The following is a 40,804-nucleotide window of genomic DNA, read 5'->3' on the forward strand; positions in this document are numbered from 1 at the left end:
CTGAACCAACTACCAGGAGCCTGCCATGTTCTCGTTGACCGCCCCACGCCATACCGCCCCCTCGCTCACCGTCCTGTGCACCGCCGTGCTGGTGGCTGCCTGCTCGCCCATGAGCGCGCGTTACTCGCAAGAACAATTGCCGCCCGCCGTGCAAGTACCCGCAGGCCATCAGGTGGCCATGCAAACGGTGGGGGTGGGCAAGATCGCCTATGAATGCAAGGCGAAAAAAGACATGACGGGCCATGAATGGGTCTTCGTGGGACCGGACGCGGCCCTGAACGACCGCAGCGGCATGCAAGTGGGCACGTATGTCGGCCCGCCTGCCACCTGGGCCAACCTGGACGGTTCGAAAGTGACGGCGACGCAAGTGGCCGTGGCACCGGCCGGCGCGGGCAACATCCCCTATCAATTGGTGAAGGCCAACCCCGCCACGGGCAGCGGCGCCATGCAGGGCGTCAGCTACATCCAGCGCGTGGCCACCCGCGGCGGCGTGGCGCCAGCCAGCCCCTGCGGCATGGAGAGCATTGGCGCCAAGCAATGGGTGCCTTACCAGGCCGACTACATTTTCTGGAAATCGGCATAAAACTGCGGAGTGACGGTTGGCAAGCATGTTTCTGGCCTATACTCGTTCTTGAAAACTTGCTAACCGTTCACTCCTGATAACTGCGTCTTGACGATTGCGCCGACCTTGCCAGCCCCAGCCGCCCCTTACGATTACGATGCCGCCCTGCGCGCCTGCGCCAGGGGCGAGCAGCAGGCATTGCATGGCCTGTACCAGCAGGAAAGCCGCTACCTGCTGGGCGTGGCCCTGCGCATCGTGCGCCAGCGGGCCCTGGCCGAAGACGTGCTGCACGACGCCTTTCTCAGCATCTGGCGCCGCGCCGGCAGTTTCGACGCCACGCGCGGCAGCGGCAAGGGCTGGATCTATGTGGTGGTGCGGCACCAGGCGCTGAACGTGGCGCGTGCGCGCGCCCATGAACTGTCAGCCGACGAGGATACCGTGGAAACCCTGCTGCATGAACGACTCGGCCACGATGCCGGCGACGCCTATGCCCTGCAAGCCGACATGGGCAAGCTGCACGATTGCCTGGGCCACCTCGATGAAGGCAAACGCAACAGCATCCTCTACGCCTATGTCGACGGCTGCTCGCACAGCGAAATCGCGCAGCGCCTGCAAGCACCGCTGGGCACCGTGAAAGCGTGGGTCAAGCGGGGCCTGGCCGCCTTGCGGGAGTGCATGGGATGAGCACGCACGACGAGGACGACCTGCAGCACCTGGCCAGCGAATACGTGCTGGGCACATTGGCGCTGGCCGAACGCAGCGAGGTGGAACGGCGCTTGCCGCGCGACGCCGCCCTGCGCGATGCCGTGGCCGCCTGGGAACAGCGCCTGCTGCCCTTGACGGCGCTGGCGCCGCCGGAACCGCCATCGCTCCAGCTGTGGCCGCGCATCAGCGCCAGCCTGTTTACTACGCCAGCCGCGGTGCAAAATGCGGGCGGCTGGCAGGCGTGGTGGAACAGCCTGGCCTTCTGGAGAATTCTGGCCGGCGGCGGCTTGGCGGCCACGGCCGCGCTGGCCGTGCTGGTGACGGCGCAGCTGCAGGCGCCAGCCGGGCCCGGCTACCTGGTGGTGCTGGTGGCGCCGCAAGACAAGTCGCCGGGCTGGATCGTGCAGGCGGGCAGCCGCGGCGGCAAGGGCCGCGACCTCAATCTCATTCCGCTGGGACCGACGGCCGTGCCGCAGCAAAAGGCCCTGCAATTCTGGACCAAGGGCAAGGACTGGGGCGCCCCCGTCTCGCTGGGCCTGGTGCAGCCGGGCCAGAGCTTGAAGTTGACTTTGGACAAGCTACCGCCGCTGCAGCCCGATCAGTTGTTTGAAATTACCCTGGAGCCGGAAGCGGGCTCGCCCACGGGCCGGCCGACAGGGCCGATTTTATACATCGGCCGCGCCGTCAAGGTGATGTAAGCCGAAACTACTTGCCCAGCTCGTCTCCCATCTCGCGCCCCCGTTGCGCCGCCGCCTTGATGCCCTTGACGATGGCCGCCTTCACGCCGCTCTCTTCCATGCTGGTGAGGGCCGCATACGTCGTGCCGCCCTTCGACGTGACCCGCTCGCGCAGCAGCGACACGGCCTCGCTGGAATTGGCCGCCAGCTGCGCCGCCCCCGTAAAGGTGGCGATGGCCAGCTGCGTGCCCTGCTCCGGCGTGAGGCCCAGCTCGGCCGCCGCCTGCTGCATCGCTTCGATAAAATAGAACACATAGGCAGGACCGCTGCCCGAGACGGCCGTCACGGGGTCGATCTTGGCTTCGTCGTCGAGCCAGACCGTCTGACCGACAGCGCGCAGGATGGCGTCCGCCGTCTTTTTCTGTTCTTCGCTGACGCCGCCGCTGGCCACCATGCCCGTGATGCCCATGCCGATCAGGGCCGGCGTATTCGGCATGCAGCGCACGATGGCGCCATAACCGCCCAGCCAGCGCGACAGGTCGACGGCGCGGATGCCGGCCGCGATCGACAGCACCAGCGGCGCGTTTTCCCCGTCGAGGAAGGGCAGCAGCTGCGCCGCCACCTCGCGCATGCTTTGCGGCTTGACGGCCAGCACGATCACGTCCACGCCGCGCAGCACGGCGCTGGCGGACGTCGCCGTGGTGACGCCGAACTGCGCCTGCAGTTTTTCCAGCGCGGGCGCGTGCGGGTCGATCACGTGGATGTTGCCGCCCAGGGTCAGCTTGCCTGCCAGGCCGGCGATCAGGGCCGCCGCCATGTTGCCGCCGCCGACGAAGGCGATGTTCAATTCTGTCGTCATGGTGATTCTTTCTATCAATCAGGAATAGTGTCGGGAACCGAAGATGGCACTGCCCACGCGCACGATGGTGGCACCTTCCAGCACGGCGGCGCGCAAGTCGGCCGACATGCCCATCGACAGCGTGTCGAGCGCCAGCCCTTCGGCCTGCAATTGTTCGTACAGCACGCGCAATTGCGCGAAGGCGCGGCGCTGAAGCGTAACATCCGTCTCCGGCTCGGGGATGGCCATCAGGCCGCGCAGGCGCAAGCGGGGCAGCAGCGCCACGGCGCGCGCCAGCGCGGGCAAGTCGCCCGGCGCCACGCCGCTCTTGCTGGCCTCGCCGCTGATGTTCACTTGCAGGCAGATATTCAAGTCCGGCAAGCCGGCCGGACGCTGCTCGGACAGGCGCGCGGCGATTTTTTCGCGCTCCACCGTATGCACCCAGTCGAAGTGCTCGGCGATGGGGCGCGTCTTGTTGCTCTGGATGGGGCCGATGAAATGCCAGGCCAGATCGCTTTGCGGCAGCGCAAGCTTGACGGCGGCCATCTTGTCGAGCGCTTCCTGCAGATAGTTTTCGCCAAACGCCGTCTGGCCCGCGCGCGCCGCGTCCAGCACGGCGTCCGCGCCAAAGGTTTTCGAGACGGCCAGCAGGCTCACGTCTGCGGGCGGGCGCCGCGCCTCCAGCGCCGCTTGCGCGATCGCGTCGCGCACGGCTTGCAAGTTCAGTTCGATTGTGGACATAATCATTTTCTAGTGGATACGGGGCACGGCCGCTACCGGCAGCCCATCAATGCAGGCACAGGGAATTATAAATGGACATCTCCGAACTACTCGCTTTCTCCGTCAGCAACAAGGCTTCCGACTTGCACCTGTCTTCCGGCTTGCCGCCGATGATACGGGTCAACGGCGACGTGCGCCGCCTGAACGTGGCGCCGCTCGAGCACAAGGAAGTGCACAGCATGATCTACGACATCATGAACGACAGCCAGCGCAAGGTCTATGAAGAAGCGCTGGAATGCGATTTCTCGTTCGAGATTCCCGGCCTGGCCCGCTTCCGCGTGAATGCCTACAACCAGGAACGGGGCGCCTCGGCCGTGCTGCGCACGATCCCGTCCAAGGTGCTGACCCTGGAGGAACTCAACGCGCCGCGCATCTTCGGCGAACTGGCCATGCGTCCGCGCGGCCTCGTGCTGGTGACGGGTCCCACGGGTTCCGGCAAGTCGACCACCCTGGCGGCCATGGTAAACCACGTCAACGAGCGCCTGAACCACCATATTCTGACCATCGAAGACCCCATCGAATTCGTGCACGAACCGAAGAAATGCCTGATCAACCAGCGCGAGGTGGGTGCGCACACGCATTCGTTCAGCAACGCGCTGCGCTCGGCCCTGCGCGAAGACCCGGATGTCATTTTGGTGGGCGAATTGCGCGACCTGGAAACCATCCGCCTGGCGCTGACGGCGGCCGAGACGGGCCACCTCGTGTTCGGCACCCTGCATACCTCGTCGGCGGCCAAATCGATCGACCGCATCATCGACGTCTTCCCCGCCGAGGAAAAGGAAATGGTGCGCGCCATGCTGTCCGAATCGCTGCAAGCCGTCATTTCGCAGAACCTGCTGAAGACCAAGGATGGCAGCGGCCGCGTGGCAGCGCATGAAATCATGCTGGCCACGCCGGCCGTGCGCAACCTGATCCGCGAAGCGAAAGTGGCGCAAATGTATTCAGCCATCCAGACGGGCGCCAACGTGGGCATGCAGACCCTGGACCAGTGCCTCTCCGACCTGGTGCGGCGCGGCACGATCTCGGCGGAAACGGCCCGTTCGGCCGCCAAGTCGCCTGAAAACTTCCCCGGATAAGCGCATGCAGACGACGCACGAACACTACGACGCCATGCACGCATTGCTGGCGCAGATGCGCGAACAGGGCGGCTCCGACCTGTTCATTACGGCCGGCTTCCCGCCCGCTGTCAAGCTCGACGGCAAGCTGACGCCGCTGGCGGGCGGTGCGCTCGACGCCCAGCAGGCGGCCGGCCACGTGCGCGCCGTCATGAACGCGCGCCAGGCGGCCGAGTTCGAGGCCAGCCGCGAAGCCAATTTCGCCATCAGCCCCGCAGGCCTGGGGCGTTTCCGCGTCTCCGCCTTCGTGCAGATGGGCCAGGCAGGCATGGTCTTGCGCACGATCAATACCGCCATCCCCACCCTGGATGGGCTGGGCTTGCCCGCCATCCTGCAAGACGTGGTGATGAGCAAGCGGGGCCTCGTCATCATGGTGGGCGCCACCGGCTGCGGCAAGTCGACCACCCTGGCGGCCATGGTGGGCCACCGCAATGCGCACAGCCATGGCCACATCATCACCATCGAAGATCCCGTGGAATTCATCCATCCGCACGGCAACTGCATCGTCACCCAGCGCGAAGTGGGCGTCGATACGGACGATTGGGCCACGGCCCTGAAAAACACCCTGCGCCAGGCGCCGGACGTGATCCAGATCGGCGAAATCCGCGACCGCGAGACGATGGACCACGCCATCGCGTTTGCCGAGACGGGCCACCTGTGCCTGGCCACCCTGCACGCGAACAACGCCAACCAGGCGCTGGACCGCATCATCAATTTCTTCCCCGAAGAGCGGCGCCAGCAGCTGCTGATGGACCTGTCGCTGAACCTGAAGGGCATGATTTCGCAGCGCCTGATCCCCAACAAGGATGGCAATGGCCGCAAGGCGGCGCTGGAAATCCTCCTCAACTCGCCGCTGATGAGCGAGCTGATCTTCAAGGGCCAGGTGCACGAGATCAAGGAACTGATGAAAAAATCGCGCGAAATGGGCATGCAGACTTTCGACCAGGCCCTGTTCGACCTGCACGAAGGGGGCCAGATCAGTTATGAAGACGCACTGCGCAATGCGGACTCCGTCAACGACCTGCGCCTGAGCATCAAGCTGCATGGCAAGGCGGCGCCGGAAGCGGCCCCGCCTGCGGGCGGCATCAAGCTGGGACTGCTCTGACATGGCCGGCATCCACGACTTGCACGTCACGGCGCTGGACGGCACGCCTGTCGACCTGGCGCGCTACCGGGGCAAGGTGCTGCTGATCGTCAACACGGCCAGCGCCTGCGGCTTCACGCCGCAATACCAGGGACTCGAAGCCCTGTACCGCCAGTTCCAGGACCAGGGCCTGGTGGTGCTGGGATTTCCCTGCAATCAATTTCGCGGCCAGGAACCGGGGTCGAATGCGCAGATCGGCGCCTTTTGCGAAAAAAACTTTGGCGTGACTTTCCCCCTGTTTGCCAAGATCGACGTGAATGGCCCCCATGCCGCGCCTTTATTTGCGCAATTAAAACGGGCGGCGCCTGGCATTCTGGGCACGCAAGCCATCAAATGGAATTTCACGAAATTCCTCGTGCGCAGGGATGGCAGCGTCTTTCGCCGTTATGCGACGGCCAGCAAACCGGCCAGTCTGGCAAACGACATTGCAAAATTACTACAGGAATCCGGAGAATAGTCATTGATTTATGATAACAAATCATAAAATCAAACAATCTGCATTTATTTCATGCCTGATATCAATATTGTGTTTCCAATAGCAAATTTCGGTGATAATGTTTGCACAATTATTCGCAGATATCGAACATAAAAACGATGCCAGTCTTTGGGAAACTATTATCTACATGGTTGCGGATGGGCAGTTACTCGCGCCTATTCATCCCTATTTTATTTCTGATACTGGCAGTTTCCGCCGTCCGTTATCACGCCCTGCTCGATACGGAAGCGGCGCTGGCCAAGGCGCGCTACCAGAGCGACGCGCGCCAGCTCGACCTGTACCTGGCCAATACCGTGCTGCCGCTGGCCGTGCGCAGCGACGTGGCATTGCGCGACAGCGTGCGCCAGGCGCTGCGCGCCGCCCTGCCGCTGAACCGCAGCCTGGCCGCCATCCGCTGGGATAGCGCTTCCGAACATATCGAGGTGCTGGCCGACAGCCCGGAGACCGATGGGCCGGCAGCCGGCGTGCCGGCCTGGTTTGCGCGCCTGGCCGGCATCACGGCCATCCGCAGCCGCCTGACCGTGGCGCTGCCCGGCGGCGGCGACGGCATCCTCGACCTGCGCTACGCCCCCGGCCGGCCCGTCGCGCAGGTATGGCACAAGGTGCGCCAGCAGGCCGCCATCAGCGCCGTCAATATCGTCCTCATTTTTTTACTGCTGGGCCTGATCCTGGCCTCGCACCGCAGGCTGCTGGCGCGGCTGGTGCAAGCCACCGACCGTTTCCGTGGCGGCGATTTCGCCGTGCGCCTCGCGCCCGGCGCCACGCCCGAGGCGCATGCCGTGTCGCAGTCGTTCAATGGCATGGCCGGCGATATCGAAGAATTGCTGACCTCGCTCAAGACCAGCCAGCGGCAGCTGGGGGAACAGCTCAACGAGACCGTGCACATGCAGCAGGCGCTGCAAAAGCTGTCGTGGCAAAACTACAATGACGTGCTGACCGGCCTGCCCAACCGCGCCGCGCTGGCGGCCCGCTTCGAACAGGAACTGTTCCTCGCCCGCGAACGCCAGCGCCTGCTGGCCGTGTGCCTGTTCGACCTCGACCACTTCCAGGCCATCAACGACCGCTACGGCGCCGAGGCGGGCGATGAAATTCTCAAGCAGGTGGCGGGCCGCCTGCACGGCTACACGGGCCAGGTGCACTACGCGGCGCGCCTGGGCGGCGATGAATTCGTCATGCTGCTGTGCGGCCAGGCCAGCATCGCCAGCATCGAACAGAACATCAACCAGCTGATGGCCGAACTGAGCCGCCCCTACCAGTGCGACCAGCAGGCGCTGCACATGACGGCCAGCGCCGGCATCGCCGTGTATGCGGGCAAGGACCTGAACACGGAAAGCCTGCTGCGCCACGCCGACCACGCCGTCTACCAGGCCAAGCTGACGGGACGCAACCAGTATCACTTTTTCGACACCAACCTCGATGAAGAGGTGCGCACGCACCACAACCAGCGCACGGAAGTGCGCCAGGCGCTGATCAACGGCGAGCTGCGGCTGTACTACCAGCCCAAGGTCAACATGCGCGCCGGCACGGTGGTGGGCATGGAAGCGCTGCTGCGCTGGCAGCATCCGCGCCGCGGCGTGCTGGCGCCGGCGCAATTCCTGCCGCTGGTGGAGCAGACGGACCTGATCATCGATATCGGCGAATGGGTGCTGCGCCAGGCCCTGTGGCAGATGCAGCGCTGGAGCGCCGCCGGCAAGCACTGGGTGGTCAGCGTGAACATCGCGGCGCGCCATTTCCAGCAGCCCGATTTCGTCTCGCGCCTGAAAATCATCCTCGGCGAATTTCCCGGCGTGCGCGCCAGCATGCTGGAACTGGAAATCCTCGAATCGTCGGCCCTGCACGACATCGAGCACGTGCGCCGCATCATCCGCGCCTGCCAGGCGCTGGGCATCACCTTCGCGCTCGACGACTTCGGCACCGGCTATTCCTCAATGTCGTATTTGAAGCGCCTGCCGGCGAACATCGTCAAGATCGACCAGAGCTTCGTGCGCAACATGCTCAACGACCGCGACGACCTGCACCTGGTGCGCGCCGTCATCGGCCTGGCCCGCTCCTTCAGCCTGACGGTGATCGCCGAAGGCGTGGAAAGCATCGAGCATGGCGCGCGCCTGATCCAGCTGGGCTGCGACCTGGCGCAAGGCTACGGCATCGCCCGTCCCATGCCGGCCGACGCCGTGCTGGAATGGGCGAACACTTTCGTGCCGGCGCCGCAGTGGCGTATCGCCCAGTTCAGCGAAAGCCCCGTGTAGATCGCCAGAGAAAAAGCCCATGGCGGCGTTGCAGGGCCTCGCCGTGCTGGTCGCACTTCCTTCGGCCATGCGCCTTGCCCCGGACTTTTTTCAGGCGATCTATTCTTTCGGTGCCGCCACCAGCGCCGCGTCGATCAGCTCGATCCAGTGCCGCACGGGCGTTTCCGTGCCTGACTGCAGGTGCGTGAGGCAGCCGATGTTCGCCGAGACAATCACATCGGGCGCGCACGCTTCCAGGTTCGCCACCTTGTTGTCGCGCAGCTGGCGCGCCAGGTCCGGCTGCAAGATCGAATACGTGCCGGCCGAACCGCAGCACAAATGGCTGTCGGCGCACAGGCGCACGTCGACGCCAACGGCGCGCAGCACCTGCTCCACCTTGCCGCGGATCTGCTGGCCATGCTGCAGGGTGCACGGCGGGTGGTAGGCCACCCTTTGCGCGATCTTGCCGTTCAACAGCGCCACCAGTTCCGCTTCAAACGCCGGCATGATCTCGGACAGGTCGCGCGTCAATTCGGCGACGCGCCGCGCCTTGTCCGCATACCGCGCGTCGTGCGCCAGCAGGTGGCCGTACTCCTTGACGGTGGCGCCGCAGCCCGACGCCGTCATGACGATGGCTTCCGCGCTGTCCACGTAGGGCCACCAGGCGTCGATATTGCGGCGCATGTCGTCCAGCGCCGCCTCCTGGTCGTTCAGGTGATGGCGCAGCGCGCCGCAGCAGCCCGCCCTGGGCGCGACGATCAATTGCACGCCCAGCGCATCGAGCACGCGCGCCGTGGCCGCGTTGATGTTCGGCGACATGGCCGGCTGCACGCAGCCGTCGAGCAGCAGCATCGTGCGCGCATGCCGGCGCGCGGGCCATGCCCCGGCTTGCGCGCCCGGGCGCAATTTATCCTGCAAGCCTTTCGACAGCAAGGGCCGCAGCGCCTGGCCCGTCTTGTAGACGGGCGTAAACAGCCAGCGGCGCGGCAGTGCTTCCTTCAGGACGAAGCGCAGCGCCCGTTCGCGCAAGGGCCGCTGCACGCGCTGCTCGACGACGTTGCGGCCGATGTCGACCAGGCGCCCGTACTGCACGCCCGAGGGACAGGTCGATTCGCAGTTGCGGCACGTCAGGCAGCGGTCCAGGTGCGTCTGCGTCCTGGCCGTGACGGGCGCGCCTTCCAGCACCTGCTTGATCAGGTAGATGCGGCCGCGCGGGCCATCGAGTTCGTCGCCCAGCAGCTGGTAGGTGGGACAGGTGGCCGTGCAAAAGCCGCAGTGCACGCAGGCGCGCAGGATGGCTTCCGCTTCGTCGCCTGCCGGCGTGTTCTTGATGAAATCGGCGAGATTGGTTTGCATGCGCTCAATTCATTCTGTGCGGGTTGAAGATGCCGGCCGGGTCGAAAGCCTGCCGCAGGCGCTGGTGGATTTTTTCTACCGCCGGCGCCAGCGGGTGGAACACGCCCACCGCCTTGTCGCCGCCACGGAACAGGGTGGCGTGGCCGCCCGCGGCCGCCACGGCCTGGCGGATGTGCCGGCTGCCTGCCGCATCCGCGTCGCCGTCGAGCTTGAGCCAGCGCTGCGCCCCGCCCCATTCGATCAGCTGGCGCCCTTGCAGGATGATGGCGCTGGCGTGCGGCGGCAACGACAGCCGCCACAGGCTGCCGGCACCCGCAAAGAAATCATGCCTCTGCTCGCGCAGGGACTGCCAGAAGGCGGCAGCGTCGTCGGGCGCCAGCACGGCGCCGCCCAGCGACTGCAGCGCCGCCGAGACGGCCGCATCGGCGCCGGACAGGCGCACGCTCAGGACGCCGTCATGCCAGCAGCTGGCGGAAATCGGCAGCGGCTTGCCCGCCCATTCATTGAGCAGGCGCAGGGCGGCGATTTCCGCGCAGTCCATGCGCAAGCTCGCTTCGCGCAGCGGCAAGGGCAATACCTTCAGCGACACTTCCAGGATCAGGCCCAGCGTTCCCAGCGAGCCGGCCAGCAGGCGCGAGACATCGTAGCCGGCCACGTTTTTCATCACTTGACCGCCAAAGGCCAGGCGTTCGCCGCGGCCGTCCATCAGCACGGCGCCCAGCACATAATCGCGCAGCGCGCCCGCGCTGGCGCGGCGCGGGCCGGACAGGGCGCTGGCGACGACACCGCCCAGCGTGGCGCCAGGGCCGAAATGCGGCGGTTCGAAAGCCAGCATCTGGTTGCGCGCGGCCAGCGCCGCCTCGATCTCGGCCAGCGGCGTGCCGCAGCGCGCCGTGATCACCAGCTCCGTCGGTTCATAGTCGATGATGCCCGCATACGCGCGCGTATCGAGCACTTCGCCTGCCAGCTGCTGGCCATACCAGTCCTTGGTGCCGCCGCCGCGCAGGCGCAGGGGATTGCCCGCCGCGCTGGCCGCCAGGATCTGCTGCCTGAATTGTTCCACGATCGCTTGCAAAAGAGTCTCCGGCAAATTAAAAACGCGGCAGGTTGGCGAATGGCAGCCGCCCGGCCGTGACGTGCATCTTGCCGAATTCGGCGCAGCGGTTCAAGGTGGGAATCGCCTTGTCCGGGTTCAGCAAGGCGTAGGGGTCGAAGGCGCGCTTGACGGCAAAGAAGGCATCGAGTTCGGCGCGCGAGAACTGCACGCACATGGAATTGATTTTTTCCATGCCCACGCCATGCTCGCCCGTGATGGTGCCGCCCACGGCCACGCACAGGGCCAGGATATCGGCGCCAAACGCTTCGGCGCGCTCGAATTCGGCCGGCACGTTGGCGTCGAACAGGATCAAGGGATGCAGGTTGCCGTCGCCCGCGTGGAACACGTTCGCGCAGCGCAGGCCATAGGTTTTTTCCATGGCGGCGATGCCCGTCAGGACTTCGGCCAGGCGCTTGCGCGGGATGGTGCCGTCCATGCAGTAGTAGTCGGGCGAGATGCGGCCCGCGGCGGGAAAGGCGTTCTTGCGGCCGGACCAGAATTTCATGCGCTCCGCTTCCGACTGCGAGACGGCAATCGCGCTGGCGCCCGCCCCTTCCAGCACGGCCGTCATGCGGGCGATTTCCTCTTCCACTTCCTCGTGCGTGCCGTCCGCCTCGCACAGCAGGATGGCCGCCGCGTCGATGTCATAGCCGGCCTTGACGAACGGTTCGACCATGCGCGAGGAAGTCTGGTCCATCATTTCCAGTCCGGCCGGGATGATGCCGGCGGCGATCACGTTGGCCACCGCATTGCCGCCCGTGACCACGTCGCCGAAGGAGGCCATGATGACCCGCGCCGTCGCCGGTTTGGGCACCAGTTTCACCGTCACTTCCGTGACGATGCCCAGCATGCCTTCGGAACCGATGAAGACGGCCAGCAAGTCGAGGCCAGGCGAATCCAGCGCTTCGCCGCCCAGTTCCAGCACGTCGCCGTCGATGGTGACGACGCGCACGCGCAGCACGTTATGCACGGTCAGGCCGTATTTCAGGCAATGCACGCCGCCCGAGTTTTCCGCCACGTTGCCGCCGATGCTGCAGGCGATCTGCGACGACGGGTCGGGCGCGTAATACAGCGCGTGGGGCGCCGCCGCCTCGGAAATGGCCAGGTTGCGCACGCCCGGCTGCACGACGGCCGTGCGCGCATAGGCGTCGAGGCGCACGATGCGGTTCAGGCGCGCCGTCGACAGCACCACGCCGTCGGCGATCGGCAAGGCGCCGCCCGATAGCCCCGTGCCGGCGCCGCGCGGCACGATGGGCACGCCAAGTTCGCGGCAGACGCCAAGGATGGCGATGACCTGTTCTTCCGTGTCCGGCAGCGTCACCACCATCGGCAGCTGGCGGTAGGCGGCCAGCCCGTCGCATTCATACGGGCGCGTGTCTTCGGCGTCCGACAGCACGCAGCGGGCCGGCAGCACGGCCAGGAGGGCGGCGACGACGGCTTGCTGGCGCGCGGCGGTCAATCCGGGTTCGGGAGCGGCATTGAGCATAGGATGTGAACAAAAGTGCATGGTCGTGCAACGATTGTAAGCACAAAAGCGGCGCACACCGCATTTTTTGTCGCCGCAGCGGGAAAATCCGGGTTCAGGCGGCGCGCAGTGTCGTATGCTGCCCCCATTCTTCTTTCACAGGACCAGCATCATGGGCAACCGACTTTCGAAAATCGCCACGCGCACGGGCGACAATGGCAGCACCGGCCTGGGCGACGGCAGCCGCACCAGCAAGGACAGCGCGCGCATCCACGCCATGGGCGACGTGGATGAACTCAATTCGAATATCGGCCTGCTGCTGTGCGAGGACATGCCCGACGCTTTGCGCGGCGAGCTGGTGGCCATCCAGCACGATTTGTTCGACCTGGGCGGAGAAATCTGCATTCCCGGCTACCAGCTGATCAAGGAGGAGCACGTGCTGCGCCTCGATGCGCTGCTGGCGAAATACAATGCGGATTTGCCGGCCCTCTCCGAATTCATCCTGCCGGCCGGTTCGCGCGCCGCCTCGCTGGCCCACGTGTGCCGCACCGTATGCCGCCGTGCCGAACGCAGCATCGTCGCGCTGGCCAATGCGGAACCCCTGCATGAACATCCGCGCCAGTACGTGAACCGCCTGTCGGACCTGCTGTTCGTGCTGTCGCGCGTGCTGAACCGCTTTGCCGGCGGCAGCGACGTGCTGTGGCGGCATGACCGCGCGCGGGGCTGAAATAAAAACAGCGATGCTGTTTGACAGGCATCGCCGCGTTGTCTCGAGCCGACAGGTGCTTTCTAGCCGCAGGCCTGAAGACAGGCCTTATTGACACGGACGCATTCAGGAACCTTGAACTCCATGATGCAGGCATCAAGCGCCATATAGCACTCGGATTGGCATTCCGAAATGTCGGCGGTACCGCTGGCCATCGCATACGAGACGCCAACGCCCATGGCAAACAAAAAGAAACCCAGCTTTTTAAACATCGGTACTCCTTTGCAGCAATGACGGGCGATGACGAACTTCCATGATGCGCCGCCCTGTACGCACCACCTTCCCTGCATGCCTGATTCAGATTTTTTTCAGCGCCGCTTCCAGCGCGCCCGCATTGAAACCCTGGATCTTGCGGTTGCCGATCAGGACCACGGGCACGCCGCCGCCGCCCAGTTCCGCATGGGCTTTTTTCGCTTCCGGCGATTTCTCGATATCGAGGTCGACGAAGTCGATCTTGTTCTCCTTGAAATAGGCGCGCGTCTTGGCGCAATAGCCGCACCAGTCCGTGCCATACAGCACCACCTTCGCCTGGGGATTCGGGAAGTAAGCGGCGTAATTGCCTTCCGTGTAATTCGATTTGAATACACCGGGTAACAGGGACAGGGTATAGCCACTGCCCAGTCCGGCAGCCAAAATCACGCCATACATGGCGATGGTTTTCAATTTTTTCTGCATCATAGGTAATATCGGAGGCATGGATGATCGAGGGGCGACCAGCGCAGCATGCCATTGCCAGCCGCCTCGTAATGCATAAAAGGCTGTCAGGCGCCGATCTCGCAAACCTTCAGGCAGGCCTTGTAACTGCTGCTGCAAAATGGCGATCTGTCGCCATTCATCATCGTGCATTCCCGCAACTCCTCTTCGCAGCTATAGCAGCTGATATTCGAGGCGGCGGCATACGAAGCACTCAATCCCAGGGTAAAAACAAATGCTGCAATCTTTTTCATTTACCGAGCTCCATGTTGGCGATTGTCCGAGGCAATCACGTTAGACCAGCCGTAAAAAAATCCATACGGATTTCGTCATTTGCTTGCGACAAAATCGAATATAGAGCGCGATTATTTTAGAGTCAACGTTTCCTTCTTATATATTTTCATTTTGAAAAATATATGTGGGAAGCCCGTGAAATGTGGAATTTGGAGAGATTGGCAGGCGTCAAACGTCTATACAATGCTGGCGCCGCATGCAGCAAAAAGGCCGGTTGCGGGCGCAACCGGCCGAGCGGCTACAGCACTTCCAGGAAGCTCTTCAGCGCAATGATTTCCTCGGACGTCAGCTGCAAGCGCTGCAGCAAGGGCGAGGTGACGGGAAACTTCGGATCGGCCGCCTGCTGCGCGTTTTGCGGCACGGGGCGCGACATGCCCGCGTTATACATGTTCAGCAAGCCCACCATCTGCGGGAACAGGCCGTTGTGCATCCACGGCCCCGATTGCGCCACGCCGCGCAAGCCCGGCGTGCGGAACTTGCCCACGTCCTCATCCTTGCCCGTCACCAGGTAGCGCCCCAGGTCTTCGTATTTCTTGCGGCCGTAATACGTCAGTCCCAGATTGTGGAATTGCTGGTCCGTCAGCATCGCGCCGCTGTGGCAGGTCATGCAGCGCGCCTTGGTGCGGAACAGGTGCAGGCCCAGCAGCTCGCGGTCATTCAAGTCCGCGCGCCGGCCTTCCAGAAAAGTGTCGAAGCGCGTGACGGGCGGCAGCACGGTGCGCTGGTAGTCGGCCAGCGCCGTCAAAATGCGCGGCAGGGTCACGCCGGCGCCCTGGCCGAAGGCCGCGTCGAACTGCGCCGGGTAGTCATCGAGCGCGGCCAGCTTGGCCGCCAGGGCCGGCACATCCATGGCCATTTCGTCCGGATGCTGCAAGGGACCCATGGCCTGCTCTTCCAGCGTGGCCGCGCGGCCATCCCAGAACAGCGGCTTGAGCTGGCCCACGCCCAGCAGTCCCGGCGCATTGCGCTGGCCCAGCCTTCCTTCGTGGCCGATGGAGGTGCGCTTGTTGTCGGCAAAGCTGTGGGCGGGACTGTGGCAGCTGATGCAGGCCACCGCATTCGAACGCGACAAGCGCGGATCGTTGAACAGCCGCTGCCCCAGCGCCGCCACCTGCGGCGGCACCTGCGCCGGCGCCATGGCCGAGACGGGCGCCATTTCCTGCGGCGTGACGCCGTCGGCCACCTGCGGACGGGGCCAGCTGGCGATGGGCTGCGCGTATATCTGGCGCAGGCATGCCATGTCCCAGCCCTTCTCCGCCGCGCAGGCAACACTGGCGGGAACGGCATCGCTGGCGCGGCCGTCCATGCTCATCATCAGGCCCGCGCCGCCCGCTAGCAGGGCGGCGACGGCGAAGGTGGTTTGTTTCAGGTGGGATGCGATGCTCATGCGCCTGCCGTCGTGATCATTAAAAGCGGTAGCCGAGTTCCAGCGTAAACTGGCGGCCTTTTTCGTACACCGTCTCGCTGGCCTGGAACAGCGGATTGCTGCGGTTGGTGACATTTTCGATGCCCAGGTTCACAAACCCTTCGCCCGGCCCCGTCTTCGGCAGCGCGTACTGCACGCGCATGTCCCAGGTGAAGGACTTGCCTACCGACACATCCTCATAGACATTCGCCACGCCGCCCTCGAACGGCCGCGCATCGCCCGTGAACACCATGCCCGTTTCCGGTCCCCGCATGCGGAAGAAGTTATCCAGCTTCAGGCGGTACGCGGGCACGTCGGTCGACAGCAGCAGGCGCGCCGTCCAGGGACGGTTGTAGTTATTCGCCGGGCGGTCGATCCAGCGCACGAACTTGCCCTGGTAATAGATGTACTCGTCCAGGTCGCCCGCCAGATTGCTCAGGGTGTCATCGTAGCTGGCGTGCGACGAACTGGTGCGCGTGTGGTCATAGCCGAACTGCACCTGCGTGCTGCTGCCGCCCCAGCGCAGCGGACGGGCCGTTTCGGCTGCCAGCGTCCACACCTTGCTGTCCGTGCGGCCGATATTATCCCAATAGTAATTGGCTGCCGATGCCAGGTGCTGCACCATTTCGTCGCGGCCCGCGCGCAGCACGCGCTTGGCGCTCCACTTCACGCCGCCCCATTGATGGCTGATGCCCAGCATTTTTTCATCCGTGTACGGGGTCTTCATGTCGCCCAGCTGGTACCAGGCCCAGTTGGCGGCCATCTCGGGCGCCGCCCAGTCCTTCAGCAGCCCGCCCGACAGGGTGCGCGTCTGCGCCTTCGTCTGCAGCGCCAGGCGTTTCGACTGCGCGTAGAAGTCGAAGAAATTGCGGCCATAGTAGCGGTTGGCGCCCACCTCGACCTGCGTCGTGCCCTTGCCGGCCACGTCCCAGAAGGCGGACAGGCGCGGCGCGATGCTCGACTTCGGCGCCAGGTCGTCTGCATCGTAGCGCACGCCCAGGCGCACGCGCACGTCGCCCGCCCGCATATCGTCCTGCAGGAAGGCGCCGCGCGTCTTGTTGCTCAGCTCGTAGCTGCCCGCGTAATAAATGATGCGCGACGCCAGGTACTGGCCGCGCACGTTCGCGGCCGCATTCCATGGCGTTGCCAGCGAGCAGAACTGGGTGTCCACCCCGCCGCCCAGCATATTGCAGGTGTTGGTATTGACCGACCCCGTGTACTGCTCGTACTGGGTGTTGCGGCGGTAGCTGGACGTCTGCGTGCCCAGCTCCAGGCCTGCCTGGACGGTATGCGTCGCCCCCAGCCAGGCGACCGGTTCCCACTTCAGCTTGCCTTGATAGTCGACGTTTTTCTGTTCCTGGTCCACGTCGCCCCAGCCGCCTTCGCTGCTGTTCCAGCCGGAGGCGCCGGTGCCCGTCTTGACGCCCCAGTTCTTGTCGCTCGAATAGCGCCACAGTTTCCAGTTACTCTCGTCCGCGCTGCGCGAGCTGTCCACTTTCTTCCAGCTCAGGCGGTGTTCCGCCGTGGCATTGCCCAGCAGCGCCAGCGGATGGCTCAGGCCCAGGTTGACGCCGTCGCCGCCGCTCTTCAGATGGAAATTGCTGTCCCTGGCGCTGGCGATGAAATAATCGCCGTCGGACGGCGCATGCATGAGGGAAAAGTCGGCCAGCACGCCGGGACTGATGGTCCAGAAACCGCGCACGAAGGCATTGTCGCTGCCGCGTTTTTGCACCTTGCGGTTGGCGTCGCCTTCACTGATCAAGCCGTTGGCATAGCCTTTCAGGGGGATTTCCGACGTCTTGCGGATGAAGCTGCCGATCAGGCTGAAGTTCTCCGTCACCTTGCCCTGCAGCGCGGCGCGGTAAGTCCATTTCTCGAATTCGGGCTGCAGCGCGGCCGACGCCGATTGGGCGGCGCTGTCTTTCTGGCTGTCGCTGAGCTTGTATTGCATCCACGACGAGCGCGTGCTTTCGACGGAGACCTGGCCGGCCAGCTTGCGCGTGGGGGCGCAGGTATTGGCCTTCACCACGCCGCCCTTGAAGCGGCCATATTCGGCGCCGATGTTCGAATCGAGCAACGTCACGTCGCACAGCAGGCTGGTGTCGACGGCGAAACCCTGGCTGGCCGACGGCGGCGTGACATTGACGTTGGTGCCGCTGCTGGCGGGGCCGATATCGTTGTTGAGCGACATGCCGTCCATCTGGTACAGATTGTCGTAGAACTTGGCGCCGTTGATGCTGATGTCGGCCGGCGCCAGCTCGCCCTGGGTGGCGGAGGCTTGCTGCTTGTTATCGAATTGCACGCTGGGGTTGATGCGCAACAAGGTGGTGATATTGCCGTCAATGCCATTCATGGCTTCGATCTGGCGCTTGTCCAGCCGCTGTTCGCCCACCGATTCGCGCTCGGCCTGCAGGCGTACTTCGGGCAGCACTTGCGGCGCGGGTTCTTCGGTATCGGCCTCGGCGGCAAAGACCAACGGGGTGGCGGCACTGGCGCCAAACGCCAGGCTGATGGCCAGTACGGACTGGCGCAGGGTAAGAATGGAAGACATGAACACCTTGCAACTGCGGATGGGAAAGGGGCAGTCTCATGATGCCGTCCTTCACCCGCGCTGCCAGTGTCGCCTTCTCATGCTGCCAATTGCAAATGATAACGATTACCATTTACAGTTGCAATGTTTGAAAATCAAGATGACGCTGTTTTTTTGACGCGCGTAAAAAAATGCGGCCCGCCCTGTTGCATCCGCACCACGCCCATCATGCCATTCAGGCGGCTGGCACCACGCCGCCCGGCTGCGCTTGCGCCTGCAGATGGTCGCGCAGCAAGGCGCGCAGCAATTGCACCTGCGCCACGGCGTCGGCCTGCAGCGCCGTCAAGCCGGCACTGGCGCAAGGGCCGGGCGCAGGCACGTCCGCCGCGCCGCGCAGCAGCGCGTCGATCTCCGCGCTGACGGCGGCGATCCACTGCTGCAGTTCCGGCGTGGCCGGCTCGGCCTGGGGACTGAGGCTGATGCGCGCCGTGCTGCCCGCCACGCGGCGCAGCAGCGGCAGGGTGCGCATGGCCGCCAGGCCCACGCCGGCGCTGCGGTCCAGGCGGCGCTCGATACGCAGGCGCTGCAAGACTTGCTCCGCGTTGTTGCTGGCCAGCCCCGCCTCGCGGCGCAGGTGCGCGATCGCGCTGTCCCAGCGCCCGCCCGCCGCCAGCACGGCCAGCAGGTATTTCAGGTTGGCCGAGACGGCCTTCGCCAGGCGCTGGTCCAGGTCGTCCGCCTCGCGGTCCGGCCACAGGAAAAACGTGGCCAGCAAGGCCAGCAGGCAGCCCAGTACATTGTTGCCCAGCCGGCTCATGGCGTACACCATCTCGCTGGCCGGCGCCGCATAGTCGGCCACCAGCACGAAGGCGGGCGTCATGAACAGCACGTGCAGGCTGTAGCTGACGCGGCGCAAGGCCATGGTGGCGACGATCAGGGGAAACACCACCAGCGAAATGCCCAGCGGCGTGTGGATGACGAGGCCGATCAGCACGGCCAGCACGGCGCCCAGCACGCTGCCCGCGACCCGTTCGATGCCGCGCGGCCAGGTGGTCGACACGGACGGCTGCAGGATCAGCAAGGTGGCCATGGTGGCCCAGTAGCCGAACGGAATGTGCAGCGCCTCGACCAGCAGGAAGCCGGTGGTCGTCGCCAGCGACACGCGCGCCGCATGGCGCCAGCTCAGCGACTGCGGCGTGGCGTTGACTTTCAAGGTTTGCCACGCCTGGCCCAGCGCCAGGAACGCCGCCTCGCGCCATGGCAGCCGGGCCGCACGCGGCATCCCCAGTTCCATGAATTCCACGTTCAGGCGCAGGGGCAGCAAGGCGCCCAGCGCCGCTTCCAGGCGCCGTCCGCAAGCGGCCAGGCGCCGCTGCAGGGCCAAAGGCGGCGTTTCCGGCTGGCGCTGCACGGCTTGCCCCAGGCGGCGCAGCAGCACGGCCATCACTTCCAGGCTGCGCCGCGCGCGCGGGTCCTGGCGCAGGCGCTGCTGTTCGCGCTCGCAGGTATGCGTGACGGCGATCAGGTAGGCGAAGATGCGTTCGGCATCGCTGAGCGCCAGCAGCAGATTGTCGTACAGGGCGCTGCGGCCCGCGCGCGCCGGCGGCACGGCGGCCAGCGCCACGCGGGACGCTTCCAGCGCGGCGCGCGCCTGAGAGCGGTAGCTGGCGCCATGCGCGCCGCCGGCCGGCTGCGCCGGATCGCCCTGCAGGAAACGCGCATTGTCGCGCGCGATACTGGCCAGGCGCGAATACGCGGCGCGGATGGCGCGCCGGCTGGGGCCGAACGGGTGGATGCGCCACACGGTAAAACTGAGCAGCGTGGCAAACAGGCAGCCAAACATGTACAGGCCCAGGAAGGGCGCGCTTTGCGTCATCGATTCCAGCGGATGCGTGACCATGACGACGCAGGCCGTGGCCGCCAGGATGGCCACTTGCGCCGTGGCCGCGCCCCAGATGCGCGCCAGCGCGCCGGCCCAGGAAAACACCAGCACGGCGATGGCCGCCGTCGCCAGGCCATGGCCGGCCGCCAGCGCGGCCAGGCCACCGACGACGGTGGACAGCAAGCCGAAGCCCACCATCGACACAAAACGCATGCGCCGCGTGCCAGCCGCGTCGGCCAGGCAGGTCCAGAAGGCGCCGATGGCGGCCCAGGAAAAATCGGGATGGTCGAACAGCAAGCCCAGCAGCAACATGGCGCTGGACGCGCAGGCGGCCCGCAAGCCTTCGGACAGGTTGGTTTCGTCGATGGCCAGGCTGACCATCCACAGGGGCCGGCGCTGCACCAGCTTGTCGGTATAGGCGTGCATGCCCGTCAGCCATCGGCCGGCCAGGGCGCGCGTGCGGCGGTGGATTTTCCTGAAATGCAAGGTGGACTTTGAAAGGGGTATCAAAGCGTCATCGTAGCATTCCCGGGCAAAAAATGTTGCAGTGCAATGTAAATGCGGCGCGGACGAAAAAAAAGCGACACCGCGGTGTCGCTTTTCCATGCGTGGATCAAATTAACTGACCATCGCCAGGCGCGGTCCGGCGGCCGGAAAACGCTGTTCGATCGAGGCGGCGATGCCTGCGGCGTCCAGGCCCACGCCTTTCAGCAGCAGCACGGGGTCGCCATGGTCGATGAACGTGTCCGGCAAGCCCAGCATCAGGATGGGCTTGACGATACCCTCGGCGGCCAGCGCTTCGGCCACGGCCGACCCGGCGCCGCCCATGATGCAGCCCTCTTCCACCGTCACCAGGAAGTCATGGTCGGCGGCCAGCTGCCTGACCAGCGCCACATCGAGCGGCTTGACGAAGCGCATGTTGGCCACCGTCGCGTCCAGCTGCGTGCCGGCGGCCACGCTCGGCGCCACCATCGAGCCGAAGGCCAGGATGGCGATGCGCTTGCCCTGGCGCTTGATCTCGCCCTTGCCGATTTCAATGCTGGTCAGTTCCGGCACGATGGCCGCACCGGCACCGGCGCCGCGCGGATAGCGGATGGCCGCCGGGCCCGGATAGTGGTAGCCCGTGGTGAGCATCTGCCGGCATTCGTTTTCGTCCGAGGCAGCCATGATGACCATGTTCGGGATGCAGCGCAAAAACGCCATGTCGTAGTTGCCCGCGTGCGTGGCGCCATCGGCGCCCACCAGGCCGGCGCGGTCCAGCGCGAACGTCACGTCCAGGTTTTGCAGCGCCACGTCGTGGATCAATTGATCGTAGGCGCGCTGCAGGAAGGTGGAATAGATGGCCACGACGGGCTTCAAGCCTTCGCAGGCCAGGCCGGCGCCAAACGTGACGGAATGCTGTTCGGCAATGCCGACGTCGAAGTAGCGGGCCGGATATTGCTGCTCGAACTTGACCATGCCCGAGCCTTCGCGCATGGCCGGCGTGATGCCCACCAGGCGCTTGTCGTGCGCGGCCATGTCGCACAGCCAGTTGCCGAACACTTCCGTGTACGTCATCTTGGCCGGCGCCGTGGCCGGCTTGATGCCCTCAAGCGGGTTGAACTTGCCCGTGCCGTGGTACAGGATCGGTTCCGCCTCGGCCAGCTTGTAGCCCTGGCCCTTTTTTGTCACCACGTGGAGGAATTGCGGGCCCTTCAGCTGCTTGATGTTTTGCAGGGTCGGGATCAGCGAATCGAGGTCGTGGCCGTCGATGGGGCCGATGTAATTAAAGCCGAATTCCTCGAACATGGTGGCGGGCACGACCATGCCCTTGGCGTGCTCTTCAAAGCGCTTCGCCAGTTCCAGCACGGGGCCGGGCAGGACGGACTTGCCGACATTTTTTGCCGCCGCATAGAACTGGCCCGACATCAGGCGCGCCAGGTGGCGGTTCAGCGCGCCCACGGGCGGCGAGATCGACATGTCATTGTCGTTCAGGATCACCAGCAGGTTGACGTCTTCCTGCACGCCCGCATTGTTCATCGCCTCGAAAGCCATGCCGGCCGTCATCGAACCGTCGCCGATCACGGCGATCGCGTGCAGCGGGTCGCCCTTGATCTTGGCCGCCTGCGCCATGCCCAGCGCGGCCGAGATCGACGTCGACGAGTGCGCCGTGCCGAAGGTGTCGTACTCGCTCTCGTCGCGTTTCGGGAAGCCGGAAATGCCGTCCTTCTGGCGCAGGGTATGCATGCGCTCGCGGCGGCCCGTGAGGATCTTGTGCGAATAGGTCTGGTGGCCCACGTCCCAGACGATGCGGTCGTGCGGCGTGTTGAACACGTAGTGCAGCGCGACGGTCAGCTCGACCGTGCCCAGGTTGGACGACAGGTGGCCGCCCGTCTTGGAAACGGAGTCGAGCAGGAAGCTGCGCAGCTCCTGCGCCAGCGGCACCAGCTGCGAGCGGGCCAGCTTGCGCACTTGCGCTGGTTCATTGATGGTTTCTAACAGTTTCATTTATGCCTTCCGCTGCACGACCAGGTCCGCCAGCTCGCGCAGGCGGCGTGCCTTGTCCCCGAATGGCGCCAGCGCCGCATGGGCGTCGCACCGCAATTGTTCTGCCAGGGCTTTCGATGGCTCCAGCCCCAGTATCGATACGTAGGTCGGCTTGTTGGCCGCCGCATCCTTGCCTGCCGTCTTGCCCAGGGTAGCCGAGTCGGCCGTCGCGTCAAGCACGTCGTCGACCACCTGGAACGCCAGTCCGACGGCGCGCGCATAGGCGTTCAGCGCCGTCATCTCGTCCGCCGCCAGGTCCTTGCCCGCCAGCGCGCCGAGAATCACGGCCGCGCGCAGCAAGGCGCCCGTTTTCAGTTGATGCATCTGCTCCAGCTGCGGCAAGGTCAAGGCCAGGCCGACGCTGTCGAGGTCGATCGCCTGGCCGCCGCACATGCCGGCTGAGCCGGAGGCGTGCGCCAGCAAGCGCACCATGGCCATCTGCCGCGCCGGCGGTATTTCCGCGCCGTCGGCCAGCAGCATGAAGGCCTGCGATTGCAGCGCGTCGCCCACCAGCAGGGCTGTCGCTTCATCGTAGGCGATGTGCACGGTGGGCTTGCCACGGCGCAAGGCATCGTCATCCATGCACGGCATGTCGTCATGCACGAGCGAATACACGTGAATCATTTCCAGCGCGCACGCAGCGCGCGCCAGGGTCGCTGCATCGGCATCGAACAATTCGCCGGCCGCCATCACCAGCAGCGGGCGCACGCGCTTGCCGCCGCCCAGCAGCGCATAGCGCATGGCCGCGTGCAGCTTGTGCGGCACCACGTCCGCCGCAGGCAGGAACTGGTCGAGCTGGCGCTCCACGCCGGACTGGGTGGCTTGCATCCAGTCGCCGAAAGTCACGCCCTCCTGTGAAACTTGCACGCTGGCCATCATTGGGCGGCCTCGCCCGCATCCGTGAACGGTTTGAGCATATCGCCTTCCAGCACTTTCACCTGCGCTTCGACAGTATCGAGCTGGGTGGCGCAATACTTGACCAGCTCCGAGCCGCGCTGATACGCCGCGACCGAGGCTTCCAGCGGCAATTGCCCCGCTTCCATTTGCGTTACCAGCTGCGCCAGTTCCGCCATGGCCTCTTCAAACGAGGCCGGCGCTGCGGCAGCGGCAGTTAATTTCTTCGACATAGACTCAGATCTCTTCGTGGCACGAGGGGCTTGGTGGGAGACGCCGGGGACTCCCGGGCAGCATAGAAGCGTTATTTTAGAACAAACCACACTATTAAGTGAAAACTAAAGCGCAATCGGCGCGCTCAAAGTCCATAGCGTTGCCAGCTTGTCAGTGGATTTTAGCCCAATCGTCCCCATCTGCCGGAAATTGCACGGTAAATGACAACGCTTCTCATTAAAGTCGCCGAATTGCTGGGGGTTTTGGCAATGCCGAGGCCGATCCGCGCTATAATCGCCGGTTCTGTCCGAAATACCGTTTCAACAAATTTGAATTCAGGTCTTTGCGGATTCTTTCTCTCTGTAGCGGTTGCCCAGGGAATGGCCTGGGGCACTGCTGACCGTTGTACATTTATGGGGGGTTGGGATGTCCGATCTGGCTACTCACGCCAAGCTGGCGCGTTCAAACGCGCAACTTCCGGTCCACGTCTATTTTGACGAAACGCTGCTGCAGCGTGAAATGCAGCAATTGTTCCAGGCCGGTCCGCGCTATGTCGGGCATGAGCTGATGGTGCCGGAAACCGGCGATTTTGCGACCCTGGCGTCTGAGAACGAAGGGCGCATGCTCGTGCGCAATGCCAATGGCATCGAAGTATTGTCCAACGTGTGCCGTCACCGGCAGGCGCTGATGTTCAATGGCCGCGGCAATGCGAATCATATCGTCTGCCCGCTGCACCGCTGGACTTACGACCTCAAGGGTGAATTGATCGGCGCGCCGCATTTTCCCGAGACGCCGTGCCTGAACCTGTCGAAAACGCCGCTGCAAAGCTGGAATGGCTTGCTGTTCGAGCAAAACGGCTACAACGTGATGGAAAAACTGAAAAGTTTGTCCGTCTCGAAGGAGCTCGACTTTTCCGGCTATATGTTCGACCACGTGGAAATCCACGAGTGCGACTACAACTGGAAAACCTTCATCGAAGTCTACCTCGAGGATTATCACGTCGAACCGTTCCATCCGGGCCTGGGCAGCTTTGTCAGCTGCGACGACCTGCGCTGGGAATTCGGCAGCGACTACAGCGTGCAGACGGTGGGCGTGCACCGCGGGCTGCAGCAGGCCGGCACGCCTGCGTATAAAAAGTGGCAGGAGCAGGTGCTGCAATTCCGCGGCGGCGAACCCCCGCCCTACGGCGCCATCTGGCTGACCCTGTATCCGAACATCATGGTGGAATGGTATCCGCACGTGCTGGTCGTCTCGACCCTGTGGCCCGATGGTCCCCAGAAGACGCGCAACGTGGTGGAGTTCTATTATCCGGAAGAAATCGTGCTGTTCGAGCGCGATTTCGTCGAGGCCGAACGGGCCGCCTACATGGAAACCTGCGTCGAGGATGACGAAATCGCCCTGCGCATGGATGCGGGCCGCAAGGCCCTGATGGCGCGCGGCGTCAGCGAAGTGGGCCCTTACCAGTCGCCCATGGAAGACGGCATGCAGCATTTCCACGAGTGGTACCGCAACAATATCGAACTGTAATTAGCAGAAGGGCCGCATGACGCGGCCCTTTTTTATTCAAGCCATCTCGTAAGTCAGGTAAAAAATGCAGTCATTGTGGATGCTGTTTGCAAGTTTCATGTTCGCCATCATGGGCGTGTGCGTCAAGCTGGCGTCGGATATGTATTCGACATCCGAAATCGTCATGTACCGCGGCATCATCGGCATGACCGTCATGACTTGCACGATCCTGTACCAGGGCGGCAGTTTCAAAACCACGATGCCGGGCCAGCATCTGTGGCGCGGCGTGGTGGGCGTGATCGCCCTGTGGCTGTGGTTTTACGCCATCGCCATCCTGCCGCTGGCCACGGCCATGACGCTCAATTACATGGCACCCATCTGGATCGCCGTGATTTTGCTGGCCGGCGGCTGGTGGAAAGGCATGAAGCAGGTCGAGTGGCCCCTGGTGGCGGCCATCGCCATGAGCTTTGTCGGCGTGACCCTGCTGCTGCAACCCGTGTTCGAGACGGACCAGGTGGGCGGCGCCATCACGGCATTGATTTCCGGCATGCTCTCCGCCCTCGCCTACTTGCAGGTGCGCAAGCTGGGCTTGCTGGGCGAACCCGAATACCGGGTCGTGTTTTATTTTTCCATCGTCAACTTCCTCGCCGGCGTGATCGGCCACGTGGCCAGCGCCGGCGGCGGCCCCGTCGTCTGGCATGCGCACACGAGCGGCTACGGCATCGGCTTGCTGGCCGCCATCGGCCTGTGCGCCACCATGGCGCAGATGGCCATGACGCGCGCCTACCGCCTGGGCAAGACCCTCGTCGTCGCGAATTTGCAATACACGGGCATCGTCTTTTCCAGCTTCTGGGGCGTGGTGATCTTCGGCGACCTGTTCGACTGGCACGGCTGGGCCGGCATCGGCATCATTCTCGCTTCCGGCATCGCGGCAACCTATTACAATACCCGCAACACGGCCCGTGGCGCCGCCATCGCGCGCACGGATCCCATTGCCAGCGAAGTGTAAGGAGCCATGACCTTGTATACCACCTTGATCAACAGCGACGAGCTGGCCAGCCACCTGAATGACAGCGGCTGGGTCATCCTCGATTGCCGCCACGACTTGCTCAATCCCGCGGCCGGCAGCGACGCCTTCGCCGCCGGACATATCCAGAACGCGCAGTTTGCCGATATCGACACGGCCCTGTCCGGCCCGAAAACGGCGCGCGGCGCGGACTTTACGGGCCGCCATCCGCTGCCGGACCGCAATACCCTGCTGGCCACCTTGCGCGGCTGGGGCATCAATGACGACACGCAAGTCGTGGCCTATGACGGCCAGGGCGGCATGTTCGCCGCCCGCCTGTGGTGGCTGCTGCGCTGGGTCGGCCACGGCGCCGTCGCCGTGCTCGACGGCGGCGTGGCCGCCTGGCAAGCGCAAGGCTTGCCCCTGGTCACGCCCGTCGCGCCCCGCCCTGCCGGCAACCTCACGGAACAAGCCAGCCTGACGCGCACGGTCACCGTGCAGGACGTGGTGGCAAACCTTTCCACCCAGGAACTGCAAGTGCTCGACGCGCGCGCCCCCGACCGTTATCGGGGCGAAAATGAAACCATCGACCCCGTCGGCGGCCACATCCCCGGCGCGAAAAACCGTTTCTTCAAGGATAACCTGCAACTTGACGGACGCTTCAAGAGCGCTGAGGAACTGGAAAAGGAATTCGCCGGGCTGATCAGCAGGCCGGAAGCGACCATCCTGCAATGCGGTTCCGGCGTGACCGCCTGCCACAACCTGCTGGCGATGGAAGTGGCCGGCTTGCCGGGCGCGGCCCTGTATCCCGGTTCGTGGAGCGAGTGGTGCGCCGACCCGGCACGTCCCGTGGCGACGGGGAATTCACAATAGCAAAGACCTGGGGTCAGTTCCTTGGGAATCGGAATGCATCCCGTTGTGATGCATTCCCCCCTCGGGCCTGACCCCGGCATTACGAGTGGATAACTGTCAACTTATCCCCAGGGCCTGATGCAAGCGCGCCAGCTCCGCCTGCCACATCTGCTGGCTGGCCCGCTTCTGGTGCCGCGGTTTTCTCGCCAGGTCTTGCGCCAGCAATTGCTCCAGTTCGCACAAGCGTTCGAGCTGTTGATCCACATCACTGTGCGCTGGCGCCAGCGCCTGGGGCGCCGCGCGCCCGGCAGCCATGGCCACCTGCCCATCTGCCACACTCAGCCTTGCATACGCGCTGCCCGCATCCGGCCACTCCTGCAACACACCGTCGGCCACCACCCAAAAACGGTTGCAGGCCGTCTCGATCAGATCGCGGTCGTGCGACACCAGCAAACAGCCTCCTGCAAAGCCGCGCAAGGCCAGCCCCAATTCCGTCTTGCCCTGCATGTCCAGGTGATTGCTCGGCTCATCGAGCAGCAGCAAGTGATAGCTGGCCAGGGACAGGCCCAGGAACAGCAGGCGCGCCCGCTCGCCGCCGCTCAAGGTTCCCACCGTCTGGCCATGGCGCGCATACGGGAAACCGGCCGCGATCAGTGCCTGCCTGCGTGCCACCTGGCTGCGGGCAGTCTCGTTCTGCGCGGCAAACGGGTACAGGGCGTCGGACAGATCGGCCGTATCGGCCAGTTGCTTGAGCGACTGGTCGTAATAGCCGATGTTTGCCGCCTTGTGATAACGCAAGTCGGCTCGCTCTTCCTGCGCCTGGATGGCTTGCCAACACAGGCGCAGCAAGGACGACTTGCCGCTGCCGTTGGCACCCAGCAAGGCGACCCGGTCGCCCGGTTTCAGCCACAACTGGCCGACCTGGAACAGCACGGGAGAGGCCGACACGGCGCGCACATCGAGTTCGTCCAGCGCCAGCAGCTGGTCGGCCGTCAGCACCTTGCCACGCAGACTCAAACTCCACGGCTCGCCATCGCTGACGAACGCTTGCGCATCTTTCAATTTCTCGATGCGCCGCTGCATGGTCTTGGCCTTGCGCGCCAGGTCTTCGTTGTCATAGGTGCGGCCCCACAGGGCAAGGCGGGCGCTGCTGGCGGCCAGGCGGTCGATTTCCTTTTGCTCGGCCGCATGGCGGGCGGCCGCCGCTTCATCGGCTTCGGCCAGCGCCAGCAGCGCGGGGCCGCACGGCAGGTCGAAGTCGTACAGCCTGCCATCGCGCAGGATCCAGCTGCGCGTGGCCACGTTGTCGAGCAGGCGCTGGTCGTGCGAGACGAGGATGAAGGCGCCGCGCCAGCCCAGCAGGAACTGCTCCAGCCACAGCAGCGACGGCAAGTCCAGGTGGTTGCTCGGTTCGTCCAGCAGCAGCACGTTCGGTTCCTGTAGCAGGGCGCGTCCCAGCAGCAATCGCGTGTGCTGGCCGCCGGACAGCGCATGCACGGGCACTTGCGCGGTCTCCAGGTCGAAGCCCAGTTCGGCCAGCAGGCTGTCGACCCGCCAATGCAGTTCGGGCTGTTCCAGCACGGGCGCCAGCAAGGCGTCGTACAGGCTCAGGCTGGCAAGTGCCGGCGGCAAGTGCTGCTCCACGTGCTGCAAGCGGCAGGCGCGGGCGACATGGATGGTGCCGGCGCTCGCTGCCCGCGTGCCGCCGAGCAGGCCCAGCAAGGTGGATTTGCCGCAGCCATTGTGGCCGATCAGGCCGATGCGGTCGCCCTGGCGCAGGGTAAAGGCGAGTTCATTGAACAGGAAACCGTCGTGGGTATCGAGTTGTAAAGCTTGTGCAGTGATCAGGGTAGTCATGGCTCTTGTCTTTGTTCGGGATGCAAGCATCCGCGTTAACAGGAGCGCTAACGACAACGGAGTACCAGGAAAGGACTCGTATAGGAGGGTAACTTTGCTCTGGCCAGGTTATCGCAGCGCGATAGAACGTGGGCAAGAGCGGGCAAATGCGCTTAAAGAGCGTGCGCGCCACAAGACGAGCAACAAGTTTTCTTCCATTATATTTTCCTCCTTTCTGTTCAAGTTAGTCAGAAAGACAATATAGCATAGGAGATACTGCGGCGGCAGCGCCGTGCATCAACCGCCGTGGCGCTTGTGCGTCAGGAACAGCACGATGCACACGCCCAGCGCGATCAAAAGCACCTGCGGGATGGTTTCGCGCAAGGTGGAGCGGCGCTGCATCTGCGGCATCAGGTCGCTCAAGGCGATATAGATGAAGCCGGACGAGGCGAACACCAGCACGTAAGGAATCAGGTTGCTGGCGCGGTCCAGGGTGAAATAGCCGAGCAGGCCGCCCGCCACCGCCATCAGGCTGCACAGCAGGTTGAAGATGTAGGCGCGCAGACGCGAGAAGCCGGCATTGAGCAGCACGATGAAGTCGCCGATTTCCTGCGGGATTTCATGCGCGATGATGGCCAGGCCCGTGACCAGGCCCAGTTTCGGGTCGGCCAGGAAGGCGGCGGCGATCAGGATGCCGTCCGTGAAATTGTGCATGCCGTCGCCCACCAAAATCATCCAGCCGGCCTTGCCCGCCTCGTGCTTGTCGTGGCCGTGCGCATGGTGGTGGCCATCGCCTTCGTGGTGGTGCGAATGGCGCAGGATGGCGAATTTTTCCAGCATGAAGAACGCCAGCAAGCCGGCCAGCAGGGTCGCAAACAGGCTGCGCGGGTCGGCTTGCGACTCGAACGCTTCGGGCAAGGCGTGCAGCAATGACGTCGACAGCATGATGCCGACGGACAAGCTGACCATGCGCTCGACCACCTTGGACAGGAATGCAAACGAAAAGATCGCCGCCGCGGTAATGCTGAACACGCCCGCGATCGTGGTCGCGAGCAGAATGGATATAAGGACGGGATCGATGATTTTCTTACCTCAAAATGGCGCCGGCCTACGGGCGCCCGCTATGCTGGCGTCTGGCTTGATCTGCATGGTGTTGCTTATTATTCAATCTTGTGCGCGCCTGGCGGCGGCGTGGCGCGGTGAAGATGCAATTGTACTGCATTGACGCGAACCGGGCATTTTACAGCCCGGTGCGCCTTTCGCGGCAATTTATGGAAAAAATAGTGCTGAAGAGACTTGCAGCCTATCCCGGCAGATGAATACGCCCCCTGCTGGCCCCCTCGGAAGCGGGGACTGCGCTGATCGTCGTTGCATGGCTCACCATGCGGCCTTCTCACGCCTTGTCCGCGCCCCTGATGCGCTGCAAGCAGAAAACGCTCCCTACCGGGATGGGCGCTTGAGCGCTCACGCCACGCCGTGCTGCTTGAACCAGGCCAGGCAGCGCGCATAGCCGTCTTTGGCATCGGCCGCCACATAGCTGGGACGGTAATCGGCATTGAACGCGTGGCCCGCATCGGGGTACACGACGAATTCCGACTTGTTGCCGCCCTTGGCCAGCGCATCCTTCATTTTCGCGATCGATTCCTGCGTGATGCCCGTATCCTTGCCGCCATACAAGCCCAGCACGGGCACTTTCAGGGTCGCGGCGATATCAATTGGATTACTTGGCTGCAAGGGATTGGTATCGCCCACCAGACGGCCATACCAGGCCACGCCCGCCTTGACGGCCGGGTTGTGCGCCGCGTACAGCCACGTGATGCGCCCGCCCCAGCAAAAACCCGTGATGCCCAGGCGGCTCGTATCGCCGCCATTCTGTTTCGCCCATGCCACGACGGCGTCGAGGTCCGCCATCACCTGCGCATCCGGCGTCTTGGCGATGATGCCTTTCATCAGTTCCGGAATGCTGGCGACCTTGGTCGGATCGCCCTGGCGCACGAACAGGTCGGGCGCCAGCGCCAGATAACCCTGCTTGGCGAAACGGCGCGCCATGTCGGCGATATGTTCGTGCACGCCAAAAATTTCGGAGATCACCAGCACCACGGGCAAGCCCGTCTTGCCTTCCGGCTGCGCCGCATACACGGGCACGGCCTGGCCATCGACCATCACCGTCATGGTGCCCGTCAATAACCCGGCCGTATCCGTCTTGATGACGTTTTGCGCCGCCACCGGCAGCACGGCCACGGCAAAGCCCGCCCCCAGCGCCACCTTCAGGAAACCACGCCGGCCATCGGGCCCGGATACGCTGCTCTGGCCCAGCAAACTTTCACAATCGGTGATCATGTCGCTCATGCGTTTCTCCTGAAGGTATTGCGTTTGGAAATGTCGGCTTACGCTGCGCTAAGCCGACCTACGGTCATTGCTCAAGTAAACATGTAGGTCGGCTTAGCGGGGCATGCCCCGCGTAAGCCGACGCAGCATCAATGCGCTTCGTCCCAGTTCCTGCCGACACCCACTTCCGCCGTCAGCGGCACTTTCAGCGCGGCCACGCCGGCCATCAGTTCCGGCAGCTTGCGCTTGACCAGTTCCAGTTCGGCGTCCGGCACTTCCAGCACCAGTTCATCGTGCACCTGCATGATCATCTTCGTCTGCAAGCCGTCCGTTTCCAGCCAGCCCTGCACGGCGATCATGGCCAGCTTGATCAGGTCGGCGGCCGTGCCCTGCATGGGCGCATTGATCGCCGCCCGTTCCGCGCCCTGGCGGCGCGGGCCGTTCGGCGAATTGATTTCCGGCAGCCACAGGCGGCGGCCGAACACGGTTTCCACGTAGCCGCGCGCCTTGGCTTGCTGGCGCGTGTCTTCCATATACTGTTTCACGCCGGAGAAACGGGCGAAGTAGCGGTCGATATAGCTTTGCGCGGCCGTGCGGTCCACGCCCAGATTACCGGCCAGGCCAAACGCGCTCATGCCGTAGATCAAACCGAAGTTGATGACTTTGGCGTAGCGGCGCTGTTCGCTCTGCACTTCCGCGGCCGGCACGCCGAAAATTTCAGCGGCCGTGGCGCGGTGAATGTCGATGCCGTCGGCAAACGCGCGCAGCATGGCTTCGTCGCCCGAGATATGCGCCATGATGCGCAATTCGATCTGCGAATAGTCGGCCGAGACGATGTGGCTGCCCGGCGGCGCAATGAACGCCTCGCGGATGCGGCGCCCTTCCGCGCTGCGGATGGGAATATTCTGCAAGTTCGGATCGTTCGACGCCAGGCGGCCCGTGACGGCCACGGCTTGCGCATAGTTCGTGTGCACGCGGCCCGTGGTGACGTTGATCATCTTCGGCAACTTGTCCGTGTAGGTGGACTTCAGCTTGGCCATGCCGCGGTATTCCAGCAGCACTTTCGGCAGCGGATAATCCTCCGCCAGCTTTTGCAGCACCTCTTCATCCGTCGAAGGCGCGCCCGTCGGCGTCTTCTTGACCACCGGCAGTTTCAGCTTTTCAAAGAAGATTTCGCCGATCTGCTTGGGCGAACCCAGGTTGAACGGCTGCTCGGCCAGTTCATAGGCCTTCGTTTCCAGTTCCAGGATCTTTACGGCCAGTTCGGCCGACTGGATGTTGAGCAAGGCATCGTCGATCAGCACGCCGTTGCGCTCGATCTTTTGCAAGACCACGGCCGTCGGCATCTCGATCTTTTCATAGATGAAGGTGAGTTTTTCATCATTGGCCACGTTGCCCCACATGGCATTGTGCAAGCGCAAGGTGACGTCCGCATCCTCGGCCGCATACTTGGCCGCCTGCTCCACTTCCACCTGGTTGAAGGTGATCTGCTTGGCGCCCTTGCCGCACACCTCCTCGAACGGAATCGTCGTGTAGTTCAGGTGGCGCAGGGCCAGGCTGTCCATGTCGTGCTTCTTGTGCGACTCGAACACATACGATTCGAGCAGGGTATCGTGGGCGATGCCGCGCAGGGTCACGCCGTGGTTGGCGAAGATATGGCTGTCGTATTTCAGGTTCTGCCCCAGCTTGGGCTTGCTTTCATCTTCCAGCCACGGGCGCAGCTTCGCCAGCACGTGTTCGCGCGACAGCTGTTCCGGCGCGCCCGCGTAGTCGTGGGCCAGCGGGATGTAGCAGGCGCTGTGTTCGGCGACCGACAGGGAAATGCCCACCATTTGCGCCGTCATCGGTTCCAGCGACGTGGTTTCCGTGTCGACGGCCGTCAAAGGCGCCGCGTCGATCAGGGCGATCCATCTGTCCAGCTGCGCGTCCGTCAGCACGGTTTCATAGTCGGCGGCAGGCGCTGGCGTCGCATCGGCGAACATGTCGCCCGTGGTATGGGCAGTGGCAGCACCGGCGGCGGGTGCCCCGACCGGCGACATCGGCGGCGGCGCGGCGCCCAGTTCGCGCAGCAGGGCCTTGAAGCCGTAGCGCTGGAAGAAGGCCAGCAGTGCTTCCTTGTCTTCCTGTTTCGCCGCCAGCGAATCGGCGATGCTGCCCATGTGTTCCGACAGATCGCAGTCGGTCTTGACGGTGATCAAGGCGCGCGCCTGCGGCAGCCACGGCAGGGCCGTGCGCAGGTTTTCGCCCACGGCGCCGCCCACGCTGGCCGCGTTTTCCATGATGCCTTCCAGGCTGTCATACTGCGTCAGCCATTTGACGGCCGTCTTCGGACCGCATTTCGACACGCCCGGCACGTTGTCCACGGTATCGCCGATCAGCGACAGATAATCGATGATGCGGTTCGGCGGCACGCCGAACTTGGCCAGCACGGCCGCTTCGTCGAGCTTTTCATTGCTCATGGTATTGATCAGGGTCACCTGGCTGTTGACCAGCTGCGCCAGGTCCTTGTCGCCCGTGGACACGACCACGTTCATGCCGGCGGCGGCTGCCTGCACGGCCAGGGTACCGATCACGTCGTCCGCTTCCACGCCGTCGACCATCAGGATGGGCCAGCCCATGGCGCGCACGGCTTCATGGATGGGTTCGATTTGCAGGCGCAGGTCGTCGGGCATCGAGGCGCGCGTGGCCTTGTACTCCGGATACATATCATCGCGGAAAGTTTTTCCCTTGGCATCAAAGACGCAGGCGATGTAGGCGGCCGGGTAATCGGCGCGCAGGCGGCGCAGCATGTTGACCATGCCATGCATGGCGCCCGTGGGATAACCGTCCGGGCTGCGCAGGTCGGGCAGCGCATGGAAGGCGCGATAAAGGTAACTGGAACCGTCGACTAACAGCAGGGTGTTTTGCATAATGCCAATAAAATAAGGTGAACCGCGCCTGCCTGGGAGAAACAGCGGCGGGCGGGTGGAATATCGCCCAATTATCGCAGAGTTTAGGGCCGCGCCACCGGGCACGCGGCGCGTGTTTTTCACGGTTCCCGCCGGGCCAGCCGCCCCGCCTGGCCGCCCGGCGGGCGGCCAGGCCCTGTTTCCGCGCTTTTAATCAGCGCATTCAAACAGCATTGCTTACCAGTTTGTTACAATGCCCTATAGATAAATTGACGGCATGACCCTACTGCACGCGCTGCAGTCCACACATGGAAGCGAACCCCATCATGATGCGTACATCGACACTCTGGAAATTTCTCGCCCTGCCCTTGCTGGCATGCTCAGCCATTGTCAGCGCCCAGACGCCAGCCAAGCCCAGCGACGCGCCACCGCAGCTGGAACGTATCGAGGAAATGGGCGAAGCCCCCATTACCGTTGCGCCAGCAGCAACAAAACAACAGATTACCGAAAAACGCGAAGCCGGCGTGACCAGCGAAGTGAAAGTCACCACGGGCGGCAGCACGTATTACATGAAGCCGGCCGCCGGCGCCGACCAGGCGAATGGCGGCGCCTTGCGCGGTCCGCAATGGAAAGTGCTGGAATTTGACCTGGGTAAGAAAAAACAGAAACAACGCGATGAAGAGGCCGCAGACGCACCGGCCCCGCCCGTGCCTGCAAAATAAGCAGCGACTCGCCTCCGCCCTGCCCCGCCACACGCGGGGCGGTCGGCTTTTACCCCTTTTTTGACCTCATTCTTTTTTCCCCATGGCAGTTTTTACCGCGCTACACCTGGACGATATCGGCCAGTGGATCACGCAATTCCCCGTCGGCAAGCCTCTGGCGCTCAAAGGGATCGCTTCCGGCATCGAAAACAGCAATTTCTTCCTGAGCACGGAGCGCGGCGAGTATGTGCTGACGATCTTTGAAAACCTGAGCTTCGAGCAATTGCCGTTTTATCTGCAACTGATGCGCCACCTGGCGGACCGCGGCGTGCTGGTGCCCGCCCCGATCGCCAATGCGGACGGCGAACTGGTGACGGCCCTGCAAGGCAAGCCGGCCGCCATCGTTAGCAAACTCGACGGTAGCTCGCAGATGGCGCCGCAAGCCGTGCATTGCGCGGCCGTCGGCGCCATGCTGGCGAAGATGCACCTGGCGGCGCAGGACTTCCCCCTGCAGCAGCCGAATTTGCGGGGCCTGGACTGGTGGAACAGCACCACGCCGCTGGTCTTGCCGCACCTGGACGACGCGCGCGCCCACCTGTTGCGCGCGGAAATCCATTTCCAGGACGCCTTTGCCGCCTGCGCCACGTACAAAGCCATCCCGCGCGGTCCCGTGCATGCCGACCTGTTCCGCAACAACGTCATGTTCGACGGCGAGCGGCTGACGGGCTTTTTCGACTTTTATTTTGCCGGCTGCGACACCTGGCTGTTCGACGTGGCCGTCACCGTCAACGACTGGTGCGTGGACCTGGACACGGGCGTGCTCGACACGGCGCGCGTGCGCGCCCTGCTCGACGCCTACCACGCCGTGCGTCCGTTCACGGCCGAGGAACACACGGCATGGCAGCCGATGCTGCGCGCCGCCGCCCTGCGCTTCTGGCTGTCGCGCCTGTACGATTACTACCAGCCGCGCGCAGCGGAAATGCTGACGCCGCATGACCCCACGCATTTCGAACGCATTTTGCGCGAACGGATTGCCACACCCGCACCGGAACTGTTTTAAACATGGAAAAATTACCTGCAAGTACAGGCTGGCTTTGGGTGAAACAGGGCTTCGGCCTGTTTCGCAAGCAACCTGGCGGCATGTCGATGCTGTTTCTCGGCTATATGTTCTGCATGCTGGCCGTCAGCATCGTTCCCCTGCTGGGCCAGTTGCTGCCCGTCATCCTCGTGCCCGTCTTTTCCGTCGCCTTCGTGCAAGGCTGCCTGAACATCGACCAGGGCAAGCGAGTCCTGCCCAGCCTGTTGCTTTCCGGCTTCCGCAAACCGGCCTTCCCCGTCCTGTTCGGCCTGGGCGTGCTGTACATCCTGATGGCCATCGTGGCCATCGGTGCCTCGACCCTCGTCGATGGCGGCGTGCTGTGGCAAATGGTCACGGGCCAGCTGGACCAGGAAGCGGCCAAGGAAGCCATCCTCAATTCCAACATCGGCATGGCCATCCTGACGGCCATCGCCCTGTACGTGCCGGCCGCCATGGCCTTCTGCTTCGCCGCGCCGCTGATCTACTGGCAAAAAGTAAGCCTGGGCAAGTCGCTGTTCTTCAGCTTTTTCGCCGTCTGGCGTTCGCTGTCGGCCTTCATCGTCTTCGCCGCCACCTGGTTCGCCATCAGCGTCGTCAGCAGCCAGTTACTGGCCATCATCTTTGGCCGCAGCCCGCTGATGATGCAGCTGATGATGCCGCTGTCGATGATACTCACCATCATCATGCATTGCTCGTTCTACGCCGCCTACCGCCAGATCTTCGGCGTGCCCGTCGATGCCAGCAAGACCGTGTCGCTGGACAAGCCGTAATCCCACCAGCAAAAAACCGGGGGCAGTCCTGACGGATTGGAATGCCTTCCATTGGAAGGCATTCCCCCAGGCGGGCCTGACCCACGGCATTCAAGCCAACTTAGCGGCCCAACCGTTCCAGCTTGGCGATGCCCAGATCGAGCACCTTCATGCCGTGCTGGCCGAAGTTGATCTGCGCGCGCGCATTGCCGCCGCCGCCTTCGATATTGACGATCACGCCTTCGCCGAACTTGGCGTGGGCCACGGATTCGCCGATGCGCCAGCCGCCGCCCGTGGCCTTCTGCGCGATCTTTTGCGCAATCGCATTGTCCGAACCCAGGCTGGCCACTTTGGGCGCTTCGTCCCAGGCCGACTTGCGGTTGCCGAACCAGTTGGCCTGCACCTTCGGCGACAGCCATTTCAAGGATTCTTCCGGTAATTCATCGAAGAAACGCGACTTCATGTTGTAGCGCGTCTGGCCGTGCAGCATGCGCGTCTGCGAAAAGCTCATGTACAGCCGCTTGCGCGCGCGCGTGATGGCCACATACATCAGGCGGCGTTCCTCTTCCACGCCGTTGTCTTCCTTCGAGCTGCTTTCGTGCGGGAACAGGCCCTCTTCCAGGCCGGTAATAAAGACGTTGTCGAATTCCAGGCCCTTGGCCGAATGCACCGTCATCATCTGCAGCGCATCCTGACCCGCCTGCGCCTGGTTGTCGCCCGCTTCCAGCGACGCGTGCGACAAAAACGCGGAGAGCGGCGACATCACGGCCGGCAGCGGCGCGTCCGCATCCAGGATCTCGATGCCATCCTGGTTCACCACGGGTGCGCCGGACTGCGCCTGGGCGCTTGGGCCCAGATGCGCGGGGGCGCCCTGGCCGAAGCCTTCCTCGGAAATGAACTGGCTGGCCGCGCTGACCATCTGCTCCAAGTTCTCGATGCGGTCGGCGCCTTCCTTTTCATTTTGATAGTGTTGCAGCAAGGTACTCGCTTCCAGCACCACGCGCACCATTTCCGGCAGCGACAATTGCTGCGTTTCAAAGCGCACGCCCTCGATCAGCTTGACGAAGCCGGCCAGCACGCTGCCCGCCTTGCCCGCCACGTACGGCACGGAGGCATACAGCGAAATGCCATACTGTTCCGACGCGGCCTGCAATTGCTCGATCGAGCGCATGCCGATGCCGCGCGTGGGAAAGTTCACCACGCGCAGGAAGGCCGAATCGTTGTGCGGATTGTCCATCAGCTGCAAATAGGCAATCGCGTGCTTGACCTCGGCGCGCTGGAAGTAGCGCTGGCCGCCATACACGTGGTAGGGAATCGCGGCCGAGAACAGCGCGTGTTCGATCACGCGCGACTGCGCGTTCGAGCGGTACAGAATTGCGATTTCGCTGCGCGAGGCGCCATCGGCGATCAGGCTTTTCGCCTCTTCGATGATCCATTGCGCTTCCTGCAGGTCGGAGCTGGCTTCGTAGACGCGCACCTGCTCGCCATGGCCCGCGTCCGTGCGCAGATTCTTGCCCAGGCGCTTGCTGTTGTTTGCGATCAGCACGTTGGCGCTGTCGAGGATGTGGCCGTGCGAGCGGTAGTTCTGCTCCAGCTTGATCAAGTTCTTCACCTGGAACTCGTGCTCGAAGGCGCTCATGTTGCCCACGTTGGCGCCACGGAAGGCATAGATGCTCTGGTCGTCGTCGCCGACGGCAAACAGGGCGCCGCCGTCGCGGCTGCCGTGGCCGGCCAGCAATTTGAGCCAGTTGTATTGCAGGTTATTCGTATCCTGGAACTCGTCGACGAGGATATGGCGGAAGCGGGCCTGGTAGTGTTCGCGCAGCGGCTGGTTGCGGCTCAGCAATTCATACGTACGCAACAGCAATTCCGCAAAATCAACGACGCCTTCGCGCTGGCACTGGTCATCGTACAGCTGGTACAGCTCGACCATCTTGCGCTCGTGCGCGTCGTACGCTTCCACGTCCGTGGCGCGCAAGCCCTGGTCCTTGGCGTTGTTGATGAAATACATCACCGTCTTCGGCGGGAATTTTTCATCATCGATATTGTTTGCCTTCAACAGGCGCTTGATCACCGACAACTGATCCTGCGAATCGAGGATCTGGAACGTCTGCGGCAAGGCGGCGTCGCGGTAGTGCGTGCGCAGCAAGCGGTTGCACAGGCCGTGGAAGGTGCCGATCCACATGCCGCGCGTGTTGATCGGCAGCATGGCCGACAGGCGCGTGAGCATTTCCTTGGCGGCCTTGTTGGTAAAGGTCACGGCCAGGATGCCGGGTGGCGATACCTGCTGGGTCTGGATCAGCCACGCGATGCGGGTGGTCAGCACGCGGGTCTTGCCCGAGCCGGCGCCCGCCAGGATCAGCGCATTCTGCGCCGGCAGGGTGACGGCGGCCAGTTGTTCGGGATTGAGGTTGTGAAGAAGATTTTGCATGCCGTGATTATACCGGCATGGCCAAAAATACTGTGCATTTGTCCAGCGGTCGCGGCGTTTTCCCTGTGCAGGCGCTACAATCAGCGTTCCCGCCACCCTGACAGAATCGCCCCTGATGACACCTCCCAGCCACATCGACGGCGCCCGCGTACTGGCCTGGGCCTGGTCCGACTTGCCCTTCGGCCAGGTCGCCGCCGACGATGGCAGCGCCACCATCGCCATCCACGGCCTGGCCCTGTGCCAGTACGCGGGCGAAACGAACATCTACCGCTTCAGCTGCGACACGCAGTGGGACAGCGTGCAGGACGAGCCTTACGCCAGCATGGGCGAGGCCAGGCAGCAGCTGCCGGCGCAATACCGCGCCGTGGCCGCCGCCTGGCACCCGGGCTGACGCGGCAGCTGAAAGTCTATCCCAGCAGGGAGCATATTCATCTACCGCGATAGGTTCTCAGCGCACCTGCCGCGCCTTGCCTTCGCTCAGCGCCTGGGAGATCGCCTGGCGCGTGGCCTTGTCGGCCGCCCTCGATGCCTGCTCCTGCTTGCGGCCCAGCTCGCTCATCTGCTTGCCCAGCGCGTCCATCGGCTTGCCGCGCGCATCCATCTGGCGCGACAGCGCGTCGGCCTTGTCCGCTTCACGCTCTTGTGCGGCAGCGATGCGGTCGTTAATTTCTTCCATGGCGTCCTGTCCGTCTTCCATCTGCTGCTGCAGGCGCTCCACCTCGCGCCCGGCCGCGCGGCGCCCCGCTTCCGTGCCGGCCTGTGCCTGGCGGCGCGATGCGTCGCCCAGCTTGCGGCCCAGTTCTCCCTGCTGCTGGCCCAGCGCGCGCAGCTGTTCCGCCTCGCGCGTGCCGACCTGCGCCTGGCCATGGGCAGCCATCTTGCTGCCCAGTTCGCCCATCGCCCTGCCATGCGCGCCCATCTGCTTGCCCAGGCTGCCCATCTGTTCGCCGAGCTGCTGCGTTGGTTTCCAGGCCGCGCTGACCCGGGCCAGCAGGGCCGGATCCTGCGTCACATAATTCTTGCCCTGGTCGCGGAACCACAGGAATTGCCCCTTGATCGATTGCTTCAAGTGCGAAATCTGCTGGCCGTCGATGTCGCTGCCCGTGGTGGTGACGCTGTCCCGGCTGCCATCGACGAGCGCATAGCTGCCGCCGCTGCCGGAAAAACTGACCTGCCTGCTCTGCGACGCGGGCGGCGCCGGCGGGGCGGGAGGTTCCGGCGGCTGTACGGCCAGCGCACTGGCGCCGACCAGCATGCCGGCCAGGCTGAGGATCAAACGGTGGGAAGTGGACATGACGGCCTCGTTATCAGTATTGTTGGAGCATTCACTGTAGCCAGGCACCGCGCGCGCGGCCAGCGCCATGCGACAGGCTGCAAAAAAAACCGCCTGGACGGCGGCTTGGGACGATGAATGGAAAACACCAGGCAAAAAAAAAGGGGGGCGGAGTCCCCCCGTAAAACTCGCCGTGGTACGGCGAGATTTGACTATAGCGCCGGCCCGCCCGCAGCGCCAGCAGCGTGCGACGAAGTGCCAGGAACGGGGATGAAATGACGGATCGGCGGAATAAACGGGAACTGGCGGGCAAAAAAAACGGAGGCCGGAGGCCTCCGCAAAAACGCCGGGATACGGCGTATTGCCAGATCAGTACAGCACGACGGAACGGATCGACTCGCCGCTCTTCATCAGGTCGAAGCCTTCATTGATGCGCTCCAGCGGCAAGCGGTGCGTGATCAGGTCATCGATGTTGAGCTTGCCTTCCATGTACC

36 protein-coding genes and 1 pseudogene are annotated in these 40,804 nt (G+C 64.0%); 16 read left to right on the top strand and 21 right to left on the bottom strand.

The window, feature by feature from the left end; genetic code table 11:
* The first annotated feature begins 25 nt into the window (after positions 1-25).
* The 3 genes from ACZ92H_RS26090 to ACZ92H_RS26100 all read left to right on the top strand — a co-directional run bounded on the left by ACZ92H_RS26090 (position 26) and on the right by ACZ92H_RS26100 (position 1,965).
* On the top strand, positions 26-583 hold the full coding sequence (locus tag ACZ92H_RS26090; RefSeq protein WP_131376370.1) for a DUF3455 domain-containing protein: 558 nt from the start codon (positions 26-28) through the stop codon (positions 581-583).
* 87 nt (positions 584-670) lie between these two features.
* Positions 671-1,246, top strand: a complete 576-nt coding sequence (locus tag ACZ92H_RS26095; protein WP_465051524.1) for a sigma-70 family RNA polymerase sigma factor — start codon at positions 671-673, stop codon at positions 1,244-1,246.
* The gene (locus tag ACZ92H_RS26100; protein ID WP_131376372.1) at positions 1,243-1,965 is read left to right on the top strand and encodes an anti-sigma factor; all 723 of its coding nucleotides are present in this window, start codon (positions 1,243-1,245) and stop codon (positions 1,963-1,965) included. Before ACZ92H_RS26095 ends, ACZ92H_RS26100 begins: the two co-directional genes overlap by 4 nt.
* A gap of 7 nt (positions 1,966-1,972) precedes the next feature.
* On the opposite strand, the gene proC is transcribed toward ACZ92H_RS26100, so the two are convergent.
* Both proC and ACZ92H_RS26110 read right to left on the bottom strand, forming a co-directional pair.
* Complete coding sequence (gene proC / locus ACZ92H_RS26105) at positions 1,973-2,803, bottom strand: pyrroline-5-carboxylate reductase (protein ID WP_465051525.1); 831 nt, start codon at positions 2,801-2,803, stop codon at positions 1,973-1,975.
* A gap of 18 nt (positions 2,804-2,821) precedes the next feature.
* Complete coding sequence (locus ACZ92H_RS26110) at positions 2,822-3,523, bottom strand: YggS family pyridoxal phosphate-dependent enzyme (RefSeq protein WP_131376378.1); 702 nt, start codon at positions 3,521-3,523, stop codon at positions 2,822-2,824.
* A 71-nt stretch (positions 3,524-3,594) separates the two neighbouring features.
* Here ACZ92H_RS26110 and ACZ92H_RS26115 point away from each other — a divergent pair, with 71 nt between their 5' ends.
* From ACZ92H_RS26115 to ACZ92H_RS26130, 4 genes are all read left to right on the top strand, one after another.
* Positions 3,595-4,638: a type IV pilus twitching motility protein PilT gene (locus tag ACZ92H_RS26115; protein WP_465051526.1), complete on the top strand. Its 1,044-nt coding sequence runs from the start codon at positions 3,595-3,597 to the stop codon at positions 4,636-4,638.
* A gap of 4 nt (positions 4,639-4,642) precedes the next feature.
* Complete coding sequence (locus tag ACZ92H_RS26120) at positions 4,643-5,782, top strand: PilT/PilU family type 4a pilus ATPase (RefSeq protein ID WP_465051527.1); 1,140 nt, start codon at positions 4,643-4,645, stop codon at positions 5,780-5,782.
* 1 nt (position 5,783) lies between these two features.
* The gene (locus ACZ92H_RS26125) at positions 5,784-6,278 is read left to right on the top strand and encodes a glutathione peroxidase (protein WP_131376387.1); all 495 of its coding nucleotides are present in this window, start codon (positions 5,784-5,786) and stop codon (positions 6,276-6,278) included.
* 176 nt (positions 6,279-6,454) lie between these two features.
* Positions 6,455-8,563 (top strand): putative bifunctional diguanylate cyclase/phosphodiesterase, encoded by a 2,109-nt coding sequence (locus ACZ92H_RS26130; RefSeq protein ID WP_131376390.1) that lies wholly within the window; start codon positions 6,455-6,457, stop codon positions 8,561-8,563.
* Between the two features lie 99 nt (positions 8,564-8,662).
* Here the strand turns inward: ACZ92H_RS26130 and glcF are convergent, their stop codons facing one another.
* Genes glcF through ACZ92H_RS26145 form a run of 3 tightly spaced genes read right to left on the bottom strand, consistent with a single transcriptional unit; the run spans position 8,663 to position 12,480 of the window.
* Complete coding sequence (gene glcF / locus ACZ92H_RS26135; protein WP_131376393.1) at positions 8,663-9,898, bottom strand: glycolate oxidase subunit GlcF; 1,236 nt, start codon at positions 9,896-9,898, stop codon at positions 8,663-8,665.
* A gap of 4 nt (positions 9,899-9,902) precedes the next feature.
* Positions 9,903-10,973 (bottom strand): glycolate oxidase subunit GlcE, encoded by a 1,071-nt coding sequence (glcE, locus tag ACZ92H_RS26140; RefSeq protein WP_465051528.1) that lies wholly within the window; start codon positions 10,971-10,973, stop codon positions 9,903-9,905.
* A 16-nt stretch (positions 10,974-10,989) separates the two neighbouring features.
* Complete coding sequence (locus ACZ92H_RS26145; protein WP_131376399.1) at positions 10,990-12,480, bottom strand: FAD-linked oxidase C-terminal domain-containing protein; 1,491 nt, start codon at positions 12,478-12,480, stop codon at positions 10,990-10,992.
* Positions 12,481-12,631: 151 nt separating this feature from the next.
* Here ACZ92H_RS26145 and ACZ92H_RS26150 point away from each other — a divergent pair, with 151 nt between their 5' ends.
* Positions 12,632-13,186, top strand: a complete 555-nt coding sequence (locus ACZ92H_RS26150; RefSeq protein WP_465051529.1) for a cob(I)yrinic acid a,c-diamide adenosyltransferase — start codon at positions 12,632-12,634, stop codon at positions 13,184-13,186.
* Positions 13,187-13,248: 62 nt separating this feature from the next.
* On the opposite strand, the gene ACZ92H_RS26155 is transcribed toward ACZ92H_RS26150, so the two are convergent.
* The 5 genes from ACZ92H_RS26155 to ACZ92H_RS26175 form a co-directional block, all read right to left on the bottom strand.
* Positions 13,249-13,437 (bottom strand): hypothetical protein, encoded by a 189-nt coding sequence (locus ACZ92H_RS26155; RefSeq protein ID WP_131376406.1) that lies wholly within the window; start codon positions 13,435-13,437, stop codon positions 13,249-13,251.
* An 85-nt stretch (positions 13,438-13,522) separates the two neighbouring features.
* Positions 13,523-13,903, bottom strand: coding sequence for a glutaredoxin family protein (locus ACZ92H_RS26160; RefSeq protein ID WP_465051531.1), 381 nt, complete (start codon positions 13,901-13,903; stop codon positions 13,523-13,525).
* Between the two features lie 83 nt (positions 13,904-13,986).
* Positions 13,987-14,172 (bottom strand): hypothetical protein, encoded by a 186-nt coding sequence (locus ACZ92H_RS26165; protein ID WP_131376409.1) that lies wholly within the window; start codon positions 14,170-14,172, stop codon positions 13,987-13,989.
* 278 nt (positions 14,173-14,450) lie between these two features.
* On the bottom strand, positions 14,451-15,599 hold the full coding sequence (locus ACZ92H_RS26170; protein WP_465051532.1) for a cytochrome-c peroxidase: 1,149 nt from the start codon (positions 15,597-15,599) through the stop codon (positions 14,451-14,453).
* A gap of 19 nt (positions 15,600-15,618) precedes the next feature.
* Positions 15,619-18,168, bottom strand: coding sequence for a TonB-dependent receptor (locus ACZ92H_RS26175; protein ID WP_465051533.1), 2,550 nt, complete (start codon positions 18,166-18,168; stop codon positions 15,619-15,621).
* Here ACZ92H_RS26175 and ACZ92H_RS26180 point away from each other — a divergent pair.
* Complete coding sequence (locus ACZ92H_RS26180; protein ID WP_465051535.1) at positions 18,167-18,325, top strand: hypothetical protein; 159 nt, start codon at positions 18,167-18,169, stop codon at positions 18,323-18,325. The two genes, ACZ92H_RS26175 and ACZ92H_RS26180, sit on opposite strands and share 2 nt — an antisense overlap.
* 57 nt (positions 18,326-18,382) lie before the next feature.
* On the opposite strand, the gene ACZ92H_RS26185 is transcribed toward ACZ92H_RS26180, so the two are convergent.
* From ACZ92H_RS26185 to ACZ92H_RS26200, 4 genes are all read right to left on the bottom strand, one after another.
* Positions 18,383-20,455 (bottom strand): FUSC family protein, encoded by a 2,073-nt coding sequence (locus tag ACZ92H_RS26185; protein ID WP_465052382.1) that lies wholly within the window; start codon positions 20,453-20,455, stop codon positions 18,383-18,385.
* Between the two features lie 192 nt (positions 20,456-20,647).
* Positions 20,648-22,516 (bottom strand): 1-deoxy-D-xylulose-5-phosphate synthase, encoded by a 1,869-nt coding sequence (dxs, locus tag ACZ92H_RS26190; protein WP_131376418.1) that lies wholly within the window; start codon positions 22,514-22,516, stop codon positions 20,648-20,650.
* On the bottom strand, positions 22,517-23,383 hold the full coding sequence (locus ACZ92H_RS26195; protein WP_465051564.1) for a polyprenyl synthetase family protein: 867 nt from the start codon (positions 23,381-23,383) through the stop codon (positions 22,517-22,519).
* Between the two features lie 47 nt (positions 23,384-23,430).
* Positions 23,431-23,682, bottom strand: coding sequence for an exodeoxyribonuclease VII small subunit (locus ACZ92H_RS26200; RefSeq protein ID WP_465051537.1), 252 nt, complete (start codon positions 23,680-23,682; stop codon positions 23,431-23,433).
* A 406-nt stretch (positions 23,683-24,088) separates the two neighbouring features.
* Between ACZ92H_RS26200 and ACZ92H_RS26205 the strand changes: the two genes are divergently transcribed.
* The 3 genes from ACZ92H_RS26205 to ACZ92H_RS26215 all read left to right on the top strand — a co-directional run bounded on the left by ACZ92H_RS26205 (position 24,089) and on the right by ACZ92H_RS26215 (position 27,047).
* Complete coding sequence (locus ACZ92H_RS26205) at positions 24,089-25,189, top strand: aromatic ring-hydroxylating oxygenase subunit alpha (protein WP_465051538.1); 1,101 nt, start codon at positions 24,089-24,091, stop codon at positions 25,187-25,189.
* Between the two features lie 64 nt (positions 25,190-25,253).
* Positions 25,254-26,177 (top strand): DMT family transporter, encoded by a 924-nt coding sequence (locus ACZ92H_RS26210; protein ID WP_131376430.1) that lies wholly within the window; start codon positions 25,254-25,256, stop codon positions 26,175-26,177.
* Positions 26,178-26,189: 12 nt separating this feature from the next.
* Complete coding sequence (locus ACZ92H_RS26215) at positions 26,190-27,047, top strand: sulfurtransferase (RefSeq protein WP_465051565.1); 858 nt, start codon at positions 26,190-26,192, stop codon at positions 27,045-27,047.
* Between the two features lie 96 nt (positions 27,048-27,143).
* Here the strand turns inward: ACZ92H_RS26215 and ACZ92H_RS26220 are convergent, their stop codons facing one another.
* The 4 genes from ACZ92H_RS26220 to polA all read right to left on the bottom strand — a co-directional run bounded on the left by ACZ92H_RS26220 (position 27,144) and on the right by polA (position 34,099).
* A complete protein-coding gene (locus ACZ92H_RS26220; RefSeq protein ID WP_465051542.1) occupies positions 27,144-28,883 on the bottom strand; it encodes an ABC-F family ATP-binding cassette domain-containing protein in 1,740 nt (579 codons plus the stop codon).
* 276 nt (positions 28,884-29,159) lie between these two features.
* Positions 29,160-29,918, bottom strand: coding sequence for a ZIP family metal transporter (locus ACZ92H_RS26225; protein WP_092803150.1), 759 nt, complete (start codon positions 29,916-29,918; stop codon positions 29,160-29,162).
* 408 nt (positions 29,919-30,326) lie between these two features.
* Entirely contained in the window at positions 30,327-31,211 is an 885-nt protein-coding gene (locus ACZ92H_RS26230; protein ID WP_465051544.1) for a dienelactone hydrolase family protein, read from the bottom strand.
* Positions 31,212-31,339: 128 nt separating this feature from the next.
* Positions 31,340-34,099 carry a DNA polymerase I gene (gene polA / locus ACZ92H_RS26235; RefSeq protein ID WP_465051546.1) on the bottom strand — a complete coding sequence of 920 codons (2,760 nt, stop codon included), beginning with the start codon at positions 34,097-34,099 and terminating at the stop codon, positions 31,340-31,342.
* A gap of 287 nt (positions 34,100-34,386) precedes the next feature.
* Between polA and ACZ92H_RS26240 the strand changes: the two genes are divergently transcribed.
* The 3 genes from ACZ92H_RS26240 to ACZ92H_RS26250 all read left to right on the top strand — a co-directional run bounded on the left by ACZ92H_RS26240 (position 34,387) and on the right by ACZ92H_RS26250 (position 36,627).
* A complete protein-coding gene (locus tag ACZ92H_RS26240) occupies positions 34,387-34,800 on the top strand; it encodes a hypothetical protein (RefSeq protein WP_465051548.1) in 414 nt (137 codons plus the stop codon).
* 82 nt (positions 34,801-34,882) lie between these two features.
* The gene (locus ACZ92H_RS26245) at positions 34,883-35,839 is read left to right on the top strand and encodes a homoserine kinase (RefSeq protein WP_465051550.1); all 957 of its coding nucleotides are present in this window, start codon (positions 34,883-34,885) and stop codon (positions 35,837-35,839) included.
* 2 nt (positions 35,840-35,841) lie between these two features.
* Positions 35,842-36,627 carry a BPSS1780 family membrane protein gene (locus ACZ92H_RS26250; RefSeq protein ID WP_465051552.1) on the top strand — a complete coding sequence of 262 codons (786 nt, stop codon included), beginning with the start codon at positions 35,842-35,844 and terminating at the stop codon, positions 36,625-36,627.
* 100 nt (positions 36,628-36,727) lie between these two features.
* Here ACZ92H_RS26250 and ACZ92H_RS26255 read toward each other — a convergent pair whose 3' ends face one another.
* Positions 36,728-39,037, bottom strand: a complete 2,310-nt coding sequence (locus ACZ92H_RS26255; protein WP_131376459.1) for a UvrD-helicase domain-containing protein — start codon at positions 39,035-39,037, stop codon at positions 36,728-36,730.
* 115 nt (positions 39,038-39,152) lie between these two features.
* Between ACZ92H_RS26255 and ACZ92H_RS26260 the strand changes: the two genes are divergently transcribed.
* Positions 39,153-39,428 (top strand): hypothetical protein, encoded by a 276-nt coding sequence (locus ACZ92H_RS26260; RefSeq protein WP_465051554.1) that lies wholly within the window; start codon positions 39,153-39,155, stop codon positions 39,426-39,428.
* A 57-nt stretch (positions 39,429-39,485) separates the two neighbouring features.
* On the opposite strand, the gene ACZ92H_RS26265 is transcribed toward ACZ92H_RS26260, so the two are convergent.
* The gene (locus tag ACZ92H_RS26265; protein WP_465051555.1) at positions 39,486-40,331 is read right to left on the bottom strand and encodes a hypothetical protein; all 846 of its coding nucleotides are present in this window, start codon (positions 40,329-40,331) and stop codon (positions 39,486-39,488) included.
* 348 nt (positions 40,332-40,679) lie between these two features.
* Positions 40,680-40,804 (bottom strand): annotated as a pseudogene (locus tag ACZ92H_RS26270) (S-(hydroxymethyl)glutathione dehydrogenase); the annotation flags it as partial.

The organism is Janthinobacterium foliorum, assembly GCF_978021625.1.

What these genes read in the sequence shown, in the direction of transcription:
- ACZ92H_RS26200 (WP_465051537.1), bottom strand. Translation starts at nt 23,682, where the DNA reads ATGTCGAAGAAATTAACTGCCGCTGCCGCAGCGCCGGCCTCGTTTGAA.
- ACZ92H_RS26245 (WP_465051550.1), top strand. Translation starts at nt 34,883, where the DNA reads ATGGCAGTTTTTACCGCGCTACACCTGGACGATATCGGCCAGTGGATC.
- ACZ92H_RS26250 (WP_465051552.1), top strand. Translation starts at nt 35,842, where the DNA reads ATGGAAAAATTACCTGCAAGTACAGGCTGGCTTTGGGTGAAACAGGGC.
- ACZ92H_RS26090 (WP_131376370.1), top strand. Translation starts at nt 26, where the DNA reads ATGTTCTCGTTGACCGCCCCACGCCATACCGCCCCCTCGCTCACCGTC.
- ACZ92H_RS26160 (WP_465051531.1), bottom strand. Translation starts at nt 13,903, where the DNA reads ATGATGCAGAAAAAATTGAAAACCATCGCCATGTATGGCGTGATTTTG.
- ACZ92H_RS26255 (WP_131376459.1), bottom strand. Translation starts at nt 39,037, where the DNA reads ATGCAAAATCTTCTTCACAACCTCAATCCCGAACAACTGGCCGCCGTC.
- ACZ92H_RS26185 (WP_465052382.1), bottom strand. Translation starts at nt 20,455, where the DNA reads ATGCACGCCTATACCGACAAGCTGGTGCAGCGCCGGCCCCTGTGGATG.
- ACZ92H_RS26170 (WP_465051532.1), bottom strand. Translation starts at nt 15,599, where the DNA reads ATGAGCATCGCATCCCACCTGAAACAAACCACCTTCGCCGTCGCCGCC.
- ACZ92H_RS26150 (WP_465051529.1), top strand. Translation starts at nt 12,632, where the DNA reads ATGGGCAACCGACTTTCGAAAATCGCCACGCGCACGGGCGACAATGGC.
- ACZ92H_RS26210 (WP_131376430.1), top strand. Translation starts at nt 25,254, where the DNA reads ATGCAGTCATTGTGGATGCTGTTTGCAAGTTTCATGTTCGCCATCATG.
- ACZ92H_RS26130 (WP_131376390.1), top strand. Translation starts at nt 6,455, where the DNA reads ATGGGCAGTTACTCGCGCCTATTCATCCCTATTTTATTTCTGATACTG.
- glcF (WP_131376393.1), bottom strand. Translation starts at nt 9,898, where the DNA reads ATGCAAACCAATCTCGCCGATTTCATCAAGAACACGCCGGCAGGCGAC.
- ACZ92H_RS26145 (WP_131376399.1), bottom strand. Translation starts at nt 12,480, where the DNA reads ATGCTCAATGCCGCTCCCGAACCCGGATTGACCGCCGCGCGCCAGCAA.
- ACZ92H_RS26165 (WP_131376409.1), bottom strand. Translation starts at nt 14,172, where the DNA reads ATGAAAAAGATTGCAGCATTTGTTTTTACCCTGGGATTGAGTGCTTCG.
- ACZ92H_RS26180 (WP_465051535.1), top strand. Translation starts at nt 18,167, where the DNA reads ATGAACACCTTGCAACTGCGGATGGGAAAGGGGCAGTCTCATGATGCC.
- ACZ92H_RS26115 (WP_465051526.1), top strand. Translation starts at nt 3,595, where the DNA reads ATGGACATCTCCGAACTACTCGCTTTCTCCGTCAGCAACAAGGCTTCC.
- ACZ92H_RS26100 (WP_131376372.1), top strand. Translation starts at nt 1,243, where the DNA reads ATGAGCACGCACGACGAGGACGACCTGCAGCACCTGGCCAGCGAATAC.
- ACZ92H_RS26120 (WP_465051527.1), top strand. Translation starts at nt 4,643, where the DNA reads ATGCAGACGACGCACGAACACTACGACGCCATGCACGCATTGCTGGCG.
- dxs (WP_131376418.1), bottom strand. Translation starts at nt 22,516, where the DNA reads ATGAAACTGTTAGAAACCATCAATGAACCAGCGCAAGTGCGCAAGCTG.
- ACZ92H_RS26230 (WP_465051544.1), bottom strand. Translation starts at nt 31,211, where the DNA reads ATGAGCGACATGATCACCGATTGTGAAAGTTTGCTGGGCCAGAGCAGC.
- polA (WP_465051546.1), bottom strand. Translation starts at nt 34,099, where the DNA reads ATGCAAAACACCCTGCTGTTAGTCGACGGTTCCAGTTACCTTTATCGC.
- ACZ92H_RS26175 (WP_465051533.1), bottom strand. Translation starts at nt 18,168, where the DNA reads ATGTCTTCCATTCTTACCCTGCGCCAGTCCGTACTGGCCATCAGCCTG.
- ACZ92H_RS26155 (WP_131376406.1), bottom strand. Translation starts at nt 13,437, where the DNA reads ATGTTTAAAAAGCTGGGTTTCTTTTTGTTTGCCATGGGCGTTGGCGTC.
- ACZ92H_RS26220 (WP_465051542.1), bottom strand. Translation starts at nt 28,883, where the DNA reads ATGACTACCCTGATCACTGCACAAGCTTTACAACTCGATACCCACGAC.
- ACZ92H_RS26125 (WP_131376387.1), top strand. Translation starts at nt 5,784, where the DNA reads ATGGCCGGCATCCACGACTTGCACGTCACGGCGCTGGACGGCACGCCT.
- ACZ92H_RS26265 (WP_465051555.1), bottom strand. Translation starts at nt 40,331, where the DNA reads ATGTCCACTTCCCACCGTTTGATCCTCAGCCTGGCCGGCATGCTGGTC.
- ACZ92H_RS26205 (WP_465051538.1), top strand. Translation starts at nt 24,089, where the DNA reads ATGTCCGATCTGGCTACTCACGCCAAGCTGGCGCGTTCAAACGCGCAA.
- ACZ92H_RS26260 (WP_465051554.1), top strand. Translation starts at nt 39,153, where the DNA reads ATGACACCTCCCAGCCACATCGACGGCGCCCGCGTACTGGCCTGGGCC.
- ACZ92H_RS26240 (WP_465051548.1), top strand. Translation starts at nt 34,387, where the DNA reads ATGGAAGCGAACCCCATCATGATGCGTACATCGACACTCTGGAAATTT.
- ACZ92H_RS26110 (WP_131376378.1), bottom strand. Translation starts at nt 3,523, where the DNA reads ATGTCCACAATCGAACTGAACTTGCAAGCCGTGCGCGACGCGATCGCG.
- ACZ92H_RS26195 (WP_465051564.1), bottom strand. Translation starts at nt 23,383, where the DNA reads ATGCAAGCCACCCAGTCCGGCGTGGAGCGCCAGCTCGACCAGTTCCTG.
- proC (WP_465051525.1), bottom strand. Translation starts at nt 2,803, where the DNA reads ATGACGACAGAATTGAACATCGCCTTCGTCGGCGGCGGCAACATGGCG.